The 56,565-nt window shown below is 60.1% G+C and carries 52 protein-coding genes, 4 tRNA genes, 1 pseudogene and 1 riboswitch (1 of these 58 only partly in view); of the genes and pseudogenes, 22 read left to right on the top strand and 35 right to left on the bottom strand.

All coding sequences use genetic code 11. The features are described from left to right. From accD to leuC, 10 genes are all read right to left on the bottom strand, one after another. Positions 1-736: the 5' portion of an acetyl-CoA carboxylase, carboxyltransferase subunit beta gene (gene accD, locus CER19_RS11810; protein ID WP_003192545.1), read on the bottom strand. It extends 185 nt beyond the left edge of the window; the window shows 736 of its 921 coding nt (coding positions 1-736); its start codon is at positions 734-736; the stop codon falls past the left edge of the window. Positions 737-980: 244 nt separating this feature from the next. After that, the gene (locus CER19_RS11805; RefSeq protein WP_116666547.1) at positions 981-1,613 is read right to left on the bottom strand and encodes a phosphoribosylanthranilate isomerase; all 633 of its coding nucleotides are present in this window, start codon (positions 1,611-1,613) and stop codon (positions 981-983) included. A 63-nt stretch (positions 1,614-1,676) separates the two neighbouring features. Next, positions 1,677-2,501, bottom strand: a complete 825-nt coding sequence (truA, locus tag CER19_RS11800) for a tRNA pseudouridine(38-40) synthase TruA (RefSeq protein ID WP_003192549.1) — start codon at positions 2,499-2,501, stop codon at positions 1,677-1,679. Between the two features lie 243 nt (positions 2,502-2,744). Beyond that, entirely contained in the window at positions 2,745-5,258 is a 2,514-nt protein-coding gene (locus CER19_RS11795; protein ID WP_116666546.1) for a FimV/HubP family polar landmark protein, read from the bottom strand. Between the two features lie 161 nt (positions 5,259-5,419). Beyond that, positions 5,420-6,430, bottom strand: coding sequence for an aspartate-semialdehyde dehydrogenase (locus CER19_RS11790; RefSeq protein ID WP_116666545.1), 1,011 nt, complete (start codon positions 6,428-6,430; stop codon positions 5,420-5,422). 249 nt (positions 6,431-6,679) lie between these two features. Next, positions 6,680-7,792, bottom strand: a complete 1,113-nt coding sequence (asd, locus tag CER19_RS11785; protein ID WP_003192554.1) for an aspartate-semialdehyde dehydrogenase — start codon at positions 7,790-7,792, stop codon at positions 6,680-6,682. 64 nt (positions 7,793-7,856) lie between these two features. After that, positions 7,857-8,939 carry a 3-isopropylmalate dehydrogenase gene (gene leuB, locus CER19_RS11780; protein WP_003192555.1) on the bottom strand — a complete coding sequence of 361 codons (1,083 nt, stop codon included), beginning with the start codon at positions 8,937-8,939 and terminating at the stop codon, positions 7,857-7,859. A 53-nt stretch (positions 8,940-8,992) separates the two neighbouring features. Then, a complete protein-coding gene (locus CER19_RS11775; protein ID WP_116666544.1) occupies positions 8,993-9,757 on the bottom strand; it encodes a class I SAM-dependent methyltransferase in 765 nt (254 codons plus the stop codon). Between the two features lie 129 nt (positions 9,758-9,886). Beyond that, positions 9,887-10,531, bottom strand: a complete 645-nt coding sequence (gene leuD, locus CER19_RS11770; RefSeq protein WP_116666543.1) for a 3-isopropylmalate dehydratase small subunit — start codon at positions 10,529-10,531, stop codon at positions 9,887-9,889. Positions 10,532-10,541: 10 nt separating this feature from the next. After that, positions 10,542-11,960: a 3-isopropylmalate dehydratase large subunit gene (gene leuC / locus CER19_RS11765; protein ID WP_116666542.1), complete on the bottom strand. Its 1,419-nt coding sequence runs from the start codon at positions 11,958-11,960 to the stop codon at positions 10,542-10,544. Between the two features lie 140 nt (positions 11,961-12,100). Here leuC and CER19_RS11760 point away from each other — a divergent pair, with 140 nt between their 5' ends. Continuing rightward, on the top strand, positions 12,101-12,991 hold the full coding sequence (locus CER19_RS11760; protein ID WP_116666541.1) for a LysR family transcriptional regulator: 891 nt from the start codon (positions 12,101-12,103) through the stop codon (positions 12,989-12,991). 66 nt (positions 12,992-13,057) lie between these two features. Beyond that, complete coding sequence (locus CER19_RS11755; protein WP_116666540.1) at positions 13,058-16,357, top strand: EAL domain-containing protein; 3,300 nt, start codon at positions 13,058-13,060, stop codon at positions 16,355-16,357. Here the strand turns inward: CER19_RS11755 and CER19_RS11750 are convergent. From CER19_RS11750 to uvrB, 10 genes are all read right to left on the bottom strand, one after another. Continuing rightward, on the bottom strand, positions 16,317-17,276 hold the full coding sequence (locus tag CER19_RS11750; RefSeq protein ID WP_003192567.1) for a tRNA-dihydrouridine synthase: 960 nt from the start codon (positions 17,274-17,276) through the stop codon (positions 16,317-16,319). The genes CER19_RS11755 and CER19_RS11750 overlap by 41 nt on opposite strands. A 55-nt stretch (positions 17,277-17,331) precedes the next feature. Continuing rightward, positions 17,332-17,766 (bottom strand): thioesterase family protein, encoded by a 435-nt coding sequence (locus CER19_RS11745; protein WP_020300953.1) that lies wholly within the window; start codon positions 17,764-17,766, stop codon positions 17,332-17,334. A gap of 38 nt (positions 17,767-17,804) precedes the next feature. Further along, positions 17,805-18,638: an alpha/beta fold hydrolase gene (locus CER19_RS11740; RefSeq protein ID WP_116666539.1), complete on the bottom strand. Its 834-nt coding sequence runs from the start codon at positions 18,636-18,638 to the stop codon at positions 17,805-17,807. 15 nt (positions 18,639-18,653) lie between these two features. Beyond that, entirely contained in the window at positions 18,654-19,193 is a 540-nt protein-coding gene (locus CER19_RS11735; protein WP_116666538.1) for a TetR/AcrR family transcriptional regulator, read from the bottom strand. A 183-nt stretch (positions 19,194-19,376) separates the two neighbouring features. Continuing rightward, a tRNA-Glu gene (locus tag CER19_RS11730) sits at positions 19,377-19,452 on the bottom strand. A gap of 81 nt (positions 19,453-19,533) precedes the next feature. Next, a tRNA-Ala gene (locus CER19_RS11725) sits at positions 19,534-19,609 on the bottom strand. Between the two features lie 50 nt (positions 19,610-19,659). Continuing rightward, positions 19,660-19,735 (bottom strand) — tRNA-Glu (locus CER19_RS11720). Between the two features lie 79 nt (positions 19,736-19,814). Beyond that, positions 19,815-19,890 (bottom strand) — tRNA-Ala (locus CER19_RS11715). Between the two features lie 147 nt (positions 19,891-20,037). Beyond that, positions 20,038-21,519 (bottom strand): glutamate--tRNA ligase, encoded by a 1,482-nt coding sequence (gene gltX, locus CER19_RS11710; RefSeq protein ID WP_116666537.1) that lies wholly within the window; start codon positions 21,517-21,519, stop codon positions 20,038-20,040. A gap of 186 nt (positions 21,520-21,705) precedes the next feature. After that, complete coding sequence (gene uvrB / locus CER19_RS11705; RefSeq protein WP_005789781.1) at positions 21,706-23,721, bottom strand: excinuclease ABC subunit UvrB; 2,016 nt, start codon at positions 23,719-23,721, stop codon at positions 21,706-21,708. 343 nt (positions 23,722-24,064) lie between these two features. Here uvrB and CER19_RS11700 point away from each other — a divergent pair, with 343 nt between their 5' ends. Beyond that, positions 24,065-25,261: an amino acid aminotransferase gene (locus CER19_RS11700; RefSeq protein WP_116666536.1), complete on the top strand. Its 1,197-nt coding sequence runs from the start codon at positions 24,065-24,067 to the stop codon at positions 25,259-25,261. A 101-nt stretch (positions 25,262-25,362) separates the two neighbouring features. Further along, complete coding sequence (locus CER19_RS11695) at positions 25,363-25,572, top strand: hypothetical protein (RefSeq protein ID WP_005789784.1); 210 nt, start codon at positions 25,363-25,365, stop codon at positions 25,570-25,572. A 79-nt stretch (positions 25,573-25,651) separates the two neighbouring features. On the opposite strand, the gene CER19_RS11685 is transcribed toward CER19_RS11695, so the two are convergent. Beyond that, a complete protein-coding gene (locus tag CER19_RS11685; RefSeq protein ID WP_078803483.1) occupies positions 25,652-26,545 on the bottom strand; it encodes a LysR family transcriptional regulator in 894 nt (297 codons plus the stop codon). A gap of 103 nt (positions 26,546-26,648) precedes the next feature. Here CER19_RS11685 and CER19_RS11680 point away from each other — a divergent pair, with 103 nt between their 5' ends. Further along, on the top strand, positions 26,649-28,043 hold the full coding sequence (locus CER19_RS11680; RefSeq protein ID WP_116666535.1) for an aldehyde dehydrogenase family protein: 1,395 nt from the start codon (positions 26,649-26,651) through the stop codon (positions 28,041-28,043). Positions 28,044-28,054: 11 nt separating this feature from the next. On the opposite strand, the gene CER19_RS11675 is transcribed toward CER19_RS11680, so the two are convergent. Further along, entirely contained in the window at positions 28,055-28,456 is a 402-nt protein-coding gene (locus CER19_RS11675) for a helix-turn-helix domain-containing protein (protein WP_116666534.1), read from the bottom strand. A 99-nt stretch (positions 28,457-28,555) separates the two neighbouring features. Between CER19_RS11675 and CER19_RS11670 the strand changes: the two genes are divergently transcribed. Then, complete coding sequence (locus tag CER19_RS11670; RefSeq protein ID WP_116666533.1) at positions 28,556-29,677, top strand: NADH:flavin oxidoreductase; 1,122 nt, start codon at positions 28,556-28,558, stop codon at positions 29,675-29,677. 14 nt (positions 29,678-29,691) lie between these two features. Here the strand turns inward: CER19_RS11670 and CER19_RS11665 are convergent, their stop codons facing one another. Next, complete coding sequence (locus CER19_RS11665) at positions 29,692-29,997, bottom strand: protealysin inhibitor emfourin (protein ID WP_116666532.1); 306 nt, start codon at positions 29,995-29,997, stop codon at positions 29,692-29,694. 29 nt (positions 29,998-30,026) lie between these two features. Next, positions 30,027-31,088, bottom strand: a complete 1,062-nt coding sequence (locus CER19_RS11660; RefSeq protein ID WP_003192590.1) for a M4 family metallopeptidase — start codon at positions 31,086-31,088, stop codon at positions 30,027-30,029. Between the two features lie 136 nt (positions 31,089-31,224). Here CER19_RS11660 and CER19_RS11655 point away from each other — a divergent pair, with 136 nt between their 5' ends. From CER19_RS11655 to CER19_RS11635, 4 genes are all read left to right on the top strand, one after another. Further along, positions 31,225-32,154, top strand: coding sequence for a DNA/RNA non-specific endonuclease (locus tag CER19_RS11655; protein ID WP_116666531.1), 930 nt, complete (start codon positions 31,225-31,227; stop codon positions 32,152-32,154). Between the two features lie 120 nt (positions 32,155-32,274). After that, positions 32,275-32,469: riboswitch (cobalamin riboswitch) on the top strand. 114 nt (positions 32,470-32,583) lie between these two features. After that, entirely contained in the window at positions 32,584-33,594 is a 1,011-nt protein-coding gene (locus tag CER19_RS11645) for an ABC transporter substrate-binding protein (RefSeq protein WP_116666530.1), read from the top strand. After that, positions 33,591-34,595: an iron ABC transporter permease gene (locus tag CER19_RS11640; protein WP_116666529.1), complete on the top strand. Its 1,005-nt coding sequence runs from the start codon at positions 33,591-33,593 to the stop codon at positions 34,593-34,595. Before CER19_RS11645 ends, CER19_RS11640 begins: the two co-directional genes overlap by 4 nt. Beyond that, positions 34,592-35,356, top strand: a complete 765-nt coding sequence (locus CER19_RS11635) for an ABC transporter ATP-binding protein (RefSeq protein ID WP_116666528.1) — start codon at positions 34,592-34,594, stop codon at positions 35,354-35,356. Before CER19_RS11640 ends, CER19_RS11635 begins: the two co-directional genes overlap by 4 nt. A gap of 99 nt (positions 35,357-35,455) precedes the next feature. On the opposite strand, the gene CER19_RS11630 is transcribed toward CER19_RS11635, so the two are convergent. The 3 genes from CER19_RS11630 to CER19_RS11620 are packed head-to-tail and all read right to left on the bottom strand — an operon-like array spanning position 35,456 to position 37,306. Beyond that, positions 35,456-35,947 (bottom strand): GNAT family N-acetyltransferase, encoded by a 492-nt coding sequence (locus CER19_RS11630; RefSeq protein WP_116666527.1) that lies wholly within the window; start codon positions 35,945-35,947, stop codon positions 35,456-35,458. Further along, on the bottom strand, positions 35,937-36,866 hold the full coding sequence (locus CER19_RS11625; protein WP_116666526.1) for an alpha/beta hydrolase: 930 nt from the start codon (positions 36,864-36,866) through the stop codon (positions 35,937-35,939). Before CER19_RS11625 ends, CER19_RS11630 begins: the two co-directional genes overlap by 11 nt. Continuing rightward, complete coding sequence (locus CER19_RS11620; RefSeq protein WP_003192600.1) at positions 36,866-37,306, bottom strand: TspO/MBR family protein; 441 nt, start codon at positions 37,304-37,306, stop codon at positions 36,866-36,868. The genes CER19_RS11625 and CER19_RS11620 overlap by 1 nt, the downstream gene beginning before the upstream one ends. Positions 37,307-37,470: 164 nt before the next feature. On the opposite strand from CER19_RS11620, the gene chrA reads away from it, so the two are divergent. Beyond that, complete coding sequence (gene chrA, locus CER19_RS11615) at positions 37,471-38,664, top strand: chromate efflux transporter (protein WP_116666525.1); 1,194 nt, start codon at positions 37,471-37,473, stop codon at positions 38,662-38,664. 105 nt (positions 38,665-38,769) lie between these two features. Here chrA and CER19_RS11610 read toward each other — a convergent pair whose 3' ends face one another. Beyond that, positions 38,770-39,333: a nucleotidyltransferase family protein gene (locus CER19_RS11610; protein WP_116666524.1), complete on the bottom strand. Its 564-nt coding sequence runs from the start codon at positions 39,331-39,333 to the stop codon at positions 38,770-38,772. A gap of 324 nt (positions 39,334-39,657) precedes the next feature. On the opposite strand from CER19_RS11610, the gene CER19_RS11605 reads away from it, so the two are divergent. Genes CER19_RS11605 through CER19_RS11595 form a run of 3 tightly spaced genes read left to right on the top strand, consistent with a single transcriptional unit; the run spans position 39,658 to position 43,713 of the window. Further along, the gene (locus CER19_RS11605; RefSeq protein WP_116666523.1) at positions 39,658-40,998 is read left to right on the top strand and encodes a cytochrome C; all 1,341 of its coding nucleotides are present in this window, start codon (positions 39,658-39,660) and stop codon (positions 40,996-40,998) included. 4 nt (positions 40,999-41,002) lie between these two features. Further along, positions 41,003-41,494, top strand: coding sequence for a sorbitol dehydrogenase (locus CER19_RS11600; RefSeq protein ID WP_116666522.1), 492 nt, complete (start codon positions 41,003-41,005; stop codon positions 41,492-41,494). Beyond that, positions 41,491-43,713, top strand: a complete 2,223-nt coding sequence (locus tag CER19_RS11595) for a GMC oxidoreductase (RefSeq protein ID WP_116666521.1) — start codon at positions 41,491-41,493, stop codon at positions 43,711-43,713. The genes CER19_RS11600 and CER19_RS11595 overlap by 4 nt, the downstream gene beginning before the upstream one ends. An 86-nt stretch (positions 43,714-43,799) precedes the next feature. On the opposite strand, the gene CER19_RS11590 is transcribed toward CER19_RS11595, so the two are convergent. After that, positions 43,800-44,318: a DUF2846 domain-containing protein gene (locus tag CER19_RS11590; RefSeq protein WP_116666520.1), complete on the bottom strand. Its 519-nt coding sequence runs from the start codon at positions 44,316-44,318 to the stop codon at positions 43,800-43,802. Positions 44,319-44,383: 65 nt separating this feature from the next. Beyond that, positions 44,384-44,857, bottom strand: coding sequence for a hypothetical protein (locus tag CER19_RS11585; protein ID WP_256660424.1), 474 nt, complete (start codon positions 44,855-44,857; stop codon positions 44,384-44,386). A gap of 675 nt (positions 44,858-45,532) precedes the next feature. Here CER19_RS11585 and CER19_RS11575 point away from each other — a divergent pair. Beyond that, complete coding sequence (locus CER19_RS11575; protein WP_116666517.1) at positions 45,533-45,907, top strand: GFA family protein; 375 nt, start codon at positions 45,533-45,535, stop codon at positions 45,905-45,907. A gap of 59 nt (positions 45,908-45,966) precedes the next feature. On the opposite strand, the gene CER19_RS11570 is transcribed toward CER19_RS11575, so the two are convergent. Next, positions 45,967-46,413: a GNAT family N-acetyltransferase gene (locus tag CER19_RS11570; RefSeq protein WP_116666579.1), complete on the bottom strand. Its 447-nt coding sequence runs from the start codon at positions 46,411-46,413 to the stop codon at positions 45,967-45,969. Between the two features lie 455 nt (positions 46,414-46,868). Here CER19_RS11570 and CER19_RS11565 point away from each other — a divergent pair, with 455 nt between their 5' ends. Then, complete coding sequence (locus CER19_RS11565) at positions 46,869-47,102, top strand: DUF6124 family protein (protein WP_116666516.1); 234 nt, start codon at positions 46,869-46,871, stop codon at positions 47,100-47,102. 189 nt (positions 47,103-47,291) lie between these two features. Here the strand turns inward: CER19_RS11565 and CER19_RS11560 are convergent. After that, positions 47,292-47,746, bottom strand: a pseudogene (locus CER19_RS11560) (tyrosine-type recombinase/integrase). Between the two features lie 1,663 nt (positions 47,747-49,409). Here CER19_RS11560 and CER19_RS11550 point away from each other — a divergent pair. From CER19_RS11550 to CER19_RS28585, 3 genes are all read left to right on the top strand, one after another. Then, the gene (locus tag CER19_RS11550) at positions 49,410-52,295 is read left to right on the top strand and encodes an RNA 2'-phosphotransferase (RefSeq protein ID WP_116666514.1); all 2,886 of its coding nucleotides are present in this window, start codon (positions 49,410-49,412) and stop codon (positions 52,293-52,295) included. Positions 52,296-52,597: 302 nt separating this feature from the next. Then, positions 52,598-52,915 (top strand): hypothetical protein, encoded by a 318-nt coding sequence (locus CER19_RS11545; RefSeq protein WP_098951040.1) that lies wholly within the window; start codon positions 52,598-52,600, stop codon positions 52,913-52,915. A 72-nt stretch (positions 52,916-52,987) separates the two neighbouring features. After that, complete coding sequence (locus CER19_RS28585) at positions 52,988-53,275, top strand: hypothetical protein (RefSeq protein ID WP_133298329.1); 288 nt, start codon at positions 52,988-52,990, stop codon at positions 53,273-53,275. A gap of 85 nt (positions 53,276-53,360) precedes the next feature. On the opposite strand, the gene CER19_RS11540 is transcribed toward CER19_RS28585, so the two are convergent. Beyond that, a complete protein-coding gene (locus CER19_RS11540; RefSeq protein ID WP_116666513.1) occupies positions 53,361-53,579 on the bottom strand; it encodes a hypothetical protein in 219 nt (72 codons plus the stop codon). 219 nt (positions 53,580-53,798) lie between these two features. Beyond that, the gene (locus CER19_RS11535) at positions 53,799-54,314 is read right to left on the bottom strand and encodes a GNAT family N-acetyltransferase (RefSeq protein ID WP_116666512.1); all 516 of its coding nucleotides are present in this window, start codon (positions 54,312-54,314) and stop codon (positions 53,799-53,801) included. A gap of 116 nt (positions 54,315-54,430) precedes the next feature. Between CER19_RS11535 and CER19_RS11530 the strand changes: the two genes are divergently transcribed. Further along, positions 54,431-54,925 carry a GNAT family N-acetyltransferase gene (locus CER19_RS11530; protein ID WP_116666511.1) on the top strand — a complete coding sequence of 165 codons (495 nt, stop codon included), beginning with the start codon at positions 54,431-54,433 and terminating at the stop codon, positions 54,923-54,925. Positions 54,926-54,931: 6 nt separating this feature from the next. Here CER19_RS11530 and CER19_RS11525 read toward each other — a convergent pair whose 3' ends face one another. Beyond that, positions 54,932-55,165, bottom strand: a complete 234-nt coding sequence (locus CER19_RS11525) for a hypothetical protein (protein WP_003192651.1) — start codon at positions 55,163-55,165, stop codon at positions 54,932-54,934. 160 nt (positions 55,166-55,325) lie between these two features. Here CER19_RS11525 and CER19_RS11520 point away from each other — a divergent pair, with 160 nt between their 5' ends. Together CER19_RS11520 and CER19_RS11515 are read left to right on the top strand one after the other, a co-directional pair. Next, positions 55,326-55,868 (top strand): GNAT family N-acetyltransferase, encoded by a 543-nt coding sequence (locus CER19_RS11520; RefSeq protein ID WP_116666510.1) that lies wholly within the window; start codon positions 55,326-55,328, stop codon positions 55,866-55,868. Between the two features lie 32 nt (positions 55,869-55,900). Continuing rightward, positions 55,901-56,155 (top strand): hypothetical protein, encoded by a 255-nt coding sequence (locus tag CER19_RS11515; RefSeq protein ID WP_116666509.1) that lies wholly within the window; start codon positions 55,901-55,903, stop codon positions 56,153-56,155. The last annotated feature ends 410 nt before the right edge of the window (positions 56,156-56,565 follow it).

Genomic DNA, 56,565 nt, shown 5'->3' with positions numbered 1-56,565 from the left:
GCAGTTTTTCCCGCACGGTCTGCTCGATCACGCGTGGGCCGGCAAAACCGATCAGGGCTTTTGGCTCGCCAACGATCACATCGCCCAACATTGCCAGGCTGGCAGACACGCCGCCGTAGACCGGGTCGGTCAGCACGGAGATGAACGGGATGCCTTCTTCACGCAGACGCGCCAGTACCGCCGAGGTCTTGGCCATTTGCATCAGGGAAATCAGGGCTTCCTGCATACGCGCACCACCGGAGGCGGCGAAGCAGATCATCGGGCAACGGTTTTCCAGGGCATAGTTGGCAGCACGAACAAAGCGCTCACCGACGATGGCACCCATGGAACCGCCCATGAAGGAGAATTCGAAGGCCGAAACCACCACCGGCATGCCCAGCAGCTTGCCGCTGACCGAAATCAGCGCGTCTTTCTCGCCGGTCTGCTTCTGCGCGCCGACCAGGCGGTCCTTGTACTTCTTGCTGTCGCGGAACTTGAGACGGTCAACCGGCTCCAGGTCGGCACCCAGTTCATTACGGCCATCGGCATCCAGGAAGATGTCGATACGGGCGCGGGCGCCAATACGCATGTGGTGGTTGCACTTGGGGCAAACGTCCAGGGTCTTTTCCAGCTCCGGGCGATACAGCACCGCGTCGCAGGATGGGCATTTGTGCCACAGACCTTCAGGAACCGAGCTTTTCTTCACCTCGGAACGCATGATCGAAGGGATCAGTTTGTCTACTAACCAGTTGCTCATGCTTTCTTTTCTCCAGTACCGGTGGCTTGAACACAGCCCCGCGTATGCCCTTGAGCTAAATTCATATGTGGCGATGACACAGGCGGGACGGGGTCAGACGTTGGACCTGCCATTTCCCGCCCGTATCCTCAGCCTTCCAGACAACCTGCCAGCGCAGGGTTGCCACTTCGTTTCCGGGCCACCACAGGCGGCGCCGGGCTGTTTTACACAGTGGTAGTTATGGACGGCGGCAGACTGCCAGCCGTCACATCCCACCCCTGCTGTTGCGCACGGCCTGCATGAACGCGCGAATCTTGCTCGGGTCCTTGATCCCCTTGCCCTGCTCCACCCCACCGCTGACGTCCACGGCATACGGCCGAACCTGCTCGATGGCCGCCTGGACATTTCCAGGGGTGAGCCCACCTGCGAGAATAACCGGCTTGCGCAAACCCTCGGGAATCAGCGACCAGTCGAACGCTTCGCCCGTGCCACCGGGTACGCCTTCGACGTAGGTGTCCAACAGAATCCCGCGAGCGCCGGTATAAGCGGCGCAGGCTACGGCGATATCGTCCCCGACCTTGACCCGCAATGCCTTGATGTACGGGCGCTGATAGCTTTCGCATTCCTCTGGCGACTCGTCGCCGTGAAACTGCAGCATATCCAGCGGCACCGCATCCAGGGTTTCGTTGAGCTCGCAGCGGCTGGCATTGACGAACAACCCTACGGTGGTCACGAAGGGCGGCAACGCGGCGATAATCGCCCGCGCCTGCAGCACATTCACCGCCCGCGGGCTCTTGGCATAAAACACCAGGCCGATAGCATCCGCCCCCGCTTCGACTGCCGCCAGCGCGTCTTCTATGCGGGTAATCCCGCAAATCTTGCTGCGAACGGCTGACATGTCGTAGGAACCTCAGGGTTGGGCCGAGAAAGTCCCGGATGGTAACAAAAGCTTTTCCGGGCGTCAGCCGCCAAGTTCGCTGAAACCTGTGAGGAAGTGCGGCCCGATAAAGCGCTCCGGCAATTCAAACTCGTCGCGGTACTCCACATCCACCAGATACAGGCCGAATGGATGCGCCGTGACCCCGCCCGTGCGGCGAATGCGGCTTTCCAGCACTTCCTTGGCCCACTCCACCGGGCGCTCACCGGTGCCGATGGTCATCAGCACGCCCGCGATATTGCGCACCATGTGATGCAGAAAGGCCCCGGCACGGATATCCAGCACAATCATCTTGCCGTGCCGTGTCACCCGTAGGTGGTGGACCTCCTTGATAGGTGACTTGGCCTGGCACTGCCCGGCACGGAAGGCGCTGAAGTCATGCACCCCGACCAAATGCTGCGCGGCTTCGGCCATGCGCTCGGCATCCAGTGGGCGGTGGTTCCAGGTAATCTCTTCATTGAGGTGCGCCGGGCGGATCTGATCGTTGTAGATCACGTAGCGATAACGCCGGGCGATGGCCTTGAAACGGGCGTGAAAATGCGCCGGCATGACCTTGGCCCAGCTGACGCTGACGTCATGGGGCAAATTGATATTAGCCCCCATCACCCACGCCTTCATCGAACGCTCGGCCTGGGTGTCGAAGTGCACCACTTGGCCACACGCGTGTACGCCGGCATCGGTACGCCCGGCACACATCAGCGACACCGGCGAGTTGGCGACTTTGGACAGTGCATTCTCCAGGGTTTCCTGCACCGTCAGCACCCCGGAGGCCTGACGCTGCCAGCCGCGATAGCGCGAGCCTTTGTATTCTACGCCCAGGGCGATGCGGTAAAAGCCTGCAGCCGCCATTTCGGCAGCCGCGTTATCTATATTTGCCAAGAACTGTGAGCCTGATGAGTTGCGCAAAGGCGGGCATTATAGGGCGTCAGGGTGCATGAGAGGGGGCTTTTAATCTGGGGTTTTTGTGGCGAGGGAGCTTGCTCCCGTTCGATAGCGCAGCTGGAGCCGGCTTTTCAGGGGCGCTACGCACCCCAGCGGGAGCAAGCTCCCTCGCCACAACAAGCCCGCTCCCACGTTTTTCCGCGTCGGCCGTTAGATTCTGCCGAGCATTTCCTTGGCTTCGCTACGCTGACCTTCGTCGCCTTCGGTCAGCACTTCGGACAAGATGTCACGCGCGCCGTCCGCATCGCCCATGTCGATGTAGGCCTGGGCCAAGTCGAGCTTGGTGGCCACTTCATCAGTGCCGGAGAGGAAATCGAACTCCGGCTCATCCTCAGCACTCAGCGCAGCATCTTCAGCCGTGAAGGAAGGCTCGATCGGCGGATGCTCCAGGCTCTGGGACAAGCGATCCAGTTCGGCATTGACGTCGTCCAGCTCTGACGAGAAGGCATCGGGCTTGGCCGCAGGATTGCTCGGCTCCTCCGCCAGCGACAGGTCAAAATCTTCCGGCAGGTCGAATTCGTCCAGCGCGGCCGGCGTCAGGGTCGGCGGCTCCACCGCAGGTACATCCTTGATCTGCCCTTCAAGGCCCGACAGGAAGTCGTCATCGGATTGCGACGTCGGCGGGTCCAGTTGCAGGTCCAGGTCAAAGTCCGACAGGTCCTGCGCATCGGCCTTGGGCTCAGTCTGCTGTTGCAGCAACGCTTCAAAGGTTTGCTGGTCTTGCGCGATCTCGGCCGGCGAGGCAGCTTCCAGGTCATCCAGGCTCAGGTCGAAATCGGTGTCGAAGGTATCTGCCTGCGGGGCTGGGGTCGGCTTGTCGTCGAGCAGGTCCTTGACGTACTGCGCATCCAGGGCTGCGGCGGCCACTGCGGCACTGACACCCGCGGCCAACACGGCCATGGCCGGGAAACGCGCCTTGAGCTGCTCGACCTGGGCATGGTTCTCACCGTTGGCCACCAACTGGCGCTCCTGGGTGACGAACCCGTCCTTGTTGTTCTGCAGGCCATAGACTTCCATCAGCTTCAAACGCAGGTCGCTGCGCTTGGGCTCGTGCTTGATGGCTTGTTCAAGCACATCCGCCGCCTGGTTCAGGTGGCCACGGTCAATATGGGACTGGGCCTGGGCCAGGGCGTCGCTGGCGTTTTCCTGAGCCACGGCAACCGCCAACGGCGCCAGCACGGAGGCGACCGTCGGTGCTACAACCGGCTCAGCCACCGGTGCGGGTACTGGCGCCGTTGCGGTGTCGAGCTTGACGCTCGGCGGCGGCACCTCAAGGCCCTCGAAGCTGTCAGGCGGCAGGTCTTGATCGATATTGGAAACGAACTCGGGCTCTTCGGCCAACGCCCGTGCCATGCGCAGATGTTTTTCTTCTTCGCGGCGAGCATTGCGATGGCGTGCCCACAGCAGCAAAAGCAGCAACACTACCAGCAGGGCCGCACCGCCAAGAATGCCGAGCACAATCGGGTTGGTCAGCAGGTCGTTGAACTTGCCTTCGGTGCTGGCCGGCGCAGCAGCCGGCTTGACCGGTTCAGGCGCTGGCGCTGGTGTTGCAACAGGGGCCGCAGGCTCGGCTGCGGGTTCACCCGGCAACTGCGCAGGCATCGCCGCTGTCTGTGGCTCACCCGTTTGCGCTTGCAAACGAGCCAATTGGTCATTCTTCAGCTGGATCAGCTTCTGCAGCTTGTCCAACTGGCTTTGCAAGTCGGCGGCACGGCTTTTCAGTTCTTCGTTGTCGCGCCGCGTGGTGTCTAGTTCTTCCTGAGTCATCGCCAGCTTGTCGCTAAGGGCCCGGCTGTCACCGACGGTGCCCTTTCCACCTTTTTTGGCCGCTTGCGCCGATACCAGGCTCAAGTTGTCATTGGCCTGGGTGCTCGACGGCGCATTGCCGGCCTGGGTGCGCTTGGTCGCGTCCAACTGCGGCTTGCCGGCCACTTGGCTCTGAGGGCCACGGCGGCCCTGGCGCCAGGCGGCGTTCTGCGCGCTCACTTCGGCAATCGCTTGCGGCTGGGCCAAGGCTGTACTTTGCGTAGCGTCCGGCAGGCGCAGGACCTGGCCGGTTTTCAGACGGTTGATATTGCCGTCGACAAAGGCATCCGGGTTAAGCGCCTGGATGGCCAGCATCGTTTGCTGGACCGAGGCGCCATTGCGGTTCTTTGCGGCAATTTCCCACAAGGTGTCGCGGGACGTGGTGGTGTGCTGGGCAGATGTACTGGCGGCAGGCGCAGTACTGGCTGGCGCGCTTGCCGCCGGCGCCGGCGAGTCGAACTTGGCCGGGTCGAGCAGTACGCTGTAGTCACGCATCAAACGGCCATTGGGCCATTGCACCTGCATGAGGAAGCGCACATAGGAATCGGGCAGCGGCTTGCTGGAGGTCACGCGCACCACGCTGCGACCTTCGGGGTTGATCACCGGCGTGAACGTCAGGTCATCGAGAAACGCCTGGCGGTCGACACCCGCATCCACGAAGGCCTGGGCCGACGCCAGGCTGGGGGTGATCTCGGACGCCGTGAGGCCGCCCACATCGCGCAATTCGATTTCCACCGACAGCGGCTGGTTCAACTTCGACTTGAGGGTCATCTCCCCAAGTTGCAGCGCCTGCGCCATACCGGAGGACAGCGCCGAGGCGGCCGCTATTGCTAACACCAGTTTGCGAACTTGAACCATAGCCTCATCCTTTGTTTGAACGCTTCCCGCCCTGCGAGAAGGTTGGTAACCGCTGCCATTAGGCATGGCGAGCCGATAGGTCACCGACGCGCTTGTGTTTCACTTGGGACCAAGCATAGCGCCTGGCTAGAATCAATCTACAAATTGCCGCCAAGTATCTTTTACACAAGGCCTTTTATCAACAACTGCGCCAGCTCCACGGCGTTCAGGGCTGAGCCTTTGCGTACGTTATCTGACGTCAGCCAAAGATTTAGTTCCGCTGGGTCGTCGATACCTGCGCGAACTCGCCCGACGTACACCACGTCCTGGCCGACGGCATCGCCTACGGCCGTGGGGTAATCGCCCTCCTCGACCAGCTCGATTCCCGGCGCAGCGTCGAGGGCGCGGTTCACCGCGGCCAGGTCGACCGGCGCGGCCAATTGCAGCGACACAGTCAGGCTATCGCCGAAAAACACCGGGGCTTGAACGCAGGTGGCGGAAATCTTTAGTAAAGGTGTTTCCAGCACCGCACGCAGTTCGTGTACGAGGCGTTTCTCCAGGGCGGTATGACCCTGGGCGTCTGGCGTGCCGACTTGAGCCAGCAGGTTGAACGCCACTTGCCGATCAAAGAACGCTGGCTCCAAGGGACGCACGTTCAACAGTTCGGCGGTCTGGCGCGCCAACTCGCTGACGGCCTCGCGGCCCTGGGCAGAGATGGCCAGGTTGGCGCTGACGCTCACGCGCTGGATGTCCACCACACCGCGCAACGGTGCCAGCACCACCGCGAGGTAGGTGGCACAGGGGCTCGGGCTGCCGAGTTGGAAAGGCTTTTTCAACGCGCCCAGCACATGGGCGTTGGCCTGCGGTACCACTTGCGGCGCCTGCTCGGCGGGCAATGCGCCGGACAAGTCGATCACCGCGCAGCCAGCGGCGGTGGCACGCGGGGCGAAGCTCAAGGTCACCGCCGGGCCTGCAGCGAAGAACGCCAACTGCGCCTTGCTGAAATCAAACGTGTCGCCCTCTTTGACCCGCACGTTCTTGCCCCGAAACGGCACCGAAGCCCCCGCCGAGTTGCTGCCCGCCAGCAGGTACAAGGTGCCCACCGGGAACTCCAGCTCTTCGAGAATCTGCACCAGGGTTTCGCCAACGGTACCGGTGGCGCCGATCACGGCGATTTCAAAGGTCTGGGTCATGGGGTTGCCTCGGGCATTACGGGGGAGCGGCACTTTACCGGCTGGTGGCAGGTGAGGCAATTACAGCCCCCCTGATCGTTCCCACGCTCTGCGTGGGAACGCCTCCTGTGACGCTCCGCGTCACGCCTCTAAAGCAGACGCAGAGCGTCCAGAGCTGCATTCCCACGCAGAGCGTGGGAATGATCACAAAGGCAACAAAAAACCCGCGCCTGTCACCAGAACGCGGGTTTCTCTGATTGCCTCAAGCGATCAACGCTCCAGCAAAATCCGCAACATGCGACGCAACGGCTCAGCCGCGCCCCACAGCAGTTGGTCGCCGACAGTGAACGCGCCGAGGAACTGGCTGCCCATGTTCAGCTTGCGCAGACGGCCCACCGGTACATTCAGGGTGCCAGTCACCTTGGTCGGGCTCAGCTCCTGCATGCTGATATCACGGTTGTTCGGCACCAGCTTGACCCAAGGGTTGTGCTGGCTGATCAGCCCTTCGATATCGGCGATCGGCACGTCTTTGTTCAGCTTGATGGTCAGCGCCTGGCTGTGGCAACGCATGGCGCCGATGCGTACGCAGATGCCGTCCACCGGGATCGGGTTCTTGAAGCGACCCAGGATCTTGTTGGTTTCGGCCTGGGCCTTCCACTCTTCGCGGCTCTGGCCGTTAGGCAGTTCCTTGTCGATCCACGGGATCAAGCTACCGGCCAATGGCACGCCGAAGTTCTCGGTCGGGTAAGCATCGCTGCGCATGGCCTCGGCCACACGGCGGTCGATATCGAGGATCGCACTGGCCGGGTCAGCCAGTTGATCGGCGACAGCGGCGTGGGTCGCGCCCATCTGCTTGATCAGTTCACGCATGTTCTGCGCGCCGGCGCCGGAGGCCGCCTGATAGGTCATGGCGCTCATCCACTCCACCAGGCCCGCTTCGAACAGACCGCCCAGGCCCATCAGCATCAGGCTGACGGTGCAGTTGCCGCCCACGTAGTTCTTGGTGCCGGCGTCCAGTTGCTGGTCGATGACCTTGCGGTTGACCGGGTCGAGGATGATCACCGCGTCGTCCTGCATGCGCAGACTCGAGGCGGCGTCGATCCAGTAACCCTGCCAGCCGGCTTCACGCAGCTTGGGGAAGACTTCGCTGGTGTAGTCGCCACCCTGGCAGGTGAGGATCACGTCGAGGCTCTTCAACTCTTCAATGCTGTAGGCATCCTTGAGCGGGGCAATATCCTTGCCCACGGACGGCCCTTGGCCACCTACGTTCGAAGTGGTGAAAAACACCGGCTCAATAAGATCGAAATCCTGCTCTTCCAGCATCCGCTGCATGAGCACGGAACCGACCATACCGCGCCAACCGATCAGACCTACACGTTTCATCGCAACTACACCTTGTTAAAAAGTGGGCCGCCTTGCAGCAACAACTGCAAGCGGGCCCGAGAGATTACAGATTCCGCAGCGCGGCGACTACTGCGTCGCCCATTTCTTGCGTCCCGACCTTGGTGCAACCCTGGGACCAGATATCGCCGGTGCGCAAGCCCTGATCCAGCACCAGGCTGACGGCCTTCTCGATGGCGTCTGCGGCATCGCCCAGGTTGAAGCTGTAACGCAGCATCATCGACACCGACAAAATCGTCGCCAACGGGTTGGCAATGCCCTGCCCCGCGATGTCTGGCGCCGAACCGTGGCACGGCTCGTACATACCTTTATTGTTGGTGTCCAGGGACGCCGACGGCAGCATGCCGATGGAACCGGTGAGCATCGACGCCTGGTCGGACAGGATATCGCCGAACAGGTTGTCGGTGACGATCACGTCGAACTGCTTGGGTGCACGCACCAGCTGCATGGCGGCGTTGTCGACGTACATGTGGCTCAGTTCGACGTCCGGGTAATCCTTGGCGACTTCTTCGACGATTTCACGCCACAGCTGGCTGGAGGCCAGTACGTTGGCTTTATCCACCGAGCAGACTTTTTTGCCGCGCACGCGCGCCATGTCGAAACCGACACGGGCGATACGGCGGATTTCGCTCTCGCTGTACGGCAGCGTGTCGTAGGCCTGGCGTTCGCCATTTTCCAACTCGCGCACGCCCCGTGGCGAGCCGAAGTAGATACCGCCGGTCAGCTCGCGCACGATGAGGATATCCAGGCCCGCCACCACTTCCGGCTTGAGGCTCGACGCGTCAGCCAGTTGCGGGTAGAGGATGGCCGGGCGCAGGTTGCCGAACAGACCCAGTTGCGCACGGATTTTCAACAGGCCGCGCTCAGGGCGGATGTCACGCTCGATCTTGTCCCATTTCGGCCCGCCCACGGCGCCGAGCAGCACGGCATCGGCAGCCCGGGCGCGGTCGAGGGTCTCGTCGGCCAGGGGCACGCCGTGTTTATCGATGGCGGCGCCGCCGATCACATCGTGGCTCAGCTCGAAGCCCAGGCTGTACTTGCTGTTGGCCAGCTCAAGGACCTTGACCGCTTCGGCCATGATTTCCGGACCAATACCGTCGCCAGGGAGAATCAGAATCTGCTTGCTCATGCTTTCCTCATTTCATCGGGCGACCCGCCCACAGGCAGGTCGGGAAAAATCAATCAGCGTTCGGCGAACACCACCAGCACATCGGTGCTGAAGGTGCCGTCGGCTTGAATTTCGTAATAATCGCGTACTTCCTGGCCCATCGCCTTTTGCAGCTCCAGGATTGCCGCACGCAGTACCTCTGGCGTGCGCATGCGCTCGACCCAAGAGGTGTATTCCAGGCGCAAGCGTTGGCGACTGCTGTTGCGCACGTGCAGGCCGGCCTCACTCAACTGGCGCATCCACTCGGCGCCAGAATAATCACGCACGTGGCTGGTGTCGCGCAGCACTTCGACGGTTTGCAGGTAAGTGTCCAACAGGGGGCTGCCCGGCGACAAGACATCCACAAATGCCGCCACGCCGCCCGGCTTGAGCACCCGGCGCACTTCACGCAGGGCCAGGCCGAGGTCGCTCCAGTGATGGGCCGAATAGCGGCTGAACACGAAGTCGAACTCACCCTCGGCGAAGGGCAAGCGCTCGGCGGCGCCGTGCACGGTGCGGATGTTGGCCAGGTTGCGGTCTTTAGCGGCGGCGGCCACCACGTCGAGCATAGGCTGGGACAGGTCGTAGGCCACCACTTCTTTGACCAGAGGCGCCACATGGAAGCTGACATGACCTGCGCCGCAGCCCAGGTCCAACAGTCGTGCAGCGCCCTGCCCGGCCAGCTCGGCCTGTAGCACAGCGAATTCGGTGCCCTGGGCGTGTACGGCGCTGCTCAGGTAGGCAGAGGCCTGTTCGCCGAATTGTTTTTGCACGACTTGGGAGTGGGCGGTGGTGGTCATGGTGGCTTTCCTTGGAGTTTGTGGTGGTTGCACTGGCGCTATCGCAGGCAAGCCAGCTCCCACAGTTGGAATGCACTCCAATGTGGGAGTCGGGCTTGCCCGCGATGGGGCCCGCACGGTTACCGCAAATCAGGCATCGCGAAACAACCAGGGCTGGCTCGCCCGGTGTTTGGCTTCAAACGCGGCAATCGCATCGCCGTCCTGCAAGGTCAGGCCGATGTCGTCCAGGCCGTTGATCAGGCAGTGCTTACGGAAGGCATCCACTTCAAAGTGGTAAACCTTGCCATCCGGGCGGGTCACGGTTTGCGCGGCCAGGTCGACCGTCAACTGGTAGCCGACGCTGGCCTCCACTTGCTGGAATAACTCGTCCACTTCAGCGTCGCTCAAGATGATCGGCAACAGGCCGTTCTTGAAGCTGTTGTTGAAGAAAATATCGGCGTAGCTCGGCGCGATGATGCTGCGAAAGCCGTACTCTTCCAAGGCCCAAGGGGCGTGCTCGCGGCTGGAGCCGCAGCCGAAGTTTTCCCGGGCCAGCAACACGCTGGCGCCTTGGTAACGCTCGGCGTTGAGCACAAAGTCCTTGTTCAGGGGGCGCTTGGAGTTGTCCTGATAGGCGTAGCCCACGTCCAGGTAGCGCCACTCATCGAACAGGTTAGGGCCGAAACCGGTGCGCTTGATCGACTTCAAGAACTGCTTTGGGATGATCTGGTCGGTGTCCACATTGGCACGGTCCAACGGCGCTACAAGGCCTGTGTGTTGGGTAAAAGCTCTCATCGGGTTTTCCTCAGATCAATTCGCGAACGTCGATGAAACGACCGTTGACGGCAGCGGCGGCGGCCATGGCCGGGCTCACCAAGTGGGTACGCCCACCCGCGCCTTGGCGCCCTTCGAAGTTACGGTTGGAGGTCGAGGCACAATGCTCGCCCGACTCCAGGCGGTCCGGGTTCATCGCCAGGCACATCGAGCAGCCCGGCTCACGCCACTCAAAACCGGCTTCGAGGAAAATCTTGTCCAGGCCTTCGGCTTCCGCCTGGGCTTTAACCAGCCCGGAACCTGGCACCACAATGGCTTGCTTGATGGTCGAAGCCACCTTGCGGCCCTTGGCGATCACCGCCGCGGCGCGCAGGTCTTCGATCCGCGAGTTGGTGCAGGAACCGATAAACACACGGTCCAACTGGATATCGGTGATCGCCTGATTGGCGGTCAACCCCATGTACTTCAAGGCGCGCTCGATGGAGCCGCGCTTGACCAGGTCGGCTTCTTTGGCCGGGTCCGGCACGTTCTGGTCGACGGCCAGGACCATTTCGGGCGAAGTGCCCCAGCTGACTTGCGGCTTGATCTGCGCGGCGTCGAGTTCGACCACAGTGTCGAACACCGCATCGGCGTCGGAGACCAGGTCTTTCCACGCTTCGACGGCGGCGTCCCAATCGTCACCTTGCGGCGCGAAGGGGCGACCTTTGACGTATTCGACGGTTTTTTCGTCCGCCGCCACCATGCCTACACGCGCACCGGCTTCGATGGACATGTTGCAGATGGTCATGCGGCCTTCAATGGACAGGTCGCGGATCGCACTGCCGGCGAACTCGATGGCATGGCCGTTGCCGCCCGCGGTGCCGATCTTGCCGATCACGGCCAGTACAATGTCCTTGGCGGTCACGCCAAACGGCAATTGGCCTTCGACGCGTACCAGCATGTTCTTCATTTTCTTGGCCACCAGGCACTGGGTGGCAAACACGTGCTCCACCTCGGAAGTACCGATGCCATGGGCCAGGGCGCCGAACGCGCCGTGGGTGGAGGTATGGGAGTCACCGCAGACCACGGTCATGCCCGGCAAGGTTGCGCCCTGCTCCGGGCCGATGACGTGGACGATGCCTTGGCGCACGTCGTTCATCTTGAATTCGGTGATGCCGTATTCGTCGCAATAGTCGTCAAGGGTCTGCACCTGCAACCGCGAAACCTGGTCGGCAATGGCTTCGATGCCGCCTTTGCGCTCAGGAGTGGTCGGCACGTTGTGGTCCGGCGTCGCGATGATGGAGTCGACGCGCCAAGGCTTGCGCCCGGCCAGTCGCAGGCCTTCGAACGCTTGGGGCGAGGTCACTTCATGGATGATGTGACGGTCGATGTAGATCAGCGACGATCCATCATCGCGACGTTTCACTTCATGGGAATCCCAAAGCTTGTCGTAAAGCGTTTTGCCGGCCATCAGTCGGTCCTCATCAGCGGTGCTTCTATACGCCGGGCTTTTCAATAACCCTTTGGCTTGTGAGGCTGATGGTATGGCGCTACATTAAATAACTCAAATTCATATTTTTTATGCTTTGGATTACCAACTGGAATAGCACCATGGACCTGGCCAACCTCAACGCCTTTATCGCCATCGCCGAGATCGGCAGCTTCTCCGGCGCCGGCGAACGCCTGCACCTGACGCAGCCGGCCATCAGCAAGCGCATCGCCGGCCTGGAACAACAATTGAAGGTACGGCTGTTCGACCGCCTGGGCCGCGAAGTCGGCTTGACCGAGGCCGGGCGGGCCTTGTTGCCGCGCGCTTATCAAATCCTCAACGTGCTGGATGACACCCGCCGCGCCCTGACCAACCTCACCGGCGAAGTCAGCGGGCGCCTCACCCTGGCCACCAGCCACCATATCGGCCTGCACCGCCTGCCACCGATTCTGCGCACCTTCACCCGGCAATACCCGAATGTGGCGCTGGATATTCAGTTTCTGGATTCAGAAGTAGCCTACGAAGAAATCCTCCATGGCCGTGCGGAAGTCGCAGTGATCACCCTGGCGCCAGAGCCCCACAACCTGGTACGTGCTACCCGCGTGTGGGACGACCCGCTGGATTTTGTAGTGGCGCCGGAACACAGCCTGATCAGCAACGGCTCCGTCAGCCTGGCCGATATCGCCGGGCATCCGGCCGTGTTTCCCGGCGGCAATACCTTTACCCACCATATTGTCAGCCGCCTGTTCGAGGCCCAGGGCCTCACGCCCAATATCGCAATGAGTACTAACTACCTGGAAACCATCAAGATGATGGTCTCCATCGGCCTGGCCTGGAGCGTGTTGCCGCGCACCATGCTCGACGATCAGGTGGCAAGTATCGCTTTGCCGGGCATACAGCTCAGTCGCCAGCTAGGCTATATCGTGCACACCGAAAGGACGCTGTCGAACGCTGCGCGGGCTTTCATGAGCCTGTTGGATGCACAGGTCGATCTGCCAGGGTTACCGGCATGACACCGTGCGGGCCAGGGGTTTAGGTCAAACCGCGCGGTTTTCTCAATGAGCCAAGGCCCTTTGATAATGCGCAACCCTGTTGACCCGGTACCCCCCCTGCCCCGCATCTACGCCCTGGACCCTCAAGCGGCGGAACAAAGCTGGGACAGCGCCCCGCAACTGCTGGCGGCCCTCAATGCCGCGCGGCTGGGTGCCTGGTGCTGGGAAATCGATACGGGAAGAATCAGCTGGTCTCGGGGCACCCAGGCGCTATTCGGGTTCGACCCGCGCCAGCCTCTGCCCAAGGACCTCGATTACCTCGACCTGCTCGCCCCGCAAGACAGTGCGCGGGTGGTGCGCGGTTTTCATGCGGTGCTCGCCGGAGAGCCCTTCGACCGCGCCATGCACCACCGCATCCAATGGCCCGATGGCAGCCTGCACTGGCTGGAAATCAGCGGCAACCTGGCCCCCGACAAAGCCGGACGGCGACGCATGATCGGGGTGATCCGCGAGATCACCCACCAACGCGACCGTGAACACGCCCTCAGTCATTCGGAAAAGCGCTTCGCCACACTCTTCCACCTGTGCCCGAACATGGTGCTGCTGACGCGCCAGGCCGACGGCTTGATCAGCGAAGCCAACCAGTATTTCGAGATGCTGTTCGGCTGGCCGGTGGCCGATGCCATCGGCCGCACCACACTGGAACTGGGCCTGTGGCGCCATCCGGAACAGCGTGCGCTGCTGGTCAAGGCCACCCAGCGTAAAGGTGAACCCATCACCATGGAGGTACAGTTCTGCGCCAGCAATGGCCAGATCCACGACGGCACCCTCAGCGCCCAGAAGGTGGAACTGGACGGTGAGGCTTACCTGATCAGCACATTCCTGGACACCACCGAACGTAAAAACGCCGAGCAGGCGCTCAAGGACAGCCAGGAGCGCCTCGACCTGGCCCTGGACTCCGCGCAACTGGGCACCTGGGATTGGCACATCCCCAGCGGCATGCTCTACGGCTCAGCGCGTGCCGCCCAGTTGCACGGGCTGGAACCCGCGCCGTTCCATGAATCCTTCGATGCGTTTTTTGAGGGCATGTCCGATGAAGACCGCGAGGGCATGCGCCATGCGTACCGCAGTCTGCGCGAAGGCCCGGACGGCAACTATCAGTTGACCTACCGCGTGCAAATGGAAGACGGCAGCCCGCGTTACCTGGAGAGCCGCGCACGCCTGTATCGCGATGAGTCAGGCAAGCCCCTGCGCATGGCAGGCACCTTGCTGGATATCACCGACCAGGTCGAGCGCGAGCAACGGCTAACCGCCTCGGAGGAAAAGTTCGCCAGCCTGTTCCAGGCCAGCCCCGACCCGATCTGCGTTACCTGCCTGGACAGCGGCGCGTTCATCGAGATCAACCCGGCGTTTACCCAGACGTTTGGCTTTACAGCCGCCGAAGTACTGGACAAAAGCGCCGAACAAATCGGCCTGTGGGACGACTCCAGCAAGCGCCTGCAGCGCATCGAGCAGGTGATTCGCGAACAGGCCCTGAGCAATGTGGCCATCGTGGTGCATCACAAGGACGGCCAAAGCCTGACCTGCATGATTTCCAGCCGTTTGATCAAGGTCAGTGACCAGCCGTGCATCGTCACCACGCTGCGCGATATTACCCAACAGCAACGCTCGGAGGCCGCACTCAAGGCCAGTGAAGAGAAGTTCGCCAAGGCGTTTCACTCCAGCCCCGACGCGATTTCCATCACCGAACGCGACACCGGCCGTTATGTGGAGGTTAACGACGGCTTTTGCCGCCTGACCGGTTACCGCACCGAAGAGGCCATCGGCCTGACCCTGTACCAGATCGGCATTTGGGCCGATGAAAACCAACGCGCCGCACTATTGGCCGAGTTGCAGATCAAGGGCCGCATCCATCACTTGGAAATGCTCTGGCACAACAAGCGTGGCGAGGTGCTGGCGGTGGAGGTCTCGGTCGAGCCGATTACCCTGAATGAAACCCCTTGCCTGCTGCTGACCGCGCGGGATGTGAGCCTATTGAAGAACGCCCAGGCGCAGATCCGCCACCTGGCCTATCACGACCCGCTGACCAACCTGCCGAACCGCGCACTGCTGATGGACCGCCTGAGCCAGCAGATCGCCCTGCTCAAGCGCCACAACTTGCGCGGCGCCCTGCTGTTTCTGGACCTGGACCACTTCAAGCACATCAACGACTCCCTCGGCCACCCCGTTGGCGATACCGTGTTGAAAATCGTCACCGCGCGCCTGGAAGCCAGCGTGCGCACGGAAGACACCGTGGCGCGCTTGGGCGGCGATGAGTTTGTGGTATTGCTCAGCGGCCTGGAGGGCACCCGCCAGACGGTCAGCAGCCAGGTGCAAGCATTGGCCGATACCCTGCGCGAATTGCTCTCGGAACCCATGTTTCTCGACGGTCATCGGCTGCAGGTCACGCCTAGCATCGGCGTGGCGCTGATCCCCGACCACGGCACCACACCCGCCGATTTGCTCAAGCGCGCCGACATCGCCCTGTACCGCGCCAAGGACTCCGGGCGCAACACCACGCAGATGTTCCACAACAGCATGCAAAGAACCGCCAGCGAACGCCTGCGCATGGAGACTGACTTGCGCCTGGCCCTGTCACGCGGCGAATTCAGCGTGCATTACCAGCCCCAGGTGGACGCGCGCGGCAACCGGATAGTCGGCGCCGAGGCCCTGGTGCGCTGGCAGCATCCACAACTGGGCGCGCAGTCGCCGGCAGAATTTATCAAGGTATTGGAAGACAGCGGCCTGATCCTGGAGGTCGGCACCTGGATTCTCGATGAAGCCTGCGGCGCCTTTGCCCAGTTGATTGCCGACGGCCTGGTAGACCCGCTCAATTTCAGCCTGTGCGTGAACATCAGCCCGCGGCAGTTTCGCCAGAACGACTTTGTAGAACGGGTGGAGCACAGCCTCAAGCAACACGGCCTGCCGTTCAGCCTGCTGAAACTGGAAATCACCGAAGGCATCGTGATCCAGAACCTGGACGATACCGTGGTGAAGATGCGCCGCCTGAAAAAGCTCGGCGTGAGCTTTGCGATGGATGATTTCGGCACCGGCTACTCATCCCTGACCTACCTCAAGCGCTTGCCGGTGGACGCGCTGAAGATCGATCAGTCGTTCGTGCGCGATGCGACCCACGACCCCAATGATGCAGAAATCATCCGCGCCATTGTGGCCATGGCGCGCAGCCTGAACCTGGAAGTCATCGCCGAGGGGGTGGAAACCCTGGAGCAGCTGGCGTTTCTGCAAAAGCTCGGCTGCCATTTATTCCAGGGGTATTTGCACAGCCGACCGTTACCGATCGAGGGGTTCAAGCGGCTGCTGGATGCGGCATACCCAGCAGGCGGCTGACTTGATTCAAGTCCGTTTCCCGGCGCAGGGCCGTGAACAACTCCACCGCTTGCGGGTAGTTGCGCGTGAGCATCGCCAGCCACTGCTTCAAGCGGCCGGGCGCCTGCTTTTCCGTCAGTTGCGCCACCGACTGGCGCCAGAATTCCTGAAGCATCGGCTGCATCTGCGCCCAGGTCATCTCGACCACCTCTTCGCCGGCCTTGGCCGCCACAATCTGCCGCGCCAGGTCGGGCCGCGCCACCAGGCCACGGCCCAGCATGATGTCTTCGGCGCCGCTGATTTCGCGGCAGCGCTTCCAGTCTTCGACGCTCCAGATATCGCCATTGGCAAACACCGGCACCTTGACCACGTCCTGCACCCGCGGGATCCACTCCCAATGGGCCGGCGGCTTGTAGCCATCGGCCTTGGTGCGCGCATGCACCACGATATGCGCAGCGCCGCCCTCGGCCAGGGCCGTGGCGCACACCAGCGCGCCATCCGGGCTATCGAAGCCCAGGCGCATCTTGGCGGTCACGGGAATATGCGCGGGTACAGCGCGGCGCACGTGCTCGACGATCTGGTTGAGCAGCTCCGGCTCCTTGAGCAGCACCGCGCCACCTCGGGATTTATTCACGGTCTTGGCCGGGCACCCGAAGTTCAGGTCGATCACTTCAGAACCCAATTCACAGGCCAGGGCGGCATTTTCCGCCAGGCACACCGGATCGGAACCGAGCAACTGCACCCGCAACGGCACACCCGCCGCCGTGTGGGCACCGTGCAGCAGTTCAGGCGCGAGCTTGTGGAAGTAGGCAGGCGTGAGCAGGCGGTCGTTGACCCGGATGAACTCGGTCACGCACCAGTCGATACCGCCCACGTGGGTCAACACGTCCCGCAGGATGTTGTCGACCAACCCCTCCATGGGCGCCAAAGCAATTTGCATGGAAAACACTCAACAAAAATCGTGGCGCAGTTTACTGGGTTTCCTGCGGCAACCGTTAACCCCCTGTCAGGGCGGGGCCGTAACCTTCAATAAACTCGGCGGGCATGCGCTTGGGCTTGCCGCTGGACAACTCAATACATACGAAGGTTGTTTGCGCACGCAGCAGAGTCGCGCCGTCGCGGGGGCGTACCAGCTGGAAACGACGGGTCATTTTCAGGCGTTGGTCCCAATCGACGATCCAGGTGGCCAGTTGTAACTCATCGCCCTCATAGCCTGCCGCCAGGTAGTCGATCTCATGGCGCACCACGGCCATGGCGCGGTCAAGGCGGCGGTATTCGGTGAGGTCCAGGCCCAGGCGCTGGGAATGGCGCCAGGCACAACGCTCCAGCCATGAGACGTATACCGCATTATTGGCGTGCCCCAGGCCGTCGATGTCCTCAGCCGCAACCTGCAGATCGATGATGAACGGCGTTGCCAAATCCCAGCCCATGCCTTGCTCCAGTCGATTGATGTCGGCGGGGCAGTGTATCAGGCGCTCTGGCGCTCCTGTAGACGGCAGCCGGCCAATAGGGCGAGTACAGCGTCGATTACCTGAGGGTCGGCGAGCACTTTCTGGTGACCACCCTGCTCCAGGCGCAGCAGGCGGCTGTCGAACCAGGCTTCGTGAATAGCTTGAGCCGCCCTGACTGGAACGAAGGTATCGTCTTCGGCGTGGACGATCAGACCGGGAATATTCAGTTGATAGTGGGCCACGTCCAGATGCTTGAGCGGCATGCCCATGCTCAACTCCACCTCTTGGATAAAGGCTGAGCGCGCCCGTGGCGGCAAGCCGACCATGCGGGTGAACCCGCGCAGCACATCCAGAAAGCGCGACGGTGCGGCAATGCTGACCAGTGCCTGCGTACGCAACCCCAACTGCACCGCCAGCATCGCACTGGCGCCGCCCATGGAATGGCCGACCACCGCATACAGCGGCGGCAGCTCGGCCGCCGCCCCAAGCATCGCGCGGGCAAACAGCAGTACATGGGCTTCACGCCCTGGCGAGCGGCCGTGGGCGGGACCGTCCAGGGCTATCACCGAATAGCCGTCGCCGACCAACGCCGTGATCAAGCTGGCGAATTGAGTCGGCCGCCCTTCCCAGCCATGCATCAGCAGCACCGCCGGGCCATGCCCCCATCGCAACGCCGACAGGCCAAACCGCAAAGTGATGCGCTCCGACTGGGCCAACAGCGGCAACTCCCAGTCACGCGGCGGCAGATCGCGCGGGGTCATAAAGGTGCGACGCATCTTGCTGGCGACCGCATGCGGCGCAAGGCGCCCCACCGTGCCATTGAAACCACGAACCCAGGTCAATGCGCCCATCTTGCGTCCCCTTTTTCAGCGTACCGCCGACTTGGCCGCACGTATCACCCGATCCGATAACTCGCCGTGCCCGAGTGCCCGCGCCAGGGTCAGCCCCCCTATCATCAAGGCCATGTCCGCCAGGGCCTTGTCGATGTCTTCGGGGCTGCCGGCCAATTGCGCGGCCATCAGCTCGACGTGCTCGTTCAAGACCTCGCGAAAAGCGTCCGGCAAGCGCCCCATCTCCCCCACCGTCGCGGGCAACGGGCAGGCCTGGGTCGTGGAGTCGCGGTGCTTGCGCGACAGATAAAACGCTGCGACCAACGTGCGGCGCTCTTCGCCGGTCAGCTGTTCGTCCAAGTCATCGATGGAGGCGCGACGCTGCGCCAGCAACTGGCTGAACGCTTCCAGCATCAGCGCGTCCTTGCTTTCAAAATGCGCGTAGAAGCCGCCGACCGTCAGCCCCGCCGCCCCCATCACTTCGCCCACACTGGGCTCAGCCGGGCCACGCTGGATCAACGCCGCGCTGGCAGCCTGCAAAATACGTTCGCGGGTTTGCGCTTTTTTATCGCTCATCGAAGCCTCCGTCTCTCAAGGGTTGAATATTATTACCATAATAATATTTGGCAAGCGACAAGTACGACCGCCGGTCAGAACAGAAAAATGGGAATAAAGGAGGGAATTGGCCAAACGCCAGACAAACAAAAGGGCCATTCAATAATTGAATGACCCTTAAAAATCCCGCAGAGCGGGTAATCGTGGCGTCCCCTAGGGGACTCGAACCCCTGTTACCGCCGTGAAAGGGCGGTGTCCTAGGCCACTAGACGAAGGGGACACAAACCTTCTATACAACAGATCAGAGCTGAGACCTGATCAATTCAAGGACGGTGTGGCCGGAACCTTGAACCTGTAAAATTGGTGGAGCTAAACGGGATCGAACCGTTGACCTCTTGCATGCCATGCAAGCGCTCTCCCAGCTGAGCTATAGCCCCGGATTTTTCGTCTCGCGACGCAGCAGACCTTTCGAGCTGCTTGTTGAAACTGGCGTCCCCTAGGGGACTCGAACCCCTGTTACCGCCGTGAAAGGGCGGTGTCCTAGGCCACTAGACGAAGGGGACAAAACCTTCTATACAACAGATCAGCGCTGAGAACTGATCGATTCAAGGACGGTGTGGCCGGAACCTTGAACCTGTAAATTGGTGGAGCTAAACGGGATCGAACCGTTGACCTCTTGCATGCCATGCAAGCGCTCTCCCAGCTGAGCTATAGCCCCTCATCGGTGAGGACGGGGCGAATCTTAATGGCGGTTTGGAAACGTGTCAAATTTATTTTCAACAATTTCCAAAATTTTTTGCCGGGATAACAATCACTTACCGATGAAACCCCGGAAAACCGGGGTTTCATGCCCTAAGCGGCCTGCTTAAGCGATAGCGCCCAGCAGCTTTTCCCATTCTTTGTTTTCTTTCTTCGACACACCCCCAAGTAAATCAAGGGCTTGGCGCAGGCGGAAACGGGTCAGGTCCGGGCCGAGAATTTCCATCGCATCGAGCACCGACACCGAACTGGCCTGCCCGGTGATTGCGGCAAACATCAGCGGCATGGCATCGCGCAGTTTCAGCTCAAGGGATTCCACCACCGCCTGGATCGTGGCCGTGATCGCGTCTTTTTCCCACTGACGCAGGCTTTCGAGCTTCCACAGGATCAACTGCATCAGTTGGCGAACCTGGTCGCCGGAGAGCTTTTTGGATTCAAACAGCTTGGCATCCGGGTTCACGCCGCCAGCAAAGAAGAAACTGGCCAAGGGTGCGACCTGGCTGAATGTCTCTACCCTGCCCTGCACCAACGGCGCGATCTTCATCATGTACTCGGGGTTCAACGCCCATTGCTGCACGCGGCTGGCAAACTCTTCCACGGGCAAGTCACGCAGCCACTGGCCGTTGAGCCACGACAGCTTCTCGATATCGAAGATCGGCCCGCCGAGGGAAACACGGGACAGGTCGAAGTTGTCGACCATTTCCTGCAACGAGAATTTCTCGCGCTCGTCCGGCATCGACCAGCCCATGCGGCCCAGGTAGTTGAGCATGGCCTCGGGCATGAAGCCCATGCGCTCGTAGAAGGTCACCGACGTGGGGTTCTTGCGCTTGGACAGCTTGCTCTTGTCCGGATTACGCAGCAGCGGCATGTAGCACAGCTGCGGTTGCTCCCAGCCGAAGTACTCGTAGAGCAGGATCAGTTTCGGTGCCGATGGCAGCCACTCTTCGCCGCGCAGCACATGGGTGATACCCATGAGGTGATCGTCGACCACGTTGGCCAGGAAGTACGTCGGCAAGCCGTCGGTCTTCATCAGCACCTGCATGTCCATGCGGTCCCACGGGATCTCGACGTCACCGCGCAGCATATCCGGCACCACGCACACGCCTTCGCTCGGCACTTTCATGCGGATAACGTGGGGTTCGCCAGCCGCCAGGCGTGCGGCCACTTCTTCTTTGGACAGCAGCAACGCCCGGCCATCGTAGCGTGGAGTTTCGCCACGGGCCTGTTGCTCGGCGCGCATCTGGTCCAGCTCTTCAGCCGTGCAGAAGCACGGGAAGGCATGGCCCATATCGACCAGTTGCTGGGTGTACTGCTTGTAGATGTCGCTGCGCTCGCTCTGGCGATACGGGCCATGCGGGCCGCCCACGTCCGGGCCTTCGGCCCAGGTAATGCCCAACCAGCGCAGGGCATCGAAAATCTGCTGTTCCGACTCACGGGTGGAGCGCAGTTGATCGGTGTCTTCGATCCGCAGGATGAACTCACCGCCATGATGCTTGGCAAAGCAGTAGTTGAACAGGGCGATGTAAGCAGTACCGACGTGGGGATCCCCAGTAGGCGATGGCGCAATGCGCGTGCGGACGGTGGTCATGGCAGGTCTCGAATGGGCGATATAACTGAAAATTGAAACAAGGGGCGAATGGTAACAGCCTGGGTGATTTCTGGAAAACCGAGGCGCGGCCATCGCAGGCAAGCCAGCTCCCACATTTTGACCGCGTTCACAGATCAATGTGGGAGCCGGGCTTGCCCGCGATGGGGCCAGCCCAATCAACGCAAATCAAACAGCCAACAGGCGCTCACGCAACTTGCCAATCTCATCCCGCGTCTGCGCCGCCGCCTCAAACTCCAGGTCCCGCGCCAGCTGGTACATCTTCTCTTCCAACTGCCGAATCCGCTTGGTGATCTCACTCGGCGAGCGCAGTTCGTTCTCGTACTTGGCGCTCTCCTCGGCGGCCTTGGCCATGCCCTTGCGCTTCTTGCTGCGCGAGCCGGGCACGGTGGCGCCTTCCATGATGTCGGCAACGTCCTTGAACACACCTTTGGGGGTAATGCCGTGTTCCAGGTTGAATGCGATCTGCTTATCGCGACGACGCTGGGTCTCGCCAATCGCCCGCTCCATGGAGCCGGTGATGCGGTCGGCATACAGGATCGCCCGTCCATTGAGGTTGCGCGCCGCTCGGCCGATGGTCTGGATCAACGAGCGCTCGGAGCGCAGGAAGCCCTCCTTGTCCGCATCCAGGATCGCCACCAGCGACACTTCGGGCATGTCCAGGCCTTCGCGCAGCAGGTTGATCCCCACCAGCACATCGAAGGTGCCCAGCCGCAGGTCGCGGATGATCTCCACGCGTTCCACGGTGTCGATGTCCGAGTGCAGGTAACGCACGCGCACGCCGTGGTCGGCCAGGTAATCAGTCAAGTCTTCGGACATGCGCTTGGTCAGGGTGGTGACCAGCACCCGCTCTTCCAGGGCCACACGTTTATTGATCTCCGAGAGCAGGTCGTCGACCTGGGTCAGGGCCGGGCGAATTTCGATTTCCGGGTCCACTAGGCCAGTGGGGCGCACCAATTGCTCGATGACGCGGCCCGCGTGCTCGGCCTCATAGTTGCCGGGCGTAGCAGAAACGAAGATGGTCTGCGGGCTGATGGCTTCCCACTCGTCAAAGCGCATCGGCCGGTTGTCCAGCGCCGACGGCAGACGGAAACCGTATTCCACCAAGGTTTCCTTGCGCGAACGGTCGCCCTTATACATGGCGCCCACCTGCGGCACGCTGACGTGGGATTCGTCGATCACCAGCAAGGCGTCCGGCGGCAGGTAGTCATAGAGGGTCGGCGGCGGCGCGCCGGATTCGCGGCCCGACAGGTAGCGCGAGTAGTTTTCGATGCCGTTGCAGTAGCCCAGCTCCAGGATCATCTCCAGGTCGAAGCGGGTGCGCTGCTCCAGGCGCTGGGCTTCCACCAGCTTGTTGTTGGAACGCAGGTATTCCAGGCGCTCGGCCAGCTCGACCTTGATGCCCTCGATCGCGCCCATCAGGGTTTCGCGCGGGGTCACGTAGTGGCTTTTCGGGTAGAAGGTAAAACGTGGCAGCTTGCGGATCACCTCGCCGGTCAACGGGTCGAAGGCTGACAGGCTTTCGACCTCATCATCGAACAGTTCGATGCGGATCGCTTCCAGGTCGGATTCCGCCGGGTAGATGTCGATCACATCGCCGCGCACCCGGAAGGTGGCGCGGGCGAAGTCCATGTCGTTACGGGTGTACTGCAGGCTCGCCAGGCGGCGCAGCAGTTCGCGCTGGTCGAGTTTGTCGCCACGGTCGACGTGCAGCACCATCTTCAAATAGGTTTCCGGGCTGCCCAAGCCGTAGATGCACGACACCGTGGTGACGATGATCGCGTCTTTGCGCTCCAGCAGTGCCTTGGTGGCCGACAGCCGCATCTGCTCGATATGGTCGTTGATCGATGCATCCTTCTCGATAAAGGTATCGGAGGACGGCACGTAGGCTTCGGGCTGGTAGTAGTCGTAGTAGGAAACGAAGTACTCAACCGCGTTGTTGGGGAAGAACGCCTTGAACTCGCCGTAGAGCTGCGCGGCCAGAGTCTTGTTCGGCGCCAGTACCAGGGTCGGGCGGTTGGTCTGGGCGATCACGTTGGCGATGCTGAAGGTCTTGCCGGAACCGGTCACCCCAAGCAGCGTCTGGTGCGCCAGGCCGGCTTCGATGCCTTCGACCATCTGACGAATGGCTTCCGGTTGATCGCCGGCGGGTTCAAAACGGGTAACGAGCTGGAAATCCGACATAACGTACCTCGTGAAGTCACCCCAGACTCGACACCGCCAGGGACGAAATAGCTCAGCAACCCGCGAATAATCATCGCAGGGTGCAGGAAAAAACCATGATAGCTGTAGAAGTGGTGCCGAATGTGACGGGTTTCAAGGCCGTCGTCCTACACGACCTTTCGCGCCAATGTTGCAATAAGACTAACGGTCAGCAAATAAACCGAAAAACATGGCCGAAAAGCCGTTTCCGTTGTCGCTCTCAGCCGTGATGGCCTCTATACTAGCTCCCCGTTTGTGCACCGCTCTAGTGCATTCGGCTGGAGCGCGACACGTCCCTCCTACCCCCCATAGAGCTGCCGCAAAAATGAGCCTGTTCTCCGCTGTCGAAATGGCACCACGCGATCCAATCCTGGGCCTCAACGAAGCATTCAACGCCGATACACGGACCACCAAGGTGAACCTTGGCGTGGGCGTTTACTGCAACGAGGAGGGGAAGATTCCACTCTTGCGTGCCGTTGCCGAAGCGGAAGCCATTCGCGTGGCGCAACATGCCGCCCGTGGCTACTTGCCGATCGACGGCATCGTGGCGTACGACCAGGCCGTGCAAAAGCTGCTGTTTGGCGCTGAGTCGCCGCTGTTGAGCGCCGGCCGCGTGATTACCGCCCAGGCCGTGGGCGGCACTGGCGCGCTGAAAATCGGTGCCGACTTCCTCAAGCAACTGCTGCCCAACGCCGTCGTTGCCATCAGCGACCCGAGCTGGGAAAACCACCAGGCGCTGTTTGAAAAAGCCGGTTTCCCGGTGCAGACCTACCGCTACTACGACGCCGCCACCCACGACGTGAACCGTGCCGGCCTGCTCGAAGACCTCAACGCCCTGCCGCCACAGTCCATCGTGGTGCTGCACGCCTGCTGCCATAACCCGACCGGCGTCGACCTCAGCCCGGCCGACTGGCAAAACGTGCTGGACGTGGTCAAGGCCAAGAACCTGGTGCCGTTCCTCGACATGGCCTACCAGGGCTTCGGCGATGGCATCCACGAAGACGCCGCCGCGGTGCGCTTGTTCGCGGAATCAGGCTTGACCTTCTTTGTGTCCAGCTCGTTCTCCAAGTCGTTCTCGTTGTATGGCGAACGTGTGGGCGCGCTGTCGATCGTCAGCGAGTCCAAGGAAGAAAGCGCGCGCATCCTGTCCCAGGTCAAGCGTGTGATCCGCACCAACTACTCCAACCCGCCCACCCACGGCGCAGCCATCGTTGCCGCAGTGTTGAACAACCCTGAGCTGCGCGCCCAGTGGGAAGCCGAGCTGGCCGAGATGCGCCTGCGCATTCGCGGTATGCGCGAGCAGATGGTGGCCGAACTGGCCAAGGCTGCTCCAGGCCATGACTTCAGCTTCGTCGGCCGCCAGCGTGGGATGTTCTCCTACTCCGGTTTGAGCGTTGAGCAAGTCACCCGCCTGCGCACCGAGTTCGGGATCTATGCGTTGGATACCGGTCGCATCTGCGTGGCGGCGCTGAACCAGTCGAACATTGGTGCGGTGACCAAGGCGATTGTGCAGGTGCTGTAAGCCGGCAAGCGTTATACGAAGGGGGAAGCCATTGGCTTCCCCCTTTTTATTGGCGAACACACTAGACTGAACACCGACTGCCCCCTTGCTGTGAGAGCTTTATGAGAAACGATGACCTGGACCTGCGCGCCGACCGCGATGAATTGCACGACTACGCCCCACGCGCACCGCAAGCCAAGCGCCAGAAGAGCCTGGTGCTGCAAGTGGCGCTGGGAGTATTCCTCGGTGGGTTGGCGTTATGGCTGGTACAACTGGGCGCGACGGCAATCATGGCCAAGCTGGCCATGGGCACCCTGCAATTCGGCGGCTGACCCCACCTCTCCTGTAGGAGCGAGCTTGCTCGCGAAAAACCCGAAGGCACCGCGTTCATCCAGAATGCCCGCGTTATCGTTAACGGTCTTCGCGAGCAAGCTCGCTCCTACAAAACCCGCGTTCTTCCAGTAGTTTTACGAAGCTGTTCAAGCTCTGTGACACCGTGCCCCGGCGCCAGATCAGCCAGGTATTGAGCAGGCGGAAGCTGTCCGTCAGCGGCCACACACTCACCGCCGCACACCCCGGCATACTCTCAAGCATACTGCGCGGCATCAGCGCCAGCCCGGCCCCGGCGCTGACACAGGCCAACATGCCGTGGTACGACTCGATCTCGAAGATCCTGCCCGGCACCGCGCCATCCTGTGAGAACCAGCGTTCGAAGTGATGCCGGTACGAGCAGTTGGAGCGAAACGTATAGATGTTCTCGCCATTTACCTCCTGCCCCCGGGTGATCGGCGCGTGATGCAGTGGCGCAATCACCACCATCTCCTCCTCGAACACCGCCACACCCTCTAGCGTGGAATGCAGCACCGGCCCATCGACAAAGGCCGCCGTCAGCCGGCCCGACAGCACGCCTTCGATCATGGTGCCCGAGGGGCCCGTGCTCAGGTCCAGCTCGACCTTGGTGTATTGCTGGTTATACGCCGCCAGTAATGCCGGAATACGCACGGCCGCCGTGCTCTCCAGCGAGCCCAGAGCAAAGGCGCCTTGGGGCTCCTCCCCCGCCACTGTGGCGCGTGCTTCTTGCACCAGGTCGAGAATGCGCCGCGTATAGCCGAGGAAATTCCACCCGGCCGGCGACAGGCGCAGGCGGCTTTTCTCGCGGATAAACAACTCCACGCCCAGGTCCTGCTCCAGTTGTTTGATGCGCGTGGTGAGGTTCGATGGCACGCGATGAATCAACTGCGCGGCGGCGCTGATGCTGCCTTGCTCGGCAACGGCCTTGAAGATTTCCAGTTGCACCAGGTCCAAGTCATTCTCCATTCATGAACGTATTGCTTAATATTATTCAGTTTCAAGAAAACATACAGCCCCGTACGCTGGCCCCATTCCACTCATTCAGCCGGACGGTGCCATGAACAATGCTTTCTCCCACCAGACCCACGCCCTGTCGATCAACCCCGCCAACGGCGAAACAGTCCGCAGCTACCCCTATGAAAGCGCAGAACAGCTGAACGCCGCCCTCGCCCGCTCGACCGATGCCTTCAGAACCTGGCGCCGCACGCCCGTGAGCCAGCGCGCCGAATACCTGCTGACCCTGGCTGTCGCCCTGCGTGAGCAAGCAGAAGACATGGCGCAAATGATCACCCTGGAAATGGGCAAACCCATCGCCCAGGCCCGCGCCGAAATCGAAAAGTGCGCGCAACTGAGCGAATGGTACGCCGCCCACGGCCCGGCCATGCTCGCCCCGGAGCCCACCCTGGTGGACAACGGCAGCGCCCGGATCGAATACCGCCCACTGGGCCCAATCCTCGCGGTAATGCCGTGGAATTTCCCGGTATGGCAAGTGCTGCGCGGCGCGGTGCCGACCCTGCTTGCCGGCAACACCTACGTGCTCAAACACGCGCCAAACGTGATGGGCAGCGCCTATCTGATCCAGCAAGCGTTGCGCAAAGCCGGTTTTGCTGACGGTGTGTTCGAAGTGATCAACGTCACCCAGGACGGCGTGTCCGCCGCTATCGCCGACCCACGCATCGCCGCTGTGACCCTCACCGGCAGCGTGCGCGCAGGCATCGCCATCGGCTCCCAGGCCGGGGCCGCGTTGAAGAAATGCGTGCTGGAACTGGGCGGCTCCGACCCCTTCATCGTGCTCAACGACGCCGACCTCGACGCCGCCGTACAAGCCGCCGTGATCGGCCGCTTCCAGAACAGCGGCCAGGTCTGCGCCGCCGCCAAGCGCTTGATCATCGAAGCGGGCGTGGCTGAAGCCTTCACCGCCAAGTTCCTTGAAGCCAGCCGCGCCCTGGTGATGGGCGAGCCCACCTCGGACACCACCTATATTGGCCCCATGGCGCGCTTTGATCTGCGTGACGAACTGCACGGCCAGGTCCAGGCGACCCTGGAAGAAGGCGCCACGCTGCTGCTGGGTGGCCATAAAGTTGCGGGCGCGGGCAATTACTACGAACCGACCGTTCTGGCTGACGTCACCGATCAAATGACGTCGTTCAAACAGGAACTGTTCGGCCCCGTGGCCTCGATCATCACCGCCCGCGACGCCGAGCACGCCGTGGCGCTGGCCAATGACAGCGAGTTTGGTCTGACCGCGAGCATCTTCACCAGCGACGCGGCAAAGGCGCGGGCGATTGCCGACCAACTGGAAACCGGCGGGGTCTTTGTCAACGCGTTCAGCGTCTCAGACCCGCGGGTGGCGTTTGGCGGCGTGAAGAAGAGCGGGTTCGGCCGCGAGCTGTCGCACTTCGGTGTACGCGAGTTCTGCAACGCACAAACGGTGTGGCTGGATCGCAAGTAAAGCTGCAACGGCTAGGCGTCGTCGGTGCGCGCATCGAACGCCGCCTGCGCCTGCAGCACCGCTTCCGAATGGCTGAGCGTCCAGGCGTAAAGCGCCTTGAACGGCTCCTCCAGCGTCCCCCCCAGCGGCGTAATGCTGTACTCCACCGCCACCTGCGAAGACGCGATGACCCGGCGCGCCAGGATGCCACTGCGCTCAAGACGGCGCAGGCTCTGGGTCAGAGCTTTTTGCGTGATGCCGTCCAGGCGACGCCTGATTTCATTGAAGCGCAACGGTTTTTCGCACAAAGAGCCCAGTATCAGCACCGACCACTTGTCGGTGATCTGATCAAGCAATAATCGGCTGGAGCAATCGGCTTTGAATACCTTCGGCACCGGGTCGTTTTGAGTCAGGGCCTGACTATGTTCGAGCATGTGGTTTCCTCTGGGATACCTGATAGCTTTAAAGTGCCTAATTGATATTAGGTATACACAATATACTATCAAGGCTCATTTCAAATGGAGTCTCTGGCAATGAGTGTTACGAATCTGGATGCTTTGTTTCAGCCATTTGCGCTGAAATCCCTGGCCCTGAAAAATCGCATCGTCATGGCACCCATGACCCGTTCGTTTTCCCCCACCGGTGTACCAGAAGAAAACGTCGCCGCCTATTATCGCCGACGTGCCGAACACGACGTCGGGCTGATTCTCTCAGAAGGCACCGCCATTGATCGCCCCGGCGCACGTAACGACCCCGGCGTCCCGCTGTTCCATGGCGACCAGGCATTGGCGGGCTGGAAACAGGTCATCGATGGCGTGCATGCGGCAGGTGGCAAAATGGGGCCGCAAATCTGGCATGTCGGATCGGTCGCCAACATGTTCAACGACTGGGCCCCTGAGACAGGTATCGAAGGCCCTTCCGGCCTCGCCGCACCGAGTACGCCACGCGGTGACGCGATGAGTGATGAAGCCATCGCCGACACGATTGCCGCTTACGCCAAGGCTGCCGCCGACTCCAAACGGCTGGGGTTTGACACCGTTGAAATACACGGGGCACACGGCTATTTACTCGATCAGTTCTTCTGGGAAGGCACCAACCAGCGCCCGGACCACTTCAACGGTGCATCGATCAAGGAGCGCTCGCGTTTCGCGGCAGAGGTGGTCAAGGCTATACGCGCAGCAGTTGGTCCAGCGTTCCCGGTGATATTGCGCGTAAGCCAGTGGAAACAGCAGGATTACAGTGCGCGCCTGGCCACTACGCCGGACGCCATGTCGGACTGGTTGGTGCCGTTGGTGGAAGCCGGCGTCGACATCCTGCATTGCTCGCAACGGCGTTTCTGGGAGCCTGAGTTCCCTGAGCTGGATGGCGAACAGGGGCTGAACTTCGCGGGGTGGGCCAAGAAACTCACCGGTGCGGCAACCATCAGCGTTGGCTCGGTTGGCCTGTCTGGAGACTTTATTGCCGCATTCGGTGGCGAGAGCTCTCAACCCGCCAGCCTGGATAACCTGGTGCAAAGGCTTGAGCGCGAGGAGTTCGACCTTATCGCCGTAGGGCGCGCATTGCTGAGCGACCCACAGTGGGTCAGCAAGATTCGTACGGGAGAAACCGCCAGCCTGAAAGCCTTCAGCCCATCGGACCTTGCTGAGCTCATCTAGTCAATAGGCCCAAGTCAGCCTCGACTGTGCCGTCGCACGCACTGCACCAACCCCTCCAGTGCCGGAGAATTCACCGGCGCGAGCACACAGACCGTGTGCTCGCGCTTGCCTTCCGCAACTGTCAGGGTGTAATGCACCCGGCCTGGGTTGCCAGGCTCGGGATCGGTGCTTTGCGGCAACTGGAAAAAATCCGACGCTTCAATCAGTTGCCGCAACTCCTGCTGATCAGGCTCGGGCAGCGCGTCCAACTCTACCGTGCGCGGCTTGGCCAACCCCGGAAAAAACGCCGGTCCGCCGCTTTCCTTGATTGAAATTCGCATGGTTTTTCCTCGCCGCTCAGGCGGCTTCGTCAAACGTTTATGCCCACCGCTTTCCAGCCTTCCTTGACTGCCTTCTGCTCAGCTTTGTTCACACCATAAAGCTGGCCGGCAATATCGTGGGTAATGCGCGCAAAACGCAAGAACCCGGAATTGGGCCGCAACCGCGAATCGCGCAGCGCGTCATACCAGATCCGCCCGGCACGCTCCCAGGCGAACCCGCCAATCCGGGTGGCCACCTGATAGAACGCGTGGTTGGGAATGCCGGAATTGATATGCACGCCACCATTGTCCTCGTAAGTTTGCACAAAATCATCCATGTGCCCAGGCTGGGGGTCTTTGCCCAGCAGCTTGTCATCAAACGCAGTGCCTGGCGCCTTCATCGAGCGCAGCGCCGTGCCCTTGATCTTTTTGGTAAACAGCCCCTTGCCGATCAACCAGTCGGCATCCTCGGCCGTTTGCTTTAACGCGTACTGCTTGATCAGCGAACCGAACACATCCGACAGCGACTCGTTCAGCGCACCGGATTGATTGAAATACATCAGCTTGGCTTCATCCTCGGTCACGCCATGGGCCAACTCATGGCCAATGACGTCGAGTGCCACGGTAAAGCGGTTGAACAACTGCTGGTCGCCATCGCCGAACACCATCTGGGTCGAATTCCAGAACGCATTGTTGTAGTCCTGGCCGAAGTGCACCGTGGCGTCCAACGCCATGCCCGCATCGTCGATGGAGTTGCGGTCGAAGACCTGGTCAAAAAAATCGAAGGTCGCGCCCAGGCCGTCATAGGCTTCGTCTACTGCGGCATCGCCACTGGCGGGCTGCCCTTCGCCGCGAATCAGCTTGCCGGGCAGGCTGTCGGTGTTTTCGGCACTGTAGATCGAGCGTTGCTTCTCGGCGCCCACGGCCAGTGCCATGCGGGCCGGGCCCTTGGCGGGTACCGCGACCATGCGCAACGAGCGAAACGTGCTGTCCTTGGCACGCGTGCGTAATGCGACCTCCCGCTGGGCTTTATCCCCGTGGCGTGCGATCTGGTCGAGCATGTACGGCGGGATCAGGCAGAAAATCGGGTTGCGCGGTTGGCGAACACACATGAGCTGGCTCCTTTTTGGCGTGTGGTGAACGTCCGGGTAACGGTTTTCAGGATAGCCCTGTGTTCGCCCCCTGGGCCAAATTGTCATGAGTTTGTGTTTCAGTGGTGTTTATCCGAGGCCCATAAGGAACATGCCCATGCCCGCCCGCACAGCCCAAATCGACCTTTCCCACCGCCCAAGGCTCGCCGACCTGCGCCCATTGGTCGCAGCCAGCCCCTCCCTGCTGGAAGCCAGAGCCGCGACGCCGCGCGTCACAGCGGCCAAGGACCTCAAAAACCGCGCGGGCTATGCCGACGATTTCCTCAGCGACTTCGTGGTGCCATGGCCCACGGTTGGCGAGCCACTGGCGGGCGACGTGCAACCCAAGCGCCTGGACTACACGCATTTCTCCATCACCCTGTCGCGCTCCCGACGATTGGCGCTCTACGTGGGGGTCAATATCGACGGCGCCAAGCATGTGGACATCACGCGCAGCAACGACACCTGGGCCTACGATGGTCGCCTGCCCCTGGATGCTCAGGTAGGTGAAGACCTCTATGCCGGCAATGGCCTGGACCGCGGCCACCTGGTGCGGCGCCAGGACCCCAACTGGGGCGACGAGGCGGCCACCGCCAACTTCGACACCTTTCACTTCACCAACTGCTCGCCACAGATGAGCGGCTTCAACCAGAAGACCTGGCTGGAACTCGAAGACTACATCCTCGATAACACCCAGCGCTGGAAAGCCCGGGCCACGGTATTTACCGGGCCAGTGTTCGCCGATGACGACCGACTTTACCGTGGCGTAAAAATCCCCAAGGCGTTCTGGAAAGTAGTGGCCTACCTCAGCGACGATGGCAAGCCGTCCGCCAGCGCCTACATGATTGACCAAAGCCGCGAGCTGGGCCAACTCGACCTGGTATTCGGCCCGCTGCGAACCTACCAGCGCAGTGTGATTGCGATCGAACAACTGACCGGCATCCGCTTCGCCAACCTGGCCGACTACGACGGGTTCAGCAACGAAGAGCGTGCGACAGGCACCCGGATCGAAGCGCTGATCCGCGGCCCCCAAGACATACGACTCTGACCCATTCTTCTGTAGGAGCGAGCTTGCTCGCGAAGCACCTGAGAGCACAGCGGCGTATCAGGTTTCCCGCGTTATCGTTGACGACCTTCGCGAGCGAGCTCGCTCCTACAGGGGGTGATCGCTTACCATACCGCCGCCGGTTCCCGTATGGGACTAACAGGGAATTCGAAACGCCGCACGCGACGTGAACCGAAACTGCCCCCGCAACTGTAGATGCCAAGCCTGCTCCCCACTGCCACTGGACTGCGTCCGGGAAGGCGGGAGCGAGGCGACGACGCATCAGTCAGGAGACCTGCCGGCCCAGCTAATTCACTAACCGGCGGGGTGTCCGGGAAGGACATCCTGGCCCTGCGCATCTGCAGCTTCCATGGGCGTATTTCCGAGCCGTACCTCCCCTGCTGCACCTACGGTTCACAAGGAGATCGCCTCATGCTGCCACGCGTTACCGCCCTGATCGCAGGCTTGAGTGTGTGTGCCCTGGCGCAAGCCGCGCCCACTCAGTACCCGCTGACCCTGCAAAACTGCGGCAGCACCCTGACCTTCCAGCACGCCCCCGCCCGCAGCGTGACCATCGGCCAGGCCGCCACCGAGATGCTCTACGCCCTGGGCGTGGGCGACAAGGTGGTCGGCACTTCGCTGTGGTTCAACAACGTGGCGGCGCAGTACAAGGCCCAGGACGACCGCATCGAGCGCCTGGCCAACAACGAGCCCAGCTTCGAAGCCGTACTCGCCAAGCGCCCGCAACTGGTGGCCGCCGAGCTGGAATGGGTGGTGGGCCCCCAAGGCGTGGTCGGCACCCGTGAGCAGTTTCATGAACTGAAGATCCCCACCTACCTGTTGCCGTCCGACTGCGAAGGCAAGGACAACCTGGTCGGCGCCGATGGCACGCGATTGGAGCCCTTTCGCATCGAGACGATCTACCAGAGCCTCCAGCAACTGGCGCAGATTTTCGACGTGCAGGATCGCGGCCAACAACTGACCGACGAACTCAAGGCGCGCCTGGCCAAGTCCATCGCCACGGCACAGGGCAAGGGCTTGCAGCAAGCCAGTGCACTGGTGTGGTTCTCCAGCGCCGAAATGGCCAGCGACCCTTACGTAGCGGGTCATAAGGGCGTGCCGCAATTCATGCTGCAAACCCTTGGCCTGCGTAACGTGGTGCAGTCCGATGAAGAGTGGCCTGCCGTCGGCTGGGAAACCATCGCCAAGGCCAACCCCACCTTCCTGGTGATCGCACGCATGGACCGCCGCCGCTACCCGGCCGACGACCATGAAAAGAAACTCGCCTTCCTGCGCAGCGACCCGGTGACCCGCAACATGGACGCGGTCAAGAACAACCGCATCATCATCCTCGACGCCCTGGCCTTGCAGGCGAGCCTGCGCACCTTCGAGGGCCTCGAACAACTGGCCGCCGCCATCGACGGCTACCGCCTGGGCCAATGATGCGCACCCTACTCGCCCTGGCGCTGCTGTTGCTCGCCCTGCTCGCTGGCGTCGCCATCGGTGAAACCGCCATCGAACCGCAGGTGGTGCTGCAGGTGCTCGCCAATAAACTCTGGGCCGCCGGCTACGTACTGGACCCCATCGACGAAGGCGTGGTGTGGAACTACCGCCTCACCCGTGCTTTGGTGGCCGCAGCTTGCGGTGCAGGGTTGGCAACGTGCGGCGTGATCCTGCAATCGCTGCTGCGTAACCCGCTGGCCGACCCGTACCTGCTGGGCATTAGCGCCGGCGCGTCAACCGGCGCGGTGCTCGTCGCCTTGATCGGCGTGGGCGGTGGCTCGGTGTGGTTGGCGGCGGGCGCGGTCGTGGGGGCGATGGCGGCGTTCGCGCTGGTGACCCTGCTCGCACGGGCCAGCGGATCGTCCAGCGGTACCGGGCAGATCATCCTCGCAGGCATCGCCGGCTCGCAGTTGTTCAATGCCCTGACCGCGTTCCTGATCACCAAGTCAGCCAGTTCCGAACAGGCCCGCGGCATTATGTTCTGGCTGCTGGGCAACCTCAGCGGCGTGCGCTGGCCGTCGGTGTGGTTGGCGGTGCCGGTGGCGGTCGTGGGGCTCGCAGTGTGCCTGTGGCACCGGCGCGCACTGGATGCGTTTACCTTCGGCAGCGACTCGGCGGCCTCCCTCGGCATCCCCGTACGCCGCGTGCAATTTGTGCTGGTGGCCTGCGCTGCGCTGGTGACGGCGGTGATGGTGTCCATCGTCGGCTCCATCGGGTTTGTCGGCTTGGTGATTCCCCATGCGGTGCGCCTGTTGCTTGGCACCGGGCATTCGCGCTTGCTACCGGCCAGCGCCTTGGGTGGCGCGCTGTTTTTGATCGCCGCGGACGTGCTGTCGCGCACCTTGATCAAGGGCCAGGTGATTCCGGTGGGTGTGGTGACCGCATTGGTGGGCGCGCCAGTGTTTGCGCTGATCCTGATTGGCCGGAGGAATGCGCGATGAGCGTGCTCAGTTGCCGCGGCCTGGGCTTCAAAGTGCGTGACGCGCAGTTGCTGCGTGACATTGACCTGGACGTGCAGTTGGGTGAAACCCTCGGCATCGTCGGGCCCAATGGTTCAGGCAAATCCACCCTGCTCAAATTGCTGGCTGGATTACGTGTGCCGGCCAGCGGCGATGTTCGCCTGGGTGGCAAGCCGCTTCGTGAATTGCCCCGCCGCACCATCGCGCAGCAATTGGCGGTCGTGGAGCAACAGGCCGACACCGACGACGCCATCCGCGTGTTCGACGCCGTGGCCCTGGGCCGCACACCGTGGCTGTCGGCGCTGAGCCCGTGGTCGCGTGAAGACGACGCCATCGTGCTCCAGGCCCTGCATGACGTAGACGCCACCCACCTGAGCCAACGCGCCTGGCGCAGCCTCTCCGGTGGCGAGCGCCAGCGCGTGCACATCGCCCGCGCCCTGGCGCAACGGCCGCAGATTTTATTGCTGGACGAGCCGACCAATCACCTGGATATCCAGCATCAACTGGCGATCCTCAAAGGTGTGCAAGGCTTGCCGGTGACCACCTTGATTGCGCTGCATGATCTGAATCAGGCGTTGACCTGTGATCGCCTGGCCGTGCTGGATCGCGGGCAACTGGTGGCGCTGGGCGCGCCGCTGGAGGTGCTGACGCCACAGCGCTTGCAGGAGACATTCGGAGTGCAGGGGCATTACCTGACGGACCCGTTCGACGGCGCGCAAATCCTGCGCCTGCGCTCCAACTGAAACCTGTAGGAGCGAGCTTGCTCGCGAAAAACTCCCAGGCGCCGCGTTCATCCAAGAAACACGCGTTATCGTTGACGTTTTTCGCGAGCAAGCTCGCTCCTACAGAAGTCGATGCATATGGGTTGTCTGCCAGATCGGGTCGGCCTCGACATCCACCACCTCGAACCCCTGCCGCTGCCAGAAATCAATCGCGCCGGGCAGAAACGGATGGGTATGCAAGTACATCATCTCCACACCATCCGCTCGCGCCAGCGCTTCCAGCGAGCGGTATAACCGGCCCGCCAGGCCCAAGCGGCGCACTGCCGGGAGCACATACAGGCGCACCACTTCCACCGTCTTGCGCCCCTGGTAGTTCAACTGTGGGAAGCGGCCGTCGTAGGGCCGGTAAGCCACTGCGGCAACGATGCGGCCTTCGGCACGGGCAATCAAAAACCGCCCGCCGCCCTCAAGGTAGACAGCTTCAAACTGCGCCAGATCGTGAGGGACACCGGTGGCACTGAGGGTAGGGAACAGTTCATCCCGCACCTGCAAGCTGAAGCTCAGCACCTGGGGAATGTCAGCGGCCTGCACCGCCTCGATACTAACGCTCATCGCCAAGGATCCGGCCCGTTATCCACTGGCGAGCGTAAGCCAATACGCGATCGGCCATCGCCACCGGAAAATGAATAAACCCATGGGCCGCTTCCGGCAGCAGATGGGCCTCAACCGCCGCCCATCGCTCGGCGATAAGCAGGGTGTCGTCCTTGAGCGGGTCCAATTCGCCCACGAACATCAGCGCGGGCGGCAGCCCCTCAAAGTCTCCATACAAGGGCGACAACGGCGGCTGCCGGCGCGTCTCGTCGCTGATCCCCGGCGTTAGCAGACGCAGCGCCTGGACCATGCCCGGCCCGTCCAGCAACAAGGTGTCCGGCCCGGCCGTGCGCACACTGGGCGTGCCGGTCAAATCGTAGACGCCGTAATACAACACCGCGCCGCTTACCCGCTGGAGCAACTCGGGCCATGGCTTGAGCGCCAACAAGGTGGCCGCCGCCAGGTGCCCGCCGGCCGATTCACCGACGAAAAACACCGGCAGGCCAGCAAACTCCGAGCAGTCCGCCAGGAGCCAGCGCGCAGCCGTCAGGCAGTCTTCCAGCAGCCCTTCAATTGGCGTATCCACCGCCAGCCGATAATCCACCGACACCACCGCCACGTCGCACGCATTCACCATGCCGAGGTTAAGGTCGTCATCCATTTGCGCATTGCCGATCACCCAACCACCGCCGTGGATATCCAGCACCACGCCTTTGGGCTTGCCACTGGGGCGCAAGATGCGCACGGGCACCGTGCCCAGCCTTTTCAGCTCAACCACGGGCGCCTTCTTGAACGTCTGGCTGGCGCGTAGCAGTGCCTGGATCATGCGCGGCGTCACGCGGTTGCGGATTTTAAAGCGCGGCATCCACGCCAGTTTCTGATTGAAGCGGCGCATCTGGGCCAGTTCGGGCTCGCTGGCGGGCCAATGCTGGTAGGCCATCAGCGATTATTACGCAGGATCGAGAAGTTCAACGCCGCGGCCACGCACAGCCACGCCAGATACGGGAACAAGATCAAGCCGGTGATCAAATCCAGGCGCACGGCCAGCACTACCATCGCGGCTACGGTGAGCCACAAGAGCACGATAATCACCATCCCGGCGAACAACCGATGAGCACCGAAGAACACCGGCGTCCACAGCGTGTTCAACGCGATCTGCGCCGCCCACAGAGCCAATACCATTTCGCTGCCGGGGATCAGGGTCAAGCGGTAACCGGCCCAGGCCAACAGCAGGTAGATGATCGTCCATGCCACCGGGAACAGCCAATTAGGCGGGGTAAAGCTGGGCTTGACCAAGGATTCGTACCAGGCGCCGGGTTTGAAGATCACGCCGGTACTGGCGGCGGCGGCGCAGGCGAGCAGGAAGATGAAAAAGGTCATGGTCGGTCCTTGAGGTCCAGTGGATGGAAAACAGTACACTGCTTTCAAGTGACTCGAACTACCGCGGATAAATTCAATGGGGGCGGCAAAATACCCGCTCTTCTGCGCGTCATGAAAATTGGTTATGGTCGGCAACATCCAGCATCGCTGCCCGAGACGTCCCCTTGCCCCAGCTTGCCGATCACCGCAGCAGCCCCTGGTCAGTGTTCCTGATCTTCCTGCGCCTGGGCCTCACCTCCTTCGGCGGGCCGATAGCGCACCTGGGCTATTTTCGCCAAGAGTTCGTCACCCGCCGCCGCTGGCTCAGCGAGCGCAGCTATGCCGAACTGGTCGCCCTGTGCCAGTTCCTGCCCGGCCCGGCCAGCAGCCAGGTTGGTATCGCGTTGGGCCTGTCCCGCGCAGGTTACCGGGGCGCGGCAGCAGCCTGGGCCGGGTTCACCTTGCCGTCGGCCATCGCACTGATCCTGTTTGCCCTGGGGCTGGCCCACTACGGCGGCGCCCTCCCCCCTGGCGCGCTGCACGGCCTCAAAGTCGTCGCCGTGGCGGTGGTGGCCCAGGCCGTGTGGGGCATGGCACGCAACCTGTGCCGAGGCGTTTTGCGGGTGGCGTTGATGTTGAGCGCCGCCTGCGTGGTGCTGCTGCTACCCTGCGCCTGGGCTCAAGTCGGCGTCATGGTGGTCGCAGGCGTGGCGGGCCTGTTGCTGTTCAAGCCCGAAAGGAGTGCTGAGCCCGACGCGCTGCCCATCGCCATCAGCCGCCGCACCGGAGCGCTGTGGTTGATGCTGTTTTTGCTGTTGCTGATGGGCTTGCCGATCCTCGCCGCATGGGCGCTTAACCCCACACTGGCGCTGGTAGACGCCTTCTACCGCACCGGCGCGCTGGTATTCGGCGGCGGCCACGTGGTGTTGCCGCTACTGCAAGCCGAAGTGGTGCCCAGCCACTGGGTCAGCAACGATGTATTCCTCGCCGGCTACGGCGCCACCCAAGCCGTGCCCGGCCCGCTGTTCACTTTCGCCGCCTTCCTCGGCGCCTCGATGACCCACGCGCCGAGCGGTTGGCTTGGCGGGGTGATCGCGCTGCTGGCGATCTTCGCCCCGTCGTTTCTGCTGATCTTCGGTGCCTTGCCCTTCTGGGCCAACCTGCGCAGTAGCCCGCGTACCCAGGCCGCGCTCGCCGGGGTGAACGCGGCAGTGGTTGGCCTGTTGTTGGCGGCGCTGTACCAACCGGTGTGGACCAGCGCAATATTCAACGGGTATGACGTGGCGTTGGCGCTACTCGCATTGGCCGCGCTGATGGTGTGGAAGCTGCCTCCATGGCTGGTGGTGATAGGTTGCGGCGTACTCGGCGGGTTACTGTAGGAGCGAGCTTGCTCGCGAAAAACTCACAGGCGCCGCGTTTAATCTGAAGGCACGCGTTATCGTTAACGATTTTCGCGAGCAAGCTCGCTCCTACAGCATGGGGGCTCAGCCCGGCTCGACAATCTTGAGCCACGGCCAACGCGCCTGATAACTCCTGGCCTTGTGCAAAAACAGCTCCGGCTCCGGATGCAAAGGGTTGATACGCAAGACACCCTGCTCCACATCCTCCAAACCATAAGGCGCATACACCTCGCCGGACGCAACATCCAACGCAATGCACGTCCCCGCCACCAGGTAACGGTCAACCCCCTGCCGAGCCGAACGCAACTGCGGGTAAGGCCGGCCAAACCGCTGGCCATACCAAAGGTGCACCCGCGCCTGATTCTTGACCTCTACATTTACACACAGGTCTTTAAATAGCCCCTGCGCCCTACGAATCACCGCGTCCTCCGCCTCGTAGGACACATCCTCATCAAAGTAAAAAACGTCATAGTCCTTCACGCCCTGAGCAGCCGGCAGATTCGCCTGATGATTCCACACCGCCTGGAACAGGCAGCCCGCCGTGAGCATGCACTGCTGCACACCCAGATCCGGCAGGCGCGCGGTGATTTGCGCATTGATCGGGTTAGCCATGGCCAATTCGAGCAAGGTGTCGACAGTCAATGTCATGTTCAGTCCTCCATCGTCGGCCGCAACAATACCACCCCAACATGTCACTTCTGTAGGAGCGAGCTTGCTCGCGAAAAACCCAAACGATAACGCAGCGCCTGTAGGCAAAATCCGACTCCCCTGCCGCACCTTGCTCCATCGCCTGCGCGTGCCTCTGACGCCGTGCGCCGACCCTGCTTATCCCTACCTTTAGTCGGATATTACGGAGGGTACTGACGCAACGACTAGCCTTCAGCCTAGCGTCAGGGATAACGCTGAACATTCGGTCCATGAAGGGCCAGTACGCCTCATCGTCCCGACGCTTTATCTGCTGAGGAGACGATAATGAAAATAACCTTGAAACGGTTGGCGTGCCTGGGTGCAAGCTTCACCAGCGCGCTCGCCATGGCCGATGCGGCCAGCCCGCCCATGCTGTCACCCGCGATCCCCTTCGACGTCACTGCCAACTCCCCCATCACCCTGGACAGCCTGCAACACGATTTCGACGTGCTGTCGTGGCAGACCTTCGTCGCCCTGAACTGGCCCGCCAACGCCGACGGCAGCGCCAACACCTCGGCGCAGATCGGCGCGCCGGGGCAGAGAGTTTGGGAGTCGTGGAAGGAGAGCTACGCGATTTTCCTGCCCCAAGGCCAGAAGCCGCTCGCCTGGGACCAGCACACGCCGCCACCCGCCGCCTGCCAAGGCAAGGGGGACCTGCCCGTGCTGCAACAGATGGGCAAGGTCGCCGGTGTGCTCGACGAATTCATCCAGCCGTTCAAGACCGGCCCGCTGGTGGACCAGAACGGCACCTACACGCGCAACGCGATTATGGTCAACCAGCCGATGTTCAACGACATCGTCAACAATGGCCTCTACAGCAAGGAAGGCCAGCAGGCTTTCTTCACCAAGGCCGACAGCCGCATCGCCTTCTCCTGCGGCTCGCAGGATGACAAGCAGGTCGGCGCAATCATGGTCAAGTCGGCCTGGAAGGTACTCGGCAGCAACGACAACCCGCAGGAATTCCACGCCGTCGACGCGTTGGTTTACACCCCCGGCAACACCGACCCGAACACAGGCGCGGTGATCCCCGAGTCGTGCAGCGCGCAGCAGGTCGGGCTGGTCGGCCTGCACATCGTGCACAAGACCAAAGACGCGCCGCAGTGGGTATGGTCGACCTTCGAGCACGTGCGCAACGTGCCGGAAGAGACCACGCCGATGAACGAGCGCAAGGGCCCCTATCTGTTCTACGACGCCCAGGCCAGCAACCGCCCGGTGAATGAGCCGCCAGCGCGGCCGTGGGACCCGTCGAAGCACGCCACGCCTTCGCAGATCGTACGGGAAATCCCGCTCACCGCCGCGACCCACCAGCTCAACGCGCAGTGGCAAGGCGCGCTCCAGGGCACGGTGTGGGCCAACTACCAGCTGATCAGCACCCAGTGGCCAACCGCCCCCGCCGATGACTGCCAAGTACCGTCGCCGACCAACCCGCTGGGCACGCCTGCGCCGAACTTCCTGGCCAACGCCACGCTGGAGACCTACAACCAGGGCACCACGCCACAGGCCTCGTCCAGTTGCATGGAGTGCCACAACAACGCGACCACCCGGGTGACCCAGTCCCCGCGCACCAGTTTCGCCGATTTCACCTTCCTGCTTGAACGTGCCCAATCCACCGGTGCCAAGGAGTGATGCCATGAGCGACCCGAACCTGCAAAACTTCATCGACCTGTCCGCCGTGCTCACTGGCCTGTCAGCTAAACTGCTGGCGCCTTTGCTCGACCCGGTCAACCTGCCGCCGCTGTTCTTGGCCACTGCCGAGCAAGGCATGGGCACCGCTGCGTTCAGCAACCTGCTGACGCTGTTCGCCAGCATCAAGAGCCAACCGCCTGAGCAAATCGCCAGCGCCGTGCTCGGCAACTCTGACCCGCAGATCGCCCAGGGCGCCCGCTCGATCATGAAGCTGTGGCTGCTTGGTAGCTGGTACCAGCCTTATGACCAGGGCACCGCCCACAAGGGTGACATCCGCGTGGTCTCTGACCAGGCCTACAAGGAAAGCTGGGCGTGGAAGATCGCCCAATCCCACCCTATGGGCTACAGCCAGTACCACTTCGGCTACTGGAACGAGCAGCCACCGACCCTCAAGCAATTCACCGGTGTCGACGCCAAGGAAGGGCAGCAGCCATGAGCACTCTAAACACCCAGAACATCGAAACCGCCGATGTAATCGTCGTGGGCGCCGGCATGGCCGGCAGCGTCATGGCCTATCAGTTGGGCCTGGCCGGCTTGAAAGTGCTGGTGCTCGAGTCGGGCCCGGCGATACCGCCTAACCGCAGCGAGTACCTGGAGCGCTTCTACACGGCCGTACTCAAGGCGCCCGAGTCGCCCTACCCACCGGAGCAGTCCGAGCAGACCCCAGCCAAACAGTTCGCCCCGCGAGCGACTATCCAGGACTTGATCACCGCCGGCAGCGACGACCCGAACAAGGTGCAGAAGAGCTACCTGGTACAAACGGGCAAGCAATTGTTCGCCAGCACCTACGAGCGGGTAGGCGGCGGGACCATGTGGCACTGGATGGGCACGGCCCTGCGCCTGTTGCCCAACGACTTTCGTATGCAGAGCAAGTACAAGGTCGGGGTCGACTGGCCGATCAGCTACGACGACCTGCAGACTGCCTACTGCCGCGCCGAGGAAGAGATGGGCGTGTCCGCCGATGTTGCGTCGCAGACCTACCTGGGCGTGACCTTCCCGCAGGGATATCAATACAGCATGCACGGCATCCCGCCGTCGTTGGTCGACCAAGGCGTGGGCAAAGCCGTCGATGGGACGCAGTACCAAGGCATCACCCTAAAAGTGCGGCAAACTCCAGCCGGGCGTAACTCGCAGAACGACAACGGTCGCCGGGTGTGCGCCGGCAACACCAGCTGCACGCCGATCTGCCCGATCCAGGCCAAGTACGACGCCACCGTGACCATGGCCAAGGCGCTGGATACCGGCAACGTGCGGATCCTCTACCAGTGCGTGGCGAGCAAGGTGCAGGTCGATGCCAATGGGGTCACGGGGATCGATTTCATCCAGTACCAGAACAACGGCACGCAACAGAACGGCACGGCTCAGGGCAAGCGCTACGTGATCGCCGCCCACGCGATCGAAACGCCCAAGCTGCTGCTCAACTCCATCGGCCCGCACAGCCCCAACGGCGTGGCCAACAGCAGCGGCCAGGTCGGCAAGTCATTGGCCGACCACCCGGTGTACCTGGCCTGGGGCCTGATGCCTGAAGGCAAGCCGCTGTTCCCGTTCCGTGGGCCATTGTCCACCTCGGGGATCGAAGACATGCGCGATGGCCCGTTCCGCAGCGAGCGTGCCGCCTGGCGTATCGAGATCGGCAACGAGGGCTGGAATTGGTCGGCGAATGATCCGTACGCCACGGTCTGCGATTTCATCGACGGCACTAACGAAGGCGGCGCCAACCCTGGTAAAAAGGCCTTGTCCGGCGTGGCGCTGGTGCAGCAGCTCAACAGCGTGCTGACCCGCCAGTTCCGCCTGGGCTTCTTGATCGAGCAGGTCGAGAAAGACCCCGACAAAGCGCTGTGCCGGGTAGAGAGGGCCGAGGGGCTCACCGACGGCTTGGGCCTGACCAGGCCGCAGATCGCCTACGAACTGTCCGACTACACCAAGGAGGGCTTCAAGCAGGCGCGCCTGGCCGCCACGCATATCATCACCAAACTGATGGGCGCCACCGAGCTGACCAACCTGAACCCTGAGCTCAAGCCCGGCTCGCAAACGGTGTTCGAGCACGGCGGCCAGAACTACGCGTTCTTCGGCGCTGGCCACCTGATGGGCACCTACCGCATGGGCTCAGACCGCAGATATTCGGTGGTGGACAAGGACCAGCGCAGTTGGGACCACCCCAACCTGTTCCTGGTCGGCGACGGCGTGTTCCCCTCCACCGGCACCGCCAACCCGACCTTGACCATCACCGCGCTGACCTTCCAGGCCGCCGACGTGGTCGCCAGCGACCTGCTCAAGCGTACCGTACAGGTGCAGGCCAACCAGGCCTGGCAAGGCACCGGCGTGCAGGTCAACGGGCATAGCTGGCAAATGGCGGTGTGCACCGGTGGGCAGTGGACGGCCAACCCGGGCACCGGCATGGTCGGCGCGGCGGGCCACCCAGGCCTGACCGCCAAGCCCGGTTATACCTTGCCCGGTCAACCGGAAGGCGCGTTGATCGGGCGTATCGGCACCAGCGGCGCGCCGTTCCTGGTGGGCAACCAGGCGCAATTGCCGCGTGGCCAGCAGGGGGAGTTGCAACTGTGCATCAATGACGACCTGGCCGGGCGTTACGGGGCTGGCCTGAGCGATAACCAAGGCAGCCTGTCGGTGGAGGTGCGTTTCGGGGCGGTGTAGGCGCAGGCGTAGCAACCCCACAATGCCGCGGTATTGTGGGGTTGTTCTCTGTCGGCAAGTTGGCTTTTGATAAGTTGGACGCGTGGTTACCGTGCGGTTGCCGGCAACTCCTGGCACCACTTTATAGAACGCAGCGCTTCCTCGGCAGGCACAAGCGCGTAGCGCGAGTAAAACATTGTTCCACTGAAACGACGTCCGTCGACTTCACCCAAGGTCTGCCCATCCTTGTAGTCAGAGGTGCTGAGTTGGTCGGCGATGTAATACACCTTGCCATTCTCGACGGTGATATCGAAACGCTGGTTAACCATACCGCTGATGATCGGTGGCGAGGTGGAGGCGACGCTGTGCTTGCCGGCGGGAATGCCGGCCTTGAAAAAACTACCGGAAGGCAAGCTGCCGATGGTGCGGCCATCGACCTGAATAGTCGGGGCGACCCCGCTACCGATGCTGGCGGACGTGCGATAAAAGTACACCGTGGCCTCATCCGCACGGGGCTCTGCCGGTGATGTGAAGAATGGTTGGCCTTTCAGATCGGGACCGCTGATGCAGCCGGTCAGTGAGACCAGGCCTGCGAACAGGCTGGCCCAGAGTAGCGTACAGCGCATGGCATGAAACTCCTTGAACGTGGATCAATGGGCGGCGGGTTTGATGACTGTCACCGTTACCGGGTTCAGATCGTGCACAGCCCTTTACCGAAGTCAGTGGCATCAGAACTCGGCCAAGGTGCAAAACCACTCTTCGGCGTCAGATTCACAATGTTCCGATCCTTGAGCATCGGGTACTTGCGCTTGAGCGCCTGCACCGTGTCCTCGGCATTGTTCACGTTGGACAGGCAAAAGCGCAGAGCATCAACGCGCAGATCGCCGATATAGAGGGTCTCCCCGGCCTTCACCGAGAAAACCGCAGGCACCGGGCGCGGCATGGACTTACCCGCGTAATACACGTAATGCCACTGCGTGTACTCATACACACCCGGCGGCACTTCATACATGAAGTAATGGCCCAGCACAGAGGGTGATGGCTGATCATCTTCATTGCCCAGCGTCGTCAGCCGTAATGCGGTGCCGGGCGCTCCCTGTTGCTTGATCTCAACCACCAGCCCATGCGGCTGCATCATCGGAAAGCTCTCACCAATCGAACCCACGATGATCGCCTTACTTGGGTCCGGTGCGTGCTTGCCGTCGTAGCGTGACGTAGCGCACCCAGACAGCAGGGTCGCGCAAAGTGCGACTGCGCCCCAGACAAGATGTTTACTGCTGACTTTCCCTAGCATTGGTTTTTTTCCGATCAGTAATCTTGCAGTTCGTAGAGCCCCGCCGAGCGAACCAAACGTTCGCACATCTGGTGCTTCGTTGCTGGCTCGTCGGCCTCTATTGTCCAGCTACCCGCACCTTGATAACAACCCACTCCTGTAGGAGCGAGCTTGCTCGCGAAAAACCCAAACGATAACGCAGCGCCTGAAGGCAAAATCCGATTTCCCTGCCGCACCTTGCTCCATTGCCTACGCCTGCGTCAGAATCCGCCGGCTTGTGCGCTGGAGTGCCCGTCTCTAAGGTGGCTCGGTCGCTGAATTGTTCAGTGATTCGGGTTTAGTAGCCTGAGCTTGGGTATCTATTAGTGCATGAGTTTCATCAATCAGACAGTGCGTCTGTACTTGATGGTGGCTGTGCGTAGGGCGTCTTCGGGCGCGCCGGCTTTAGATATCCACCGGCCTACTAACCTGCGTACAGCTGCCACCCACTGTTTAGTAGCGGAAAGGTGGTGGCATCACTCAGAGCGAGACGGTTACGCTGACGTTTTCGCATGACGGGAAAAGCGAATGACAACGGTGTATCAGGGAAGCTGCTTATGCGCAGCCGTCACTTACGAGCTATCCGCCACGCCCAAGTCAGTGAGCCACTGCCATTGCCGCCAGTGCCGCAAAAGTCACGGGGCCGCATTCGCTTCTTACGGCAGTGTTCCCCGTGACGCACTACGGGTACTTTCCGGCGCCAACAGCATCAGAACCTACGCATCCTCAGAAACCGTGTTACGCGAATTTTGCTCGCATTGTGGCTCAACATTGTTCTGGTCACGATCTCAAGGCAAGTTTGCCGACTGGGTTTCGATAGCCCTGGGCACGCTCGACACACCCTTCATAGCTGAAAAGCAAAAACACATTCATGTCGACTCCGCAGTGCACTGGTGCGGCTGACTGCTTCAAGTCATTTCAGCTGGTTATAACAGGCTGAAACCGGCAAATAGCTGCCCGCCTCAGAAACCGCCAAGCCGCATGATATGAGTCGCCTGAGCCTCATCTGTTCGCTTGAAGCCACAGCGCTCATAAAAGCCGCTTCCTTCAGCCGTATCCGTGAAAAGACGCACGACCTGAAACCTGAGAGCGGCACGTTCAACAAGCGCCTTTACCAGCGCCTGCCCGACGTGTTGCCCCCTTGACGAAGCTGCGACATACACCCGTCGCAGTCTGGCCACATTATTGTCAGCATAGGGATCAACTGAAAGACCGCCGATGCCTATCAGTTGCTGATTCAAATAGGCCGCCATCAGACACTCGCCGGGTGCATCAAAGCGGTTTGCTCCAGAGTGCCATTCGTTAATCAGACGAGTGAGGAACCTGAAACCCTCGCCAACGGCTTCCTTTTCCAGCGCCAGTATCTGGCGCGGAAGGTGTGTGATCCGTTGAACCTCATATCGTTTCATCCATCCCTGCCTCCAATATGAAACTCGTTCAATGCTAACAATTTCGTTTGAGGTGATGAACACTGCAAGGTCACTCCTGTAGGAGCGAGCTTGCTCGCGAAAACCCCAAACGATCACGCAGCGCCTGAAGGCAAAATCCGATTCCCCTGCCGCACCTTGCTCCATTGCCTACGCCTGCGTCAGAATCCGCCGGCTTGTGCGCTGAGGTGGCCGTCTCTAAGGTGGCTCGGTCGCTGAATTGTTCAGTGATCGGGTTTAGTAGCCTGAAGGTTAATCCAACCAACGTGCACAAGCTTCACCGATCAGACATTGCGTCTGTGTTTGATGGTGGCTGTGCGCAGGGCACCTTCGGGTGCGCCGGCTTCGTTTGGATTCCCCGGTCTACTAACCTGCGCACAGCCGCCACCCTTATGTTTAGTAGCTAAAGGATGGTGGCCCTAAACAGGAATTCAAACATGCTCAAACCAGATTCAACCACCCTCTTCACCGTCGCCCCCAACGCCAGCAACGAAACCCTCATCACCAACAGCTACGAAACCTTCACCAGCGTCAGCACACTGCTGCTCGACCTGTCCGAAGACCTCAACGGCAAACACCGCGACATCGCCCTCGCCATACACCAACTGAGCGAACTGGGCGTACTCCTCACCGCAAGACTCCTCGACCGCGAAGCGCCCTGCCTTGGCTGATGATCAGCTCTTCAACTCATTAGCCTGATGATTCGCCGCGTCGTTGTAAGCCACGTACAACGACTCGGCGATTTGGCTTTCGATGGTTTGGTGCATTCAGCCTCGGCACAAAGCCCTCTGCGCTGACGAGAGCGGCGACTGCGTTCGGCCGGTTAGCGACGGTCTGACTTCGACCGTCGCTATGCATGGTCAAACCTCAGTCTGTTCCGCCATCTCCAGGGCGTCATCGACCTCAATCCCCAGGTATCGAACAGTGCTCTCCAGCTTCGTATGGCCGAGCAGCAACTGAACCGCCCGCAGGTTCTTCGTCCTGCGATAGATCAATGATGCCTTCGTACGTCTCATTGTGTGTGTGCCATACATGGCTGGATCAAGCCCACGGCTTTCACCCAGCCTTTGACGATACGAGCGTATTGACGAGTAGATAGATGGTCTGAAGTATGCAGCCGGCTAGGAAAAAGGTAGTCCTCGCTGCGTAGCTGGGCCCGATGTATCCAGGCCCCGAGAGCAGATCGTGTTTGATCAGTGATCTCAAACTGCACAGGCCGCTGCGTTTTCTGCTGCATCACCATGGCTCGTGATGATAAGTGCTCGCCATGAGCAACATCGCGCACGCGGAGCTTGGTTAAGTCGCAGGCTCGCAGCTTGCTGTCGATGGCCAGATCGAAGAGAGCCAGATCTCGGGTTCTTTCCGCAATTTGAAGCCTTACTCGGATGGCCCAGATATCTCTCAGTCGGAGTGGGGTTTTCTGCCCGACCAGTTTTCCTTTGTTCCAGGGCTGACGTCTGCAGGTAGCGATGATGTTCATGACAAGTCCTCCACGTGTGGAGGGACAAGGATGGCTAATCGGAGCAACGGTCGCTAACCGGCCAAAAGCGGTCCATCGTGGCCCCTAAAAAGCCTGCATGATTCGAGCTTGCTCAACGAGGGTATTCAAAGTCCCGTCGCGCTCAAACCACCCGCCGTACAGGGGGTCACGGAGTGGCGCTACCTTCGGGAGGAAACTACGCTGAAGAAGTACTTTTTTTGTGATGGAGCTGGAAAATGAAAAGGTTTTTTCTGCCACTGTCGTATTTACAGCGCTCGTCGAATTTTCAAATACAGTGTCTGCTGAAATACCCTCTCATAAGAATGCCCGCATTCGTTGCCCAGGCACAGGCTAGTATTAACCTCTCTGCCCTTGCACTTTTGGCAGCAAAATGAACGAACACCTACGCGACGACCGAAAACATTAATAAGGCGGTGCCAAGGAGGGCGTATGCATAATCCATCAACATCGAAGCTTGTACGGGAAATTGCTCGAGATGCTTTTTACCAAAGGTGGATGGTTTGGTTTCCATTATTGTTCACGTCTGTAATAGTTTTTGGAGGATACAGTGGGGACGTTATGGGGGTTCAATGGGTGGCGGAGCTTGCCACTATCGCCGGAGCCACTATTTCGTCGATTAACGTTTGGGCCGAAAAATCGTCATTTCCTCAGGCTACACAATTAATATTTTTACTGGCTTGGATGTTTAGCTTTTATTACGCCTTTCTTATCGCGCGATGGAAGCCCTATCAGGAAATGTATGTTGGTTCACTTACCGGGTGGAGGCGTCATCTGAAAGCATTACCGGGAGTGGTGATGATTTGCGCTGGACTATTTCTCTTTACCTTTACGCCTCCGACCGAGCCCAATTGCACGAGGATGTGCATCTATGAGTCAACGTTCATTCAAGTGATCTATTCCACTGGGATATCTATATTTTTGGGGTATGGGTTTGCGCTGACTTACTGGTGTCTGGCTAATTTATCAAGCGCTTATTTCGGCAGGACAAAAAATGACTAGCCAAAAATTAGTTGTTCAAATTTTAAGACTCATGGAGTTTTCAAGGTCGTTTTGTTTTGGCCGATTGTGGCTCGTGGTGAGGGGCAGCTTTGGGTCGATTGCAGCCCTTCGCGACAGGTAGCAATCGGCCAGAATCTCACAACGGCAAGCGACTGCTAGCGGCCAATGGAGTCTTTCGAATGTGCTCGAATCAAAGGCGTTGCTGAGCGCAACAGCAGTTGCCCAAATACCATTTAGCTGTCCAAACATCCAGCGTGGATGGAATGCCAGTAACCGAGGTGGATTGAGCCATAGTAGCGTTGCGCCTCTACGACCCCAATCGGTTCCGAACACCTAGATACCGTTAGTCGCATTCAATGTTCAAATAGTCATTTACCCTTAGCATTGAAGCTAAGCATTATGTAGCTCAGGGCTAACAGCAAATTTTGTTTTTTTGTAATCGAAAAAACCTCAACAGCTCGTGGAAAATGGATTGATCATGACGCCAAATGACGAATATTTAAATGCATTGAACGCTTGGGCGCCAAATTTGGGAGAAGTCCTTAGTACTCTTGGCTACCTTGGCTCACCCTCCTCAACAGCTTGGCTCACCTCAAGCCCAATGCATTCGGATTTACTCTTACTTTTCAACGCAGACGGACATGCTGCAGCATCAGAGATGTGGCGAAGAATCCTGAAAGATAAAGAGATAGCTCCATCGCCAGTGTTTATGTTGATACTTGAACATATGCGACGAAACCCTGTTGATATGAATAATTCATTAAGGTCTATTAGGATAGACTTTTTTTCGAAGTCGTTAGCCAATATTGCACATCGAACCGCTGACGCATTATATGAAGATGCTAAGGGGAGTTTCGCAGGTCATGAGATTGACGTAGCCATTGCACGGTACCGGGTTGCCCTTTCCGAATTTAGGTTCTCCATCGAAAGTCAAGAATTAGGTGAGGCTGCTAGGCGAATAGCTACCGGTAAGTATGCAACTGCCGTCGCAATGATCGGGCGATGGGTTCAAGTTTCGCCTGCCACTGTGTCAAGAGCATTATCTTATTCTAAAGAGTCTATGACTCTTGGGAATCTGAAACCTGAAACACTTACTTACCGACTTGAGCTCTTGGTTCAACAATTTGACCAAACTGGTGACGAAAACCTTCTGCAAGATGCGCTAAAGCTACTTTCGGAGAATTTAAATATCGTTGAAGGATCAGAACTTGCAGAGGTTGAGGCCCGCCTCCGTCTAGCGTTGCTCTCAGGCTCCGGCATTGGAAGCGTTAGACTCCAACAGCTAAAAATAGCGAAACGTAAGCTGGCCTACTCTCGCCCTAGGGGATCAGTTGATGAAGCGCGTTGCCGCGTTCTATCCACCATAGTTGAAGCGGCCAAACAGACTCAGTTGAGTCTGCCAGCAAGGTCGATGGCAATACCAAGGGGACTGCTTGCATTAATGGCTACACAACCTTCTCCTAAATTGTGGGGAATTATTAGATGTGTAATCAATAATTTAGAATACCTTCTAACAGATAGAGGGTCTGTACCAGCTGCCGTGTTGAGCGCACAGTTTCTACGTCAAATGGTAGATGGTCCATCAGATCTTCTTAAGCCTAATGATCTATCTAGGTACGTAAATGTAACAAAGTCACTGTCTGAAATGGTTCGGTCTAACCGGCACGTTCAATGGGAGGCTGGAGCCGCGGCACTTTCAGTAGCTAAGCGAACTAACGATTTAAACTTGGCTCATAGTGCTCACGATATATTCTCTGAACTTTGCAATCAACATCCCACTTGGCCGCTTCCGAGAATCGGTATAGCGCGAGTGAAGGACTACCTAGATGGGCTTTCAGGTGGTGAAACGTCATATACCTCAAGCAGTTGGCGTGAGGCAGCTATCCTAGCCCTAAATTCCCCAATCTACGCAAGATCAAATTTGGGTGGGCGTAACGAGGTGTTCGCTGTTGCTGACGCTCGCGGATTTCTTTCTGAAACGTTCGTCTTCAAGCGTACCACTAAAGAAAAGGCAGACCACGAGGCGGCGATGTTGACCTCGTTACGGAAGGTGATCGCTTCTCGGGGAGATACGAGTCTGTTTGAAGTGCCTCGCTCGCTCGCGATTGTTGAAGTTCCGTCTGAAGACGAGCGGCGATGGGTACACGTATCTCAGCGAGCAGCGGGACGATTGGTGAGCGAGCTTTCTGCGGAAGAGGCTTTAGCCGTACTAGAGCCGATCACAGACTTGCTCGCTATCTATCATAACGTTGCAGGAAGACCTCCGGAGGGTAAATCAGCATGGCGACCATTAAAAGACTACCTCAAAATGTGGTCGAGGAGCCTCTTCGAGCAAGAACAAGCTGACCGTTTTGTAGACTCCCTGCGTACACTTTTTCCTGCAGAGCTACCGCTGGTTAGAAAACGAGACGGTCATGCATCAAACTGGATTGTTGACCCGGCTGGGCGTATCGTAGCCATTGATCTTGAATCTAGTGAGTTCATACCGATTGGATACGATGTTGTCCAACTCATAGAAGACAATGCGCTTATACAAGCGAACCTGGACGGCTGGCGTATGCGAATTGCGCTTATGAAAAGATATCTCGGCCGAATGGGCCATGCACTTAGTGAATCAGACTTAATTGTCGCATACGGGTGGTTCGCTATTACTCGGGCCCTACGACTAGGAACGGAAAAAGAGGCAGGGAAGCACCTGAGACGTCATGCGCGGGAGCTCTGTGGTCTGATCTCAGAATGCTGCACTGACTTAATCCAAAATTTGGCGCGGGAATTGCTTCAGGCTCTCTCCCGCATAGAACAGAATGAAGTAACTGAATCCGCGCCTAGCCATGACCATAGGCGATTGAGTAAGGCAATGTCCTATCAACTTCGCCATTACGGCCCGAGCAACGGAATACCTGTGGATGACACAGGGTTTGCGAGCATGGAGGATTTAGCTCGCTTACTCGAAGTGGATTCGAGTCATTTACTCGCTATTGCAGAACATCCCGGCGAGCCAAGATTCGAGGTAAGAGACGGCCGAATTAGAGCTCTTTACGGGCATACACTGGAAGTCGTTATCGATGCCGGTATCAAGTTGGGAGCACCAACTGCTTTGTATCACGGGTCTAGCTGGTCCGTACTCGATAGGATCGTGAGGGACGGAGTAATACCGATGGCGCGGCGTATGGTGCATTTGACAAATGTCGCTGAGGAGGCCATCGCGGTAGGCGAACGCAAGGGCGCTCCGGTTGTTCTTGCGATAGAGCAAAGCAATGATGAAACGCCCGTCGCTGAAGGCATTTGGGTGTCAGCGCACGTTCTGCCAAATCGCCTTTCCATAATTAATCCTTTTATTGAGGAGGCTGGTGTGTCTCGCTAAATATAAGCAGCCTTTTCCATAGATGAAACTAACAACCTTCGCCTTCTTCTAGCAGTTTATCTTTTGCTTGCTAAGGAGAGGGAGAAACAGGAGCCCAGAATCTGCTCTGGGCTCCTCCTAGCTTTGATCTTGACTGTCCGCTATTGGCCGACAGCTGCCGTTCGCGACCAGCGGCTTTCGGCCAAAAGCAGCCCGTGGACACCCTAATGGCGAAACAATAGCTTATGTTGCTAGCGGGCGAGAAACACTCAACAGCGGATCATCCCGCCCATGCCGCGTTTCACTTTGGACGATGTCGAGAAATGGGACCGAAAACTGAAGAGTTGATCTGCATTCTTGATCAGCTTGCAATCGTGCTCGAAAGCGATGGAGCCACCCGCTGGAGTTTTTGGATGCGTAAGGCAAGGGCACTATTGCTGGATTCTGATTACTCTGGGATTGAGTATCTACTGTCAGCCTATGGCGGAATGGGCTCATTAAATGATCTCATTCTTGGTCAAAGCTATGTCGATGGCGTCCTTTCTTGGAATCCAGGTCATGTCGAGCTAAACGAAAAATTCATTGAGTTGCGCAACAACGCCCAACAGCTCGCCAACGCAATAAAACTGTCTCAAACTTGATCAGGCACCTAAACAATGCCCCCGCAGCCACGTTTGTGCATTCCCTTCGCGTCAAACCTTAGACGGCAATGGATGAACCCAACTCTCGACACGGCAGCCAATGGACATCTGACACTCAGTTTCAACGAGTTGTCAGACGCTTGTTGGCTTTCGCTAGCTGAAAACCTGATCAAACGCCAAGGATTCAAACGATTGGGTTCATCTGTCATAGGCGTTGATGAAAAAACTCACCAGAATTTCCAATGTGCTGAGTTCAGCCTCGCAGCTGGCTGGGACAATTGGTCTGGGCATTATTTACTATCAGACTCAGTGGCGGGCGATGTTTTTCTGCAGAAGCTATTCGACCAGCTCAGCTCCTGACAGGCGACTCAAGTCATTCGCTCCGCTTACTGGGAATGCGTGCCTGGGCGTTCGAGAACGTCTGCAATGGGTCGATGGCTGCAACTCAGTGAAGGTGGAAAAGCCTCAAGATCAAGCGTGAGGCTTTATCACCGTCGGCCTCATAGAGACCGTGTAATCCGGCCTGATCGGTGAGTTTGTGTAGATTGAAATAGTTGTAAAACGCTTGGCCCAGTCGCTGATGCTCGAAGCTTCCTTGACTCCAAAGCCGGACGAACTCCTCATAAGCAGCGCGTTCGATCTGCAACGAGGAATCATGTCCCATATCAGGTTCCTATCATTAGAGGGACGCAAGCGTACTAGATGCCTATCAGCCCTTCCAGCTCGGCCTTTCCAATCAGAAAGTCAGCTATCGGCCAAGCCTAGCCATCCCAGGTTTGCAGCCGGTCATCCCAACGCGGGCAGCGTAAGGTGCTGGCAGGCAGCAATCGGCCAATTTCTGCCGTTCGTGAAGGACAGCAATCGGCCAACCTGATACCCAGAGTCAAACCACCGGTATCCGGTACACAACCGAATCATATTTCTCCGCCATCCGCCTCTCGATGACCACTCCCCCCAAAGCTTCGGCAATACGTCGACTCGCACAATTCTGCGTCGCAACAGGATAGATAAAGTGCTTAGCCACCACCCACTGGCTAGCCCACTGAACAACCGCCCGCACCGCTTCACCACCAAACCCCAACCCATGTTTATCTTCACGGATCCAGATGCCCAACTCCGGTGTTTCACTGCCGGTATGGTGCAGCCCGACCAATCCGGTAAAACGAGCATTCACCAGCTCCCTGACCGTGAACACAATGTCGCTGCCATCCGCTATCGCAGGCAGCCACCGCCCCCAGACTTGCGCGTACTCTTCTAGCGAGGCAGGCGGTTCCCAGGACATGTAGCGAGTCAGAGACGGTGTGATACAAGGGAAAGACTCAACAGCGTCATGCTTGCAGAAGGGCTCAATGCTCAGGCGTTGCGAGAAAATGCGGATTGGCTGGGTGTCCACTAGCATTGCAATTTCCTTCCTGGGGTCCGTTACTCCATGTATGCCGTGAACATATCATGCGGGTCGCTTCATCAGTATCAGGCTCTCTATACTGGGCCCCAGGATGGTAGTTGGAGCACACAATGCCCGTCGCACCCAATCAAAATTTCCCCATCATTTTGGTCCCAGTTCAACAAAGCGACTTGGATAATCTGGTAGCTATTCGAATTGAGGCCATGCGCGAAAGTCTGGAGCGTGTTGGGCGATTTGACCCAGTGCGTGCGCGGGAGCGGTTTGTTGGCGGCTTTGAAGCTCGCGACACACGCCACATCGAGGCAGCTGGAGAGCGGGTGGGATTCGTAGTGGTCAAACATCACCCCAATGAACTCTTGCTCGACCACTTGTATGTAAGGCCGAGTGCGCAAGGGTCAGGGGTAGGGTCTGCTGTTCTCTCTCAGATTTTCAAAGAGGCGGATGCGGCTGCGCTGCCTATTAAAGTGGGGGCTCTCAAAGAAAGCGCTTCGAATCGTTTTTATACCCGCCATGGCTTCCAATTCATCGAAAGCAGTGAATTCGACAATTATTATGTTCGTCAGCCTATTCCGGCGATTGGCGCTCATTCCGGGACCATGGGTTGACTTGCACTAGCCCTTCAACTCACCTGCCCGATTGCTCGCCGCGTCGTCATACGCCACGTACAGCGACTCTGCAATCTGGCTTTTGATCGCCTTTGTGGCCTCCAGCCCCAGCACAAAACCCTCGGCTTTACCGCCAGCACGGTTAAGTTCTTCATGAGTGGAGGCGCCAGTAATAGCGTCAAGCAGCTTGGCGGCGTGGGGGCCGACGCCTTTGGGGAGGGAGATCTGGTCGATGGACATTATCGCTACCTTGAAAAATGGAGTTCGGGAGCGAGTGAAACCACTGCCGGGGCTGGCATGGTAGACCTGTTTGCCATGAAAGGGGTCGCTTTACGCGCAGCGGCGCTATTCTTTGCGGCTACGCAGTGAGGTGGGGCCATTGATCAATCTGGAGGGGCTTATGGAGTATTGCGTTGAGGGCTACTGCCTTCGGCCTTTGTCACGTGACGATTTCGAGAAGGTCAGCCGTTACGAACGTGTCAACCGCAGGCATCTGCAACCCTGGGAGCCGCTCAGGGACGAGGAATACTTCACCACTGGCAACGCCAAGGCCAGGGTCGAGCAGCAGGTAAATAATATGCACGCTGGCAACGCTCTGTGTTTCCTCTTGCTTGAACCCGAGAGCGGAGAGGTTCTAGCGCGGTGTAACTACACAAACATTGTGAGGGGCGTTTTTCAGGCCTGTCATCTCGGCTTTTCGTTGGCGGAATCTGCCCAGGGCCGTGGCCTGATGAAAAGAACACTTCAGGTCACTAACCGTCATTGTTTTGAGCAGTTGGGGCTTCACCGGATCATGGCCAATCATTTGCCCCGCAATATGCGCAGTGAACGACTTCTGGAGTCGCTGGGATTTGAAAAGGAGGGGCATGCGCGAGCCTATCTGAAGATTGCTGGCGTTTGGGAGGATCATACGTTGAGATCGTTGATCAACCCTGAAGAATAAGCGCACCACCCACCCTACTCAGGAAAAAGCTGATGTCTACCGAGCCCCTCTGCCTGGTTTTTGTCCCCGCCCTTGCCGCCGTACTGACGGCCGCCGAATCGAAAAAAGGCGCCCCGCTCAACGAAGTCGAAGTCTGCGATCTCCGCGACCAGGCCACTTGCATTGCGGTAACCTCCTCCACCGCGTTGGCGATGGAACAAGAACGGGGTTACCCGGATATCGTTGCCGAGGATTGCTGGAATGAATGGCAACGGTTGCGTACCGCGCTTCAATCGCGCCCGCTCTGATCAGCATAGGTATCCAGACAACTCTGTAGCGCTCAACGGTAACCACGATGCGAAGCGAGCCGCTCTTGATCTTGATCTGCTTTTGATCCTAGGCGCCCCGTTAAACCACGCTGGCCGGAATTCGACAGGGATTTGGGGGGTAAACCGGCAGGGATGCCGGTTTAGCCGCCCCGCGCCATGGATGGCGCGTGGCGGCGGCCCCCCAAATCACTGGCGGATTACGGGCACACCGAGCCTAGGCGAGGTGCCGAGTGGTGGGGCAAGAGCCCTTTGGTTACTTTGGGGCTCTTTTCCAAAGTGAGCCGCTGTCAGAGCGGAACCCTAGGTGGCCGTTACCGCAGGAATGGATATGTACACGGTCCAACTGTATTGACTGTTAGGCCGTCTTCGCAGGCAAGCCAGCTCCCACA

It is taken from the genome of Pseudomonas sp. GL93 (assembly GCF_003408955.1).
In the GTDB taxonomy this organism is placed as follows: domain Bacteria; phylum Pseudomonadota; class Gammaproteobacteria; order Pseudomonadales; family Pseudomonadaceae; genus Aquipseudomonas; species Aquipseudomonas paracarnis.
This window is presented reverse-complemented; position numbering and strand designations above follow the sequence as displayed.

Bases quoted from the DNA above. Each gene is read 5' to 3' on its own strand.
- CER19_RS11750 (WP_003192567.1), bottom strand. From the start codon at position 17,276: ATGCAAATTGCTTTGGCGCCCATGGAGGGGTTGGTCGACAACATCCTG.
- CER19_RS11545 (WP_098951040.1), top strand. From the start codon at position 52,598: ATGGGACCGAAAACTGAAGAGTTGATCTGCATTCTTGATCAGCTTGCA.
- CER19_RS11695 (WP_005789784.1), top strand. From the start codon at position 25,363: ATGAGAAACGATGACCTGGACCTGCGCGCCGACCGCGATGAATTGCAC.
- CER19_RS11605 (WP_116666523.1), top strand. From the start codon at position 39,658: ATGAAAATAACCTTGAAACGGTTGGCGTGCCTGGGTGCAAGCTTCACC.
- CER19_RS11760 (WP_116666541.1), top strand. From the start codon at position 12,101: ATGGACCTGGCCAACCTCAACGCCTTTATCGCCATCGCCGAGATCGGC.
- leuC (WP_116666542.1), bottom strand. From the start codon at position 11,960: ATGGCCGGCAAAACGCTTTACGACAAGCTTTGGGATTCCCATGAAGTG.
- CER19_RS11755 (WP_116666540.1), top strand. From the start codon at position 13,058: ATGCGCAACCCTGTTGACCCGGTACCCCCCCTGCCCCGCATCTACGCC.
- leuD (WP_116666543.1), bottom strand. From the start codon at position 10,531: ATGAGAGCTTTTACCCAACACACAGGCCTTGTAGCGCCGTTGGACCGT.
- CER19_RS11790 (WP_116666545.1), bottom strand. From the start codon at position 6,430: ATGACCCAGACCTTTGAAATCGCCGTGATCGGCGCCACCGGTACCGTT.
- CER19_RS11535 (WP_116666512.1), bottom strand. From the start codon at position 54,314: ATGCTAGTGGACACCCAGCCAATCCGCATTTTCTCGCAACGCCTGAGC.
- CER19_RS11675 (WP_116666534.1), bottom strand. From the start codon at position 28,456: ATGCTCGAACATAGTCAGGCCCTGACTCAAAACGACCCGGTGCCGAAG.
- CER19_RS11635 (WP_116666528.1), top strand. From the start codon at position 34,592: ATGAGCGTGCTCAGTTGCCGCGGCCTGGGCTTCAAAGTGCGTGACGCG.
- CER19_RS11680 (WP_116666535.1), top strand. From the start codon at position 26,649: ATGAACAATGCTTTCTCCCACCAGACCCACGCCCTGTCGATCAACCCC.
- CER19_RS11775 (WP_116666544.1), bottom strand. From the start codon at position 9,757: ATGACCACCACCGCCCACTCCCAAGTCGTGCAAAAACAATTCGGCGAA.
- leuB (WP_003192555.1), bottom strand. From the start codon at position 8,939: ATGAGCAAGCAGATTCTGATTCTCCCTGGCGACGGTATTGGTCCGGAA.
- CER19_RS11795 (WP_116666546.1), bottom strand. From the start codon at position 5,258: ATGGTTCAAGTTCGCAAACTGGTGTTAGCAATAGCGGCCGCCTCGGCG.
- CER19_RS11575 (WP_116666517.1), top strand. From the start codon at position 45,533: ATGACAACGGTGTATCAGGGAAGCTGCTTATGCGCAGCCGTCACTTAC.
- CER19_RS11645 (WP_116666530.1), top strand. From the start codon at position 32,584: ATGCTGCCACGCGTTACCGCCCTGATCGCAGGCTTGAGTGTGTGTGCC.
- CER19_RS11805 (WP_116666547.1), bottom strand. From the start codon at position 1,613: ATGTCAGCCGTTCGCAGCAAGATTTGCGGGATTACCCGCATAGAAGAC.
- CER19_RS11670 (WP_116666533.1), top strand. From the start codon at position 28,556: ATGAGTGTTACGAATCTGGATGCTTTGTTTCAGCCATTTGCGCTGAAA.
- CER19_RS11625 (WP_116666526.1), bottom strand. From the start codon at position 36,866: ATGGCCTACCAGCATTGGCCCGCCAGCGAGCCCGAACTGGCCCAGATG.
- CER19_RS11700 (WP_116666536.1), top strand. From the start codon at position 24,065: ATGAGCCTGTTCTCCGCTGTCGAAATGGCACCACGCGATCCAATCCTG.
- CER19_RS11540 (WP_116666513.1), bottom strand. From the start codon at position 53,579: ATGGGACATGATTCCTCGTTGCAGATCGAACGCGCTGCTTATGAGGAG.
- CER19_RS11745 (WP_020300953.1), bottom strand. From the start codon at position 17,766: ATGGGCTGGGATTTGGCAACGCCGTTCATCATCGATCTGCAGGTTGCG.
- CER19_RS11530 (WP_116666511.1), top strand. From the start codon at position 54,431: ATGCCCGTCGCACCCAATCAAAATTTCCCCATCATTTTGGTCCCAGTT.
- CER19_RS11740 (WP_116666539.1), bottom strand. From the start codon at position 18,638: ATGGGCGCATTGACCTGGGTTCGTGGTTTCAATGGCACGGTGGGGCGC.
- asd (WP_003192554.1), bottom strand. From the start codon at position 7,792: ATGAAACGTGTAGGTCTGATCGGTTGGCGCGGTATGGTCGGTTCCGTG.
- CER19_RS11735 (WP_116666538.1), bottom strand. From the start codon at position 19,193: ATGAGCGATAAAAAAGCGCAAACCCGCGAACGTATTTTGCAGGCTGCC.
- CER19_RS11520 (WP_116666510.1), top strand. From the start codon at position 55,326: ATGGAGTATTGCGTTGAGGGCTACTGCCTTCGGCCTTTGTCACGTGAC.
- CER19_RS11620 (WP_003192600.1), bottom strand. From the start codon at position 37,306: ATGACCTTTTTCATCTTCCTGCTCGCCTGCGCCGCCGCCGCCAGTACC.
- CER19_RS11630 (WP_116666527.1), bottom strand. From the start codon at position 35,947: ATGAGCGTTAGTATCGAGGCGGTGCAGGCCGCTGACATTCCCCAGGTG.
- CER19_RS28585 (WP_133298329.1), top strand. From the start codon at position 52,988: ATGAACCCAACTCTCGACACGGCAGCCAATGGACATCTGACACTCAGT.
- CER19_RS11600 (WP_116666522.1), top strand. From the start codon at position 41,003: ATGAGCGACCCGAACCTGCAAAACTTCATCGACCTGTCCGCCGTGCTC.
- gltX (WP_116666537.1), bottom strand. From the start codon at position 21,519: ATGACCACCGTCCGCACGCGCATTGCGCCATCGCCTACTGGGGATCCC.
- CER19_RS11515 (WP_116666509.1), top strand. From the start codon at position 55,901: ATGTCTACCGAGCCCCTCTGCCTGGTTTTTGTCCCCGCCCTTGCCGCC.
- CER19_RS11595 (WP_116666521.1), top strand. From the start codon at position 41,491: ATGAGCACTCTAAACACCCAGAACATCGAAACCGCCGATGTAATCGTC.
- CER19_RS11660 (WP_003192590.1), bottom strand. From the start codon at position 31,088: ATGTGTGTTCGCCAACCGCGCAACCCGATTTTCTGCCTGATCCCGCCG.
- truA (WP_003192549.1), bottom strand. From the start codon at position 2,501: ATGGCGGCTGCAGGCTTTTACCGCATCGCCCTGGGCGTAGAATACAAA.
- CER19_RS11665 (WP_116666532.1), bottom strand. From the start codon at position 29,997: ATGCGAATTTCAATCAAGGAAAGCGGCGGACCGGCGTTTTTTCCGGGG.
- CER19_RS11565 (WP_116666516.1), top strand. From the start codon at position 46,869: ATGCTCAAACCAGATTCAACCACCCTCTTCACCGTCGCCCCCAACGCC.
- CER19_RS11655 (WP_116666531.1), top strand. From the start codon at position 31,225: ATGCCCGCCCGCACAGCCCAAATCGACCTTTCCCACCGCCCAAGGCTC.
- CER19_RS11610 (WP_116666524.1), bottom strand. From the start codon at position 39,333: ATGACATTGACTGTCGACACCTTGCTCGAATTGGCCATGGCTAACCCG.
- CER19_RS11590 (WP_116666520.1), bottom strand. From the start codon at position 44,318: ATGCGCTGTACGCTACTCTGGGCCAGCCTGTTCGCAGGCCTGGTCTCA.
- CER19_RS11570 (WP_116666579.1), bottom strand. From the start codon at position 46,413: ATGAAACGATATGAGGTTCAACGGATCACACACCTTCCGCGCCAGATA.
- CER19_RS11640 (WP_116666529.1), top strand. From the start codon at position 33,591: ATGATGCGCACCCTACTCGCCCTGGCGCTGCTGTTGCTCGCCCTGCTC.
- CER19_RS11550 (WP_116666514.1), top strand. From the start codon at position 49,410: ATGACGCCAAATGACGAATATTTAAATGCATTGAACGCTTGGGCGCCA.
- CER19_RS11525 (WP_003192651.1), bottom strand. From the start codon at position 55,165: ATGTCCATCGACCAGATCTCCCTCCCCAAAGGCGTCGGCCCCCACGCC.
- uvrB (WP_005789781.1), bottom strand. From the start codon at position 23,721: ATGTCGGATTTCCAGCTCGTTACCCGTTTTGAACCCGCCGGCGATCAA.